Source organism: Burkholderia sp. Ac-20353 (assembly GCF_017104785.1).
Lineage (GTDB): Bacteria > Pseudomonadota > Gammaproteobacteria > Burkholderiales > Burkholderiaceae > Burkholderia.
On record NZ_JAAGPL010000023.1, the window covers coordinates 1 to 56641 of the forward strand.

Sequence of the window (56641 nt, forward strand, 5' to 3'; positions counted from 1 at the left end):
CACCGCGAGCGCCTTGGCGGCAGCGCGGCGCCGCCCCGAACGCGGCGGCAGCAATGCCGCGCGCGCGGCCTGCGTGTCGACGCTCGCGGCGAGCCGGTTCAGCCTGCCGTGCACGGCTTCGATGTGACGCCATGCGGCATCGTGGCTCGCATCGGCCGCGCGCCAGTGCGCGAGTTCGGCCGTGAACGCGTCGCCCGTGCCGCCGGCCTGCAGGTCGACCCACCATTCGACCGCGCGCTGCGCGACCTGCGGTGGAATGGCCGGTTGTCCCGAGGTGGCCATCGGTCAGGCCGCCATCGCGAAGAAGCACTGCATGCCGGCCTTGACGAGATGACGCTTGACCGTCGCGAGCGACACGCCGAGTTCGGCCGCGATCTCGGCCTGCGTCAGCCCGTCGAGCTGCGACAGCAGGAACGCGCGCTTGGCCGCGAGCGGCAGGCCGTCGAGCAGCCGGTCGATCTCGATCAGCGTCTCGAGCACGACAGCCCGCTCTTCCGGCGACGGCGCGTGTTCGTCCGGACGCAGCGCGAGCGCGTCGAGATACGCGCGTTCGAGCTGCTCGCGGCGCCAGTGGTTGTACAGCACGCGCTGGGCGACCGTCGTCAGAAATGCGCGCGGCTCGGCCGCGCCGATCGGTTCGTCGCGCGCGAGCAGCCGCATGAACGTGTCGTGCGCGAGATCGGCCGCGCGGTGCGCACAGCCGAGCTTCCGGCTCAGCCAGCCTCGCAGCCACGCGTGATGGCCGATGTACAGCGAGTCGATTTCGCGATAGAGAGGGAGCTTGTCAGCGGACATGGCCGGGTTCCGGACGCGGATGCGTGATCACATTTGTAAATGAGAATGATTATTATATACAAATGCATGAGCAGATCTGGAACCTGTCTGCCGTGCCGGCGAAATGCAAAGGAAAGTTTGACGCGAGCCATTTGTTTGCGCGCTATGGCACACTTCGCGTTTGCGTGACTTCCTTGCACCGGGCGCCCGGATATCGCCCCAACCTGCCATGCCGCGTCAGACTTACCGTTCGATCAGCTCCGCAACGCTGAAAATTGCCTCGACTGTCGCGATGTCGTCCGCACTCTCCGGCCTTGCGCGGGCCGACTGCCTCGACGACGCGGCCGCGTTCCAGCACGTGAGCGTCAGCCTGATGCGCGGCATCGCGCAAGTCGAATCGGGGATGAATCCGAACGCCGTCAACACGAATACCAACGGCACGGTCGACATCGGCCTGATGCAGATCAACAGCACGTGGCTGCCGACGCTCGCGCGCGAGGGCATCACGCGGGAAAGCCTGTTCGATGCGTGCACGAACGCGTATGTCGGCGCGTGGATCCTGTCGCAGAACATCCGCCAGCTCGGCCCCAACTGGAATGCGATCGGTGCGTACAACTCCGCGTCGCCCGACAAGCGCCTCGCGTATGCGCGCAAGGTCTATGATGCAATCCGGACCATGCCGGATTCGCCGGATACTCCCATGCCTATCCTTCCCCCATCCTTCACGCCGCCGCAACAGGTCCAGGCGTACAACCCGTTCGCGAGCCTGAACGTCGCGACGCCGCAGGGCACGCGCCCGCGCGCGGCCGCCCCCGCCGCGCCACCACCGCCGCCACCCGGCGGGCCCGCCGGCCCGGCCGGCACGTACAACTTCGGGTGGACGGTCACGGGTGCGGACCAGGCCAAGCCGACCCAGGTGTTCGACGACGGCGCGCGGATCTACGTGCAGTTCAGCGACATGAAGCACGTGCCGGCGATCTTCACCGAAACGTCCTCCGGTCGCGTGCTGATGTCGTGGGAGCCGCAGTTTCCGTATGCCGTGCTGACGCGTCCCGCGCAAACGTTAATCTTCCAGCTGGGGCCGTTCGAGGCGCGCGCGCAACGCGGCGGCGCGGGGGCGGCCGGCGCGACTGCGCAGGCCGGGGCGGCGACGGCTGCGTTCCCCGCTTCGAAGAAATCCGCCGAGGCGGTAGCAAATACGGCGACGAAGCGCACGACGTCGACCGACGCGCTTTGGTATCTGAACACGCCGTCGACGTCGGGATCCGCGTCCACAGCGAACACCGCCAATACGGCAAACGCAGCGCCCCCGTCGAACCCGGGCGCCACGTGGCCGACCGCCGTGACCTCCGCGACGCCGCCCTCGGTGCCAGCTCAGGTGCCAACCCAGGTGCCAACTCATGCACCGGCCGCGACGACGACGCCTGCGCGCGTCAGCACGGACGCACTCTGGTATATCTCGAAGTAGATCTCTCGCACGCGTTCCGCCACACTGGCCTTCGAAGATCGCGCGATACCGTCGCACGGCGGCATCCGCGCCCCACCCCGTCCGCCTCCGTCACGCGAGAACGCCACGCTCCGGTTCAGTTGCCCTCCTCCGTCAGAACCGATAGCTCACGCCCGCGAACCCGTAGTAGTTGCTTCGCGACTGCACGATCGGACTGCTGCCGTACCGCCCGAGCAGCCGCGTCACGCCCGCCGTCGCGAGGATCGACCAGTGCTCCGACACGGCCCGTGTCCACGCGACCGACATCGACACGCTGTCGATCCCGCCGCCGGTCGAATACGGCCGGAACCGGCTCGTCGCGGCCTGCGCGTCCGTCACGCCGTAAAAGGTCTGCATGTAGCGTCCGGAGCCCGCATGCACGCTGCCCGTCACGACGATCTCGCTTTTCGCGGTCCTGAACACCGGCACCGCCAGATCGACATGCCCGGACAGCCCGCGCGACGTGTGCGTGACCGGCACGTCGAGCGCGACGCTCAGCGCCGCATCGCCGTAGATCTTCATCCCGGCGCGCACGCCGACGAGCACCGAACCGGGAATCCGGCCCATCCCTTTCAGGTGATCCGAGCCGGGCAGATCGAAGCGGTTCTCGTCCGCGCGGCCCGGGTCGTAGTCCACCGCCGCCGACACGAACACGTCGTGCGGCAGATCCAGCCGATAGCCTGCGCCGTCCGTTCCGTTGATGAAGAAGCCGTTGCCGAACATCGCCGAGAACGACGGCGCAACGACACCGCGATACTGGTTGCTGCCTTGATAGCGTGGCGCGAAGCCACCGCCGAGCGACAGCGTGTATTGGTTTTCCGCATGGGCGGCAGCGGCAAGGGTCAGGCCGGCGAGCGGCATGCAATAGCGATAGCGGCGAAGAGTCGGGCACACAATGTTGGGTCAAGAGTCCGGGAGTCCGAAGTCTAGGAGCCCGCGCGCGCCGAAACTGTCCGGAAACTGACGAGAATCTGTGCACAATTGTGTTCGATTGTTGGCGATTGTCGTGACGGCGTATCGGCCGCCGGCATGCCGGATAGAATGCCCGTGCTCCGACGTCACGTCCGGCTAGCCACGTGCGGGGGGATGCATTCCGAGGAGACCAATGAACGAAGACCCGCTCAAGTACCGCGTCCTGCTGATCGAGGACGACGACCGACTCGCGCAGCTGGTCCGCGAATATCTCGACGGCTACGAATTCGCGGTGACGGTCGTGCGGCGCGGCGACCTCGCGGTCGCGGCCGTGCGCGAGCACCAGCCGGCGCTCGTGATACTTGACCTGATGCTGCCGAATCTCGACGGCATGGAAGTGTGCCGGCGGATCCGCGCGTTCTCGAACGTGCCGGTCCTGATCATGACCGCGCGCGCCGACGTGTACGACCAGGTTGCCGGCCTCGAGACGGGCGCCGACGATTACGTGACGAAGCCGATCGAGCCGCGCGTGCTGGTTGCGCGCGCCCGCGCGCTGCTGCGTCGCGCGCAGCCGGCGAACGCGGTCAGCAACGCCGCCGGGCCGGAAACGCTCGTGTTCGGCGAACTGGCGATCTCGCCGCCGAACCGCACAGTCACGTGGCGTGGCGATCCTGTCGACCTGAAGACCGCCGAATTCAACCTGCTGCTGATACTCGCGCGCGCCGCCGGCACCGTGCTGAGCCGCGACGACATCCTGAAGCAGTTGCGCGGCATCGAGTTCGACGGGCTCGACCGCTCGGTCGATTCCGGGATCTCGAAGCTGCGCCGCCGCTTCGAGGACGCGTCATCGGAGCCGCACAAGATCAAGACGATCTGGGGCCGCGGCTACCTGTTCAGCCCTTCCGCGTGGGACGAATAAATGCTGCGCCCGCTGCTCAGGCTGTATCTCATCGTGCTCGTGTGCGTCGCCGCGTCGATCGCGTTCATCCAGCTGTCGTTCGACCGGATCTTCTACGATCGGGTCGCGAATGCGCAGCGCGATTCGCTCACGACTTACGCGTTCGTGCTCAGCGATTACCTCGAACGCCATCCGGGTGCGCAGCGCACGCTTGCGCTGCGCGACCTCGCGCTGCACGGCAACGAGCAATTCAGCTTCATGTCGATGGGCGACGCGCGCGCGCAACTGAGCGGAGCGCCGCTACGCGACCTCGATGCCGGCAAGATCGCGATCAGCTACAACGCGAGGGATTACTACATGCCGCTCTCGGACGGGTCCGTGCTGCACGCGCGCCCGATCGAGCCACCCGATCTCGACATCCGGATCTACGCGTACCTCGTGCTCGCGATCGCGACGCTGTTCGCGGTCGTGTTCTGGGTGCACTACCACTGGCGCGACCTGCGCAAGCTGCAGGCCGCCGCGCGCGCATTCGGCTCGGGCAGGCTGGCGACACGCGTGCAGCTGTCGAGCAAGTCGAACATCTACGAGCTGTCGCAGCAGTTCAACGACATGGCGCAGCGGATCGAAGCGTCGATCCAGCAGCAGCGCGAGATGATGCACGGGATCTCCCACGAACTGAAGACGCCGCTCGCCCGGCTCGAATTCGGGCTCGCGCTGCTAGCCGCGCCCGACGAGACCGAGCGGATGCGCGCGCGCCGCGACGCGCTGCGCCGCGACGTGCGCGAGCTCGACGAACTCGTCACCGAGCTGCTGACGATCGGCCGGCTCGAACAGGGCGAAAGTCAGCTCGCGCCGATGCAGGTCGTGATCGGCGAGCTGGTCGACAGTGTCGCCGGCAATGTCGCGAACGACGTCGCCGACCAGGGGCTCACGCTCGACGTGTCGACGCTCGGCGCCCCCGACACGCACGTCTGCGATCCGAAGCTCGTCGCGCGCGCGTTGCTGAACCTGATTCGCAACGGCGCGCGTTATGCCGCCAGCAAGGTATCGCTGGTCGCGGCCGCCGGGAACGACGGCACGCTCGTGCTGACCGTCGACGACGACGGCCCCGGCATTCCGCTGGCCGATCGGCAGCGCGTGTTCGAGCCGTTCCAGCGGCTCGATTCGAGCCGCGACCGGCAGACGGGCGGGTTCGGGCTCGGGCTCGCGATCGTGCGACGCGTGGCGCTCGTGCATGGCGGCGACGTGCGGCTCGAGGATTCGCCGCTCGGCGGTGCGCGGTTCGTGATGTCGTTTCCGGTGCGGAGGTTGCCGGACGGCGCTGGTGACTGTGCCGGTGCCGGTGACTGTCGCGCGGTGCAGTAAAAGGCGCTGTCCTCGAGATTGCGCAAGTACAGTGCGAGTTCCGCACGCGACGTCGCGTGCCACCCGTGGCGAATGGCGCACCAAGCCGGGAAGGAATCGATAAACTCCTGTCCCACACCGACGCAACGCGGACTCTTCACCGCCGAGGAACCATGTACGTATTGATCTACATCGCAGTGGTCGCTGCGGCCAACCTGACCGTTGCCCGTTTTGGCCCGGCCGTTACCCCGATCGTCGCCTTCCTGCTGATCGGGCTCGATCTCGCCATCCGTGATCGATTGCATCTGAGTTGGCGCGGCCGTGCGCTGTGGACTCGCATGTTCGGCCTGATCCTGGCAGCAGGATTTGTCAGCTATGCGCTGAACCCGGCTTCCAAAGCCATTTCGCTGGCGTCGCTCGTGGCATTCAGCGCGGCGGCCGTTGCCAGCGCGATCGTGTTTCAAACCGCGCGTCACTACCCGATCTTGACTCGCGCGAACGGCGCGAATGTTGCTGGTGCGGCTGTCGACTCGATCGTTTTCCCGCTGATTGCATTCGGCACCGTGTTCCCGGTCATCGCGGCACTGCAGTTTGTCGCCAAAGTCGCCGGCGGGGCGCTGTGGTCATGGGTCGTGTTTCGCAACACGCGAACGGCTTGATTGATTCCGCGAGTCCGCGCTGGCGAGAACCAACGTCTACAAACCCGTTTCATCTTGAGACGCCTTGTGTCTGGCATAGGCTTTCGCGGCGCCCATTGCTTCATGATGGGTCGCAAACTTGTCCTCGATCTTGTGCGTCATTCCGGGGATGTGCGCTTTCATCGCCGCGTGGTCGCTTTTGCGCTCGAACCGTACGAACGCACGCCACACGCTCGGTGGTTCTTCATAGGCCTCGCAGAAACATAGATAGCCATTCTCGTCGACAACTGCGCGCTCCGACATATCAGCCTCCGCATTGAATGACGACCAACCCCGGATCGGCACGTGGGCGATTGCCTATGTGCTCAAGGCGGTGTCGATCCGGCGACGAGCTTTGACCCGGCGGGCGGTACTCCGGTGATACACCATTGGGTAACCGGGACGTGTGAACTGCTCCAGCATAGAACAGGCGTGGCGGGATCGCCACTCCTCCGGGTACGTTCATAGGCGGCCATGCGAATGGGAAACCACCGCGACAACACGGAAGTACGCGCACCTTGCGCGGAGCCGCTTGGCCAAGGACGCCGGAACAATCAAGTTTTGGTCAATATCTGATATTGATCCCGCGCATCTTCAAGAATGACGTGTTACCGCTCCTCGGAAAGCGGTCGATTTGCGAGATTCGGCTCCCCGACTTGCGCGGGATGATACGACTCGTCACATCGATCGCCTCCACGAAATGTGTTGCCGCTTCACCAGCTACCGACAGCGGACGCCGAAGACACCAGAATTTTCGACTGAAGAATCTGACTCGTCTGATGGCGATCGTCCATCGATCCGGGTACAACGTCGAGTTAGAGCCCATCGTAAAGGACGATTTCGCCATGGCAGGATGTGGAAATCCGGACTGCAAGACTTGTCGTGCACTGACAGTGCCGACGAGGAACGACGAAGACTCGACGGCGTCGCTGTTTGATGAGCAGCTATGGTTGCTGGGCAAAAACAATGAGCCCGGAGCCCACCTGCCTTACAGCGTGTTGCTGGGTGACGGCGGCTATCTCTCCACCGACAGGATCTATATCGACAGCCAAGACCGGTCGATCGCGACCACGCATGGCAGCGATGTGGGGTCGTCCAGAGTGAAAGTCCCATTGCCAGAGGGAAAAGAACGCGGCCTCACAGCCGAGGAAATAGCGGCGGCACGCACGGTATTCGCCGACGGAGTCGACTACGGAAAGGTCAAAGTACACCATGGCGGCTGGTGGCTTTTCATGGGACAACAGGACTCCACAACCGCTGTCACGCCAAACGGAGAAATGTACTTCCCCTCGGCCATCTACCGTGACAACTTCGCCACCGCCGACGACGGTGGACGCGCGCTGTTCATGCATGAAATGGTGCACGTCTGGCAATACCAGATGGGCTATGCCGTCAAGCGTAATGCGTTGACCGTCACGAGCCGAGGCAAAACGGCCTATGCGTACACCCTGACACCGACAAGCAGACTAAGCGAATTCAATATGGAGCAGCAAGGAGACATCATGTCGGACTACTACATGATATGCATACTTGAACGACCGCAGCCTGCGCACAACCGCGCGATGAGTCCCGAACTGCTACACAAGGTGATGACGCCCTTCGTGAATCCCCGCGACAAGAACCATCTTCCGAGATAGCCAACGGTGCATACGACCATTCATTCCCTTGTCGCGAGCTGCCTTTTTATGGGTTGCGCCATTGTTGGGCGGGCGGAAACGCCCATATGGCCCTCCGCGCTGGACATCAAGCAGACAGGTGACGTGCCGGCCGCCTGCTTGCCGAAAGATGCAGGTGCCAGCATTGCGCTGCAGGCCGCCGCCGTGGCAGAGATCGCTTCCAGCTGGCCGCCGAAAGAATGGGCTATCGAGCACATACCCGGCTCCCCGCCCTTTATCGTGCATCCAGGCGAGTGCATCACCTACCGCCAGGTCTTGACGGGCTACCGGGACATTGGCGGATCAAAGCCTCTGAAAGTGGGAAACACCTACGGATTTGCCTTCAGTCAGGCTGGACGGGGTGGTCAGCAAACAGGCAGCCGATTCGTAGGCACCTTCTGCGTTCAACAGCGCCCCCATGGTCATCGAGCCTTCTTGCCGTATGTCGACCACCCGAACGGCACGACGACGTATCCTGCATGTGGACGTTATATCGGCAACCCGCCGGCGCCGGATGGCATTGTTCCGCCCGATACGCCCAAGCCATGAGGAACGATGGCTGTCGTTGTGCCAAAACTGCCCGAGGTAATGACACCTGGACCATCGTTGGGACAGGAAGTGATGAAAGCGGGCCAGCGGGCCCGCTCTTCGTTTGTGACACTGACTTTGCTGTCGCTCGAGTGTCAATGAAACGCTCTTGCCGTTCAGGTCACAGTGCAAATCGCGCCGCCGACGCCCATCGCCGTCAATTCCCGTTTTGTAACAGCTCGATCAGATTTCGCTTGATGAACGACGCATCGTCAGGATTGACGCCGGGCCCTCCTGCCAGATGCCCCCAAAGTGACGGAATAACGCGCAAGCTTGCATTCGGCATGTGTGTCACCTCGATCTCGGAATCTTCCGGCGGAAAGTACAGATCCGTCCGCGAAGGCATCACGTACGACTCGGCGCGAATCGATGCCAATGCCTTCGTAAAATCGCCGCGATAACGCTCGTTGTCGCTAATGTCTCCGTTCTGCCACGTCCAGAGCATTGACAGCAGGTCATTGGCATCGACGCCAAGAAACGCCCCTTCCCAGAACCCCACGATGAAGTCCTCAAGCGACGAAAAGCCCAAGCTCCGGATATCGAGTTGCTCGCGGTAGAACGCCTGGGACATGGCCCATCCCGCATAGACGCGCCCCATCGCACGCAGCCCCCGTTCCGGAGGCGCCGTATACCACCCCTGAGAGAAGGCGGCATCGGCGGTGAGACTCGCACGCACGCCCTCAATGAAAACCTGGTTATGCCTGGAACACCGGGCAGCGCCGCAGTACGGCGCAACGCGCCGGACCCGTTCTGGATAGTAAGCAGCCCAATGGAACGCCTGCATCGCTCCCATTGATGAGCCCGTCACGAGTTGTATCTCCTGAACGCCAAGATGCTCGACCACAAGTTGATGCTGCGCGCGGACATTGTCCAGCATCGTCACCGCGGGAAAGCACGGCCCGTTGAACGGAGCGGGTGTATTGCTTGGCGAGGAAGACAGTCCATTGCCGAACATGTTCGGCACGATGATGAAGTATCGTGCAGGATCAAGCGGTTCGCCCGGGCCGATCAACCAGCTATTCATGTCGTGAGTGCCGGCGAACCATACCGGCGCAATGATTGCGTTATCGCGTGTCGCGTTCAAAGTCCCATAGGTCACATAGGCCAGCTTGGCATTGGGCAGTACTCCACCGCGCTGGAGTTTGAATTCACCTAAATCGAAGATCTGATAGGGAGTGGGGTGCATTTCGAAAAATGTCGAAGAAAAGGTTGCGAAAAATAGAGCACGAGAAATTCGTGGTGGTCGGTCGCCGGCCAGTGAATGCAACTCACACTGCACCGATCCGCTCGTGCACGCACGCGGCAAGTGCAAGCAAATCGAGATCGCTACCGCGGGGCCCGATCAGCGAAATCCCGATCGGGCAACCTGCATGACGGGCAAGGGGCAAGCTCACCTGAGGTAACCCACCCAGCGATGCGATGCATGTCAGTGCAAGTATCCGCGCACGCTCGAGGACAAGTTCCTCATCGCGAGCCGTGCGAAGCGGTGCAATCCCCGGTGTACTAGGGACGCACAGGAAGGTCGTGTTCGAGATCGATGTTGCGATTCGCCGGCGTGCTGCCGACAAATTGCTCTCGTCGTGTCGGGACCATTGGTTGGCAATTTTTTGGCAGGCTTGCAGGCGTGCCTCGATTTCCGGGTCGATGGATGGCTTCGCCTCCAGGTACCACTGCCCATGCGCGTCCCATACCTCACGCGCCTGCGCAACGCGGTACATGTCTGCCCACGCATCTAACCCCTCCTCCGCCAAGCGCGTCTCGGCCTGATCGACGAACACGCTGCGTACCATCTCGACAGCCGGCGTCAACGACGCGGCAATATCAGGAGGCAGCAGATCGAAGGCGTCGCGCGCGATCAGAAGCCGATGACGTCCATTACCGACATGTGTGCGCTGCAATGCAAGGGGCAACAGGACTTTTCCCAAGCGCATAAGCACTTCAGGGTCGCGCGCGAACCATCCGACCGTATCAAAGCTCCGCGCAAGCGGAACGATGCCAGACGTGTCTATTCCCCCCCACGTCGGTCGCATGCCGAATAAACCGCAATAGGATGCCGGCACACGCACCGAGCCGGACGTGTCGGTCCCTAGTGCCGCATCGACCAGGCCGGCAGCAACGACGGCCGCTGAGCCGCTTGACGAGCCACCCGGAAGGCGATCGGGAGCCTGTGTGTTCAATGGCGTGCCGTAATGAATGTTGCGTCCCATCAACGAGAACGCCAGCTCATCGCACAAGGTCTTTCCGGCGATCACCGAGCCTGAATCGAGCAATCTGGTCACCACGCCAGCATGCGTTTCGGCTGGCCTGGCATCGCGCGCGAAGTCCGGGTTTCCCGCACCACTGACATGACCGGCAATGTCGATCACATCCTTGACTGCTATCCGGAGCCCCTGCAATGGACCGCCCCCGGTCGGAGAGACCACGCGGGGGTTTTTGTCGAATCCAAAATGGTCGTACATGTCAGTCATTCGTTCTTTCCATTTTCCCGAGCAAATTCTCGGTATTGAGGATTGACTCCGCCATTGCCGAGATCGACATCTGTCGTGACATTGCCTCGGCGCGCATGGCTGCGTATGCGGCCTCCTCTGTCAGATCGAGTCGCGCTGACAACACGCGCGTAGCCCGCTCGACGATGCGCCTGGCCTTCAGCGTGTCATCGAGCTTCGCGATCCGCGCGAGCAACTTCTCCTCATACCGCGCAAGCGTGCGTGCAACAAACACACTCGCCAGAATGCCGAACGTGCGGATAGGCTTGGTTACGACTGCATGCGCGTTGGACGCCGCAATGGCATCGAGCACGACGGGGTTCTCATAGGCAATCACCGCGATCCGCACGGCTGTGCAAGGCTCGACGAGCCAGCGATGACGGTGCGCGCCAGCAGGGTCTTCAAGATAGAACACAACATCCGCCCGCGCAGGCAACACTGGCGGGGGTGGCCACATCGTGCTGACTCTGCAACCGATCCGTAGCAGTTGCTTGCAGAGCGCAGCACAATCATCGTCATCGGGATGGATTACAACCACGAACGCCCGCGCGAGTGACCGATAAGAAGGGGGATCCCAGGACATTGAATGACTCCGACTGCGGCAAGATGTCAGCGAACCTGTCGGTTGTAGCTGACCAGATAGGGATCTGGCTGCACGATGGACGGCGATTCCCAGATGATGTCGAAACTGGCGTCGCCTCGTGCCCGACCGATGCGTGGCCGCAGCGAAACGTGGTTGTTCTCAGGGTCAACGACAATCTCCCCATATGGCGCATCCAGTCTCGCGCCGCTTAGCGCGGCGAGCACGCTCGGCGATTCAGTCGTGCCGGCACGACGCACGGCTTGCGCGAACAGATGCACCTGGGCGTAAGCGCATGCCGCATACATGGACGGCCACGACGTAGAGCCATAGCGCCGCTGGTAGCGCTCGACGAATGCTCGATTGGCGACGGAGTCTATGCGTGGGAAATACGGAGCGGCCGTCAGAATCCCCTCGCGCGCGCCGGGCTCAGCCCGCGCGAGTTCGCCTTCCCCAGCCGTCAATGTCACGATCGGCGTCCTGCTTGCGCGCAAGCTCCGTGCGTCACATGCATTCAGCAGAACAGCGGTATCTTCTCCGACGACTGTCGAAAGAACGACGTCCGCTTTTGCCATGGCGATCTTCTCTGCTGCGGCCTGGACTTGAGAAGAACCCGGCGAGAACTCGAGATACAACTCACCCGCGACGGTGGCATCGCTCTCCTCGAGGAACTCCTTGGTGATGCGGTTGATTTCATGCGCGAACAGGTAGTTCGATCCGACCATGAACACCTTTCGCCCGCACGCATTGAACAGGTACTTCAACAGCGGGATAACGGTTTGGCTTGGCGTCGGTCCACCGTAGATGATGTTCGGCGAGTACTCGAATCCCTCATATACGGATGGATAGAACAACACGACGTCGTGCCTCTCGACCACAGGCAATACCGCTTTGCGGCTGGCCGACGAGCAGCAACCGAAGATCGCGCAAACGTGGTCATGTACAACCAGCTTCTGCGCCAGATCCCGATAACTCGCATGGTCGTCGACCGGTGCCTCGATATGCGGAATCAGCAGTTGTCCATCGATTCCGCCAGTCTGGTTGATCTCGTCGACCGCAATCAAGGTGCCGCGCAGCATGGCCTGCTCCGTGACCGCCATGTGGCCGCTTTGCGCGAACAGCACGCCAATCGGAATACTGTCCCCGCGCGAGGTCGGGTCTTCACGGTGAATATGAGGAGTGTCAATCATCTGTCAACTCCTGGCATGGCCAGGTCCGCGCTATTTCCGGTAACCGGGGGGCAATGTATGTGCCAATTGCTGAGCTCCTGAAAGCGCATGCCGATATCCAGAAGCCGAAAGTCGCTGCCCGCCGCCCCGAGCACCGACATCCCGACCGGCATCCCGTCCTCGCCGAAGCCGCATGGCAGGCTAACGCACGGCATGCCGGTGAAGTTCGCAAGCCACGGCAGTCGCGTCATCGCATCCTGCACGCTAATGGGAATTCCCCCGACATTCACCTCCACTTCGTCGATCGTTGGCGCCACAACCGGCAGCGTTGGCAGTACCCACGCGTCACAGGCACCGAGTGCGGTGCGGCACTGTTCGATGAACGCCGCGCGGTACTGCTGTGCATGCAGGTAGTCGATGGCGCTGATCGAGCGCCCCGCCTCCAGGCGGCTACGCACCGCAACCGAATAGCCTTCAGGCGACGTATCGAGCGTCCGCCGATGCCATGCAGTTGCCTCCGCATGCATGATGATCTTCCAGGCAGAAAATCCGTGCCCGAGGTCGGGCATGTGCGTCGGATGGATCGTGGCCCCGTCCCCGGCGAGCATCGAGATGGCGTCGTCGATTCGACGCTGAACACCCACGCTCGATTCGAACCCGGGCCCGCTCAGGACGCCGATGCGAATCCCTTTCAGCGAGCCGAGCCTCCGCGCGCCCTGGTATGTTCGATGCGTTTGGGCCGTTGTCGGGTCCTTCGAGTCGACACCGGACATGATGCGTAACAACAAATGGAGATCACTGGCCCAGCGGGCGATGGGACCCACGCAGTCGAACGACCAGGCAAGCGGCAGAACACCATGCCGGCTTGCGAGACCGTGCGTCGGCTTGAGTCCGCTGACCCCGCAGGCTGCCGCCGGGATGCGCACGGAGCCGCCGGTATCCGTGCCGATTGCCACCGGTACGATGCCGGCAGACACGGCGGCAGCCGAGCCGCCACTCGAGCCCCCGGAGATTCGCTCCCTGTCCCACGGATTGAGGCTCGGTCCGTAGCGTGACTCGGTGTTGGTGGCGCCATAGGCCCATTCGTGCATATTGGTTTTGCCAACGATAATTGCCCCCGCTGCGCGCAAGCGAGAGACCACCGTTGCATCTTGCGCTGCGCGCTCCGTTCCACGCACGTTCGAGCCAGCAGTACTCGGGAAGTCCGTCGTCAAACAATTGTCCTTGACGGCAACGGGTACACCAGCCAACTCGCCCAGGTTCTGTCCCTCGCGCAGCGCAACATCAACAAGCCGTGCGGACTCCAACGCAGCATCACGATCATGGGCAACAAATGCATTCACGCCACCATTCAGGCGCACCAATGCATTCATGCTGGCCTGCATGACCTCCTCCGCACGAATTTCTCCCGTACGGATTGCGTGCGCAATCGTGCCGGCACTCGAAACACCCAATGGGGAAGTTTTCATAGGTTGAACTCCAATACGCGTTCTTCTTCCAATGGCCAAAAGACCAATGCTGGCTCGCGGCCACCGACATCAGGCAGACTCGCGATGCCCGTCTCGAGCTCATCTGTAACCACTGCGATCTGGAAACGCAATGCCTCGTCCTGTGCTTGCACTCCGGTTTCGCATATCAAATCAGGCTGTGGAATATCACGCATCGTCTATATCCAGGATCATGGTCAGTCACACTGCCAGCAACTCGTGCAGCAGGGTCTTGTCGTTAAGCAATGTGTGTCGTTCGCACTCCCGTACAACGGTGCCGCGGTCCATCACATACGCGCGGGATGCGATCGACAGACAGAAGTCGAGATCTTGTTCGGCAATGAGCATGGCGAGCCCGGTTTCGCGATTCAGCCTGGCGAGGATTCCGGCAATGTCGTCCACGATCGACGGCTGCACGCCTTCTGTCGGTTCATCGAGCAGCAACACTGATGGGCGCGTAGCGAGCGCACGGCCGATTGCGAGAATCTGCTGCTGTCCACCACTCAATGTTCCGGCCAACGCGTGGGCGTGATCGCGTAGCATCGGAAACGTATCGAAGAACGCTGCGACTGCCGCGGCGCGCGGGTAGCCACAAGCGTAGGCCGCGACCGCGATGTTTTCTGTCACCGAAAGCCGTGCGAACACCCGACGACCCTGCGGGACGTAACCGAGCCCGGCCCGTGCGCGATGCGATGGCGAACGCGGGAGGCATTTGTCATGAAGCCGCACTTCCCCTGCGATTTGTTCGTTAAGCAAGCCCATCGCGTACTGCATCAGCGTCGTCTTACCAACGCCATTGCGTCCAAGCAAACCGACAATTTCCCTTGCACGGACTGATAGCGACACCTGATTGAGGATGCGCGTACTGTGATAGCCACCGCTCGCATCAGATATTGAAAACATGCTTGCGTCTCCCCAAGTAGATGTCGAGAATGCGCTCGTCGGCGCGCAGGGTCTGGATGTCCCCTTCCGCGTAGACTTCACCTCGATGCAGGACGCTAACGTGTGCGTCGAGTTCGCGTACGAATTCCATGTCGTGCTCGACAACGATGACTGCAGCGTCAGATGCGAGAAAGCGAATCAGCGAACAGAGTTCCCGGCGTTCGGCGCCGGTCATCCCTGCTGCGGGCTCGTCGAGCAGGATGACGTTCGGCGTCGCCGACAGGACCATTCCAATATCGAGCCACTGCTGCTCACCGTGCGAAAGTTCCCCGCCGAGCCGCTCACCAATATGGCTCATGCCCAAGACCTTCAGCATGTCGTCTGCGCGGCGGGACGCGATTGCCACGTCGCGTGCCACCGCGTACGCGGCTATCCATAGGTTGTCGCGAACACTCATCGTGTCGAATACCTGGGCGACCTGCATCTTGATGCCGAGCCCCGCCTGGACACGCTGAAACGGCTTTGCGCGCGAGACGTTCCGGCCATTCAGATCAATGTTGCCGCTATCGATCGTGTAGACACCGGTACAACAGCGAAGCAGTGAGCTCTTGCCGGCACCGTTCGGTCCGATCAGGCACCGAACGCGACCTGGCGCAAACTCGAGACTGACATCTCGCACCGGTACCACTCCGCCAAAGGCCTTGACGATACGATCCGTGCGCAGCGAAGGGACAGTGCCGGTAGACGATGCACGCATTTCGCGCAAAAGCGAAAGATCGAGTCTCGGTTTCGAGGCCACGTTGTCAAAAGGCGAAATGCCAGCGTCCTGCATGGTGGGTTGCAAGGAACCGCATCCCTGTTCGTTTTCCCGGTGATTGGCCGACGCCGAAGCAAGTGCAGTTGCGCGGGCTCCGATCGACGAGCGGAAGCGGTCAATCAGGGTGCCGAGTAGTCCCCTGCGCACGAATAGCACCAGCAGGATCAGGCAGATGCCCATCACCAGGGTCGTTTGCCCGCCGATCACGCCACCGCCGAGCCAGAACGAAAGGCCACCGACAAGTGCTGCGCCGAGGAACGGGCCCACCAGCGTGCCTAGTCCGCCGACAAGAACGTAGATCGGAATCATCAGTGCCTCCTGTGCACTGAAGATCGAAGGACTCAGGTAGTTAGCCCATGCGCCATACAAGGCGCCGGCAAGACCTGCGATTCCCCCGGACAGCACGAAGAGCCCTGTCTGGTAGCGCCTTACGTCATAACCGAGCAACTCGGTCTTGTCGGCATTCAGGCGAATGCAGTCGATGACCCGGCCGAACGGGGATCGCATCAGCCAGGAAACGCTGGCGACAATTGCACATGCGATTGCAAGCACACAGATGAAGGCTGCGCGCGGCCCAATGGTCTGCGCATCCTCCCCGAATCCCACGACGATGCCGGGAATGCTGGAGAGGCCGTTGTCGCCACCAATCGTTGCAAGCCCGACCTGCGCATTCAGCGATACCGAGCCCGTCCACAGCAATAGCGTGCATGCATACGTCAGGATCGTGCCTTGTAGCGGACCCATGCGACCGTAGAAGATCGCCACACCGAGCACGCCGGCGACAAGCGAGCCGGCCAGCACGCCGAACGGCAGCGTCCACAGCAGGGTATTTCCGGTCAGCGGCGAGAAGTTGATTGCTACGACACTGCCGACATAACCACCGATTCCATACAGTGCGCTCTGGCACAAGCTGAGGAACCCGCCACGTCCCCAGACGAGATCGAGGCTGAGCCCGGCAATCCCGAAGATTAACCATGACGTGGCGACATAGCACAGGTAGGGATCGACGTTCGATGAGCCGATCGCAAGCAGCAGCACCAGACCTGCGAACAGCAGCAGGTGCCGCATGGCTTGCGAACGCTTTGGCACGCCAGGTGGCGTTGGCGCCACAATGCCATTCAAATGAGTCAGAGGTTTCATGGTGGCTTGGGTTCTTATAGTCTGATGCGCCATCCGGCCGATACACCACGCGGAAAGGCGATAAGCAACGCGATGGTTGCCGTGAAGAACAGGATGTCCCCTGCGACGCTCGACCAGAAGGCTGCGCTCGCGCTAGCTACGGCGCCAAGCACGCCTCCAGTCAGAACCGTACCCGCAAGGGTGACCGGCCCCGCGGCGACGACTGCGAGAAACGCCTTGATGACAAAGGCGAAACCCATACCCGGTGTCGCCGGCACGATCGGGAGCAACACCGCACCAGCGAACCCAGCGGATCCCGCGCCAAGCGCGAACGTCAAGTTGTTCACTCGACCGGCTTGCAGCCCCATCGCGCATGCGATCTCCGGATCCAGGATTGCCGCTCGCGCAGCGACGCCGTACCCGGTACGCGTGAACAGAAGATAGAGTGCCCCGAATACGAGGGCTGCTATGCCAATCATCGACAACGAATAGGCCGAGATCGTGTACTCACCGATTTGAAAAAAGCGCGTTGGAATCGCTATTCCCGGAGTCACGGTGCCGAAGCAGATGACAGCGCCCTGGTATAGCACCAGGCTCAGCCCCCAGGTCGCGAGCATCGTATCGAACAGGCGTCCGTACAGTCGCCGGATGATCAGCCATTCCACCAGTGCACCGAACGCCGCCGTGACGACGCTCGCGAGCACGACCGCAACAGGAAACGGAATGCCGGCGCGCGCGGCGCCGAGCGCGGTGTAGGCGCCCAGCATGATGAACTCGCCGTGAGCGAGGTTGATCACCCCCATGAGGCCAAACACGATCGCCAGGCCCACGGTCGCTATCAGCAGAATTGACGTGCTTGATAGCGACAACAGCATGGTCTGCAACAGATAATCGAGATGCATTGCTCCTCCAGGGTCAGTTGCGCGTCGGCGTATATTGCGTCGCCGAAGTTGGCCGGTGGATGAGGTCGCACGTCTCGTTCTCGTACGCGGGCGGTACTGCAGCGTGGGATTCCACCAGATCGAAACCGCGCTTCACGTTGGCGCGCACGATATAGATGTTCTGGCGTACGTGGTGCGAGCCGGGCTCGAGGCTGAGGAGACCGTTCGGACCACGAAACGACAGTCCCGATTCAAGCGCGGCGACAGTCTTGTTCGAGTCGACGCTACCGGCACGGGACACGGCGGCCGCCCACAGATGAACGGCATTCCAGGTATTGACTGCGACACCCAGGATCGGCTCCGACGCGCCGTACGCACGAACCCACCGGGATTTGAATTCGGCGTTCTCTGGCGAATCAAAAGCGTCGAAGTACTCAAGCGCCGAAACTACGCCGGAACTTGCATCCGGCGAAACGACAACCTGCTGATTGCCGGAACCGTAGTTTGTCGACACGAGCGGGATCGAGCGCTTGAGACCAGCCGCCGCAAACTGCTCGACAAAACCAGTCTGGTTTGCGCCAACCGGGAGCGCGACGACAAAATGCGGCCTCGCTGCTTGAATCTTCTGCAGGGTTGGCGCGAAGTCGCTAAGCGTGAGTGGAAGAAAGTCGACGCCCACCATGGTTGCTCCGTTCTGGCTTGCAAAACGGTTCACCCATTGCGCGGAAATCGTGCCGAAGTTGTAGTCCGGCGCCATCACGTAGATGCGCTTGCCATAGTGCGAGACCGCCCATTTGACCAGCACGCCGAGTTGCTGCGAAGCGGTTGGCCCCGTGACGAACGTGTAGCGATCGCAAGCGCCCCCTTCGTACAGCGACGTATAGAAGTAAGGAACGCGCTTCGCTCGCACCACGGGTCGGATGGCCTCTCTTGCAGCGCTTGTCAGCCCGGCGAACAGCGCGACGACCTGATCCCGCATGATCAGAGTGTTGGCGTACTGGGTGTACTTGCTCTGCTCCGATTGGGCATCGGCCTCGATGACCTTGATCTGGCGGCCTAGCACGCCACCGCGTCGATTGACATCATCGATTGCGAGCTTGAGCGCGCGACTCTGCTGGATGCCGTAGATATTCAGGCTACCGGTCAGGTCGAAGATCGCGCCGATGCGGACAGGTTCTTCCGCCCGGGCTGGCAGCGCTGCACCCATGGCTAGAAGTGCCAGCACCGCGCACATGCATGAGGAAACTGCACGACGCAGTCTCCACAACAAAAGGACATGAAACATCTCGAACTCCCGCATGACGGACTGTCGCGATGCGCGGCGGTTGTACCGCGCAGTGCGATGGACGAACGGGAGGCGAAGACGAGGGAGCAAACAAAAACGCCCTCTCTCCCGGTGTCCGGGTAGATGAAGGGCGTCATTGCCTCAGGAAGGAAATTCGAACACAAAGTTGTGTCGACAATCTCTACGATCACCCGAAGGCGACATGTAGGAGATGTGTGCTGAGTCTAGTGGGTCCGCGTCAATCGTGTCAATGAAAGGGAGCGGACACTCGGGTCAATACTAGACTCTCGCGAGAAACGGATTCGGGAGGCGCTGCTCGCTGTTCGCGACCTATTATGACGGCTCGCTGCGACCTATAGGTAGCGGCCCTCTACGGTAGAATCCGTGGCAAAAGAAATTTTCAGGAGTCGTCGTGTCAGGCAACAAAAATACCGGCATTCAAGCACTTAGGGCACTCGCATGCGCCCTGGTCGTGCTGCAGCACGTCACGTATTTCGCTTGTGATGCCAACGGACTCAATTACAAGTCTTATCTTCCTATTGATCTTGGTCAGATAGGGGTTGGAATTTTCTTTGTGATTTCAGGATACGTCATGGGCCTATGCATGCATCAGGGCAAGGCATTCCTGTGGAACCGGATTACCAGAATATACCCACCGTACTGGATAGCCATCGCGATTAGCGCCCTCATCTTCATGCGCCCCGGATCCGGATGGGTTTTTGACCTAAAATCAGCATTATTGCTTCCAACATCGGAACTAAACACCACATATCGCATTCCATATTGGACGCTATGCTACGAAATGGCGTTCTATTCCATTATCTACATCTTGATCCTATGCAACGCAAGCAAAAGGGGCGCACAATTATTTTGTGTCGCGTGGCTTTTGGCGATCGCCGCATTCAACATCTATCACCATAATCCGGATGAATCCGCAATGCAGGATTGGCTATTTGTTGCACAGCCCGGGAAATGGATTTTGCTATCTTCGTACTCTGCATTTTTTGTCTTCGGCCTTTTTATTTCCAGCAGCGATCCATCTCAATTCAAAAGTCTAGATCCATACCTGCTAGTCATGGGGTCAATTTCCGTATGGGTTATAATCTTCGGCATAAAATTTACTTTCCCTGTCGCATACTATGTTTCGACAGCCGCTTCTTACAGCCTCGTTCTGATTGCATCCCTAAGAGCTTCGTTTGGAACGATATTGTCCAGGCTGGGAGACTACTCATACGGGTGTTACCTCATCCATATCGCGGTGATTGTCGCTGTGGAGAGCCAATTGAAACCCTATGCGGAGCAACTCGGATTCGCTGCGACCTGGTGCCTGCTGCTTGCCTGTGCGGCATCCGTCGGATGTGCGTATGGTTGGCTAGAGCACAAGATACACCTGAGATTCACTGGGCGACTTCTGAGAAAAAACCGAACATCGGAACGCGCCACATCAATGTCTTAAGAAAGCTCGCTCACTCAAGCTGGAGCGGGCACACTCATTTGGCTTACGGTATCTAATGAATTGAAGTAAGCGATGTAGCGTGAGTCAGCCGAATCGATGGCCCCTTGATTCGGCCAATTCACATCATCCTGTCGGCACGAGAATACTAAGGTATCGAAGCGACATTATTTTTGGCCTTCGCTGGCGATGGACCTTCTCTGCGAATGGCGCTGTCCAGTATCCGCCACGGATGTTCTGTCCAGAGTGTGACCATCAGTTCAATGGCGCAGATTTCAAATACGCGGAGCCAAATGAAAATGTATGGCGGATCAATTGCGAGAATTGTGGCTATGAGGGAAAGGTGCCCATGACCGCCGACTTGCCACGTAGGATCAAGGCGGAGGTAGAGCGCAGACTCCGCACAGGCGTCTGGAAACAAGCCACATAACCTGCACAGCTTGCAGGTGGTAGGCCGGATCGTCTTCACGGTCGAGTGCCCCACAACCCGTATCCATACGGTACATGGATCAGCGCCAGAGCCTTACTGGTTGGGTCTCGGAGGGAGTCAAGTTCTCCTGTCCCGAACCCACACCTTCCAGAGCACGCATGCGGCTCCGTACACGGGGCGCACGGGCGCGAGCGGGCGGCGTAAGGCCGCGCAGAAGTCTAGGCCATTTTTGTGGCGGGGATAAACTCGCTCATCCACTAACAAGGAGCAGCGCGTATGGAAAGGGCAAGCTGTACCGGCACTTCGAGTCAGAGCATTCACCTGCCCCAGGTGCGGCGCGTACGCAGAGATGAGATGGAATCAGGCGCAATTAGGACCGAGCACCCTCCTTCCGGTCTACAGCGCGGTATGCAGGGCGTGTGGGGAGCCTAGTTGGTGGCTGGAGGACGTGCGCGCCGCTGGCCTCAAGATCGGCTACATGATGTGGCCTGCCAACGTCACCGCTCCGAGAGCGCACCCCGACCTTTACCCCGACCTCCAAGCGGACTTCGAGGAAGCCCGATCAATCTCGAAGGCTTCTCCTCGTGGTGCTGCGGCATTGCTGCGCCTTGTGATCGAGAAACTAGTAAAGGAACTCGGTGCGGAAGGCGACAACATCAACACGATGATCGGCGACCTCGTGAAGAAGGGTCTGCCCGTTCAGGTACAGCAGGCGCTCGATAGTGTGCGTGTGATCGGGAACAATGCAGTCCACGCCGGGAAGATGGATCAGGCGGACGTGGAGGCCACGGTCAACCAACTGTTCGGTCTGATCAACATTATCGTGGAGCAGCAGATCACACAGCCGAAGAAGATCGCCGAACTGTTCGGGGCGCTGCCCAAGGGTGCGCGAAACGGGATCGAGAAAAGGGACACGAAGCCGGCGTAGCTCTCTGCAGTGCCCGCAAACAAGCACAGAGTTTGGGCCGGCTACAGATAGATCGGGAGCGCCATCAATGCGGCGGTCGCAGCACCGTCGTCCCCGAAGCTCTCCAGATACTCGTGCTGTCCCGGCTTCACTCGAACCTTATCGGTGTGGCGGTACGAGCCGGGATCGACGCCCTCTACGATGACGTACACGGTGTCACCGCCTACGATCAGATTGGCAACATCGTGATAGGCCATCACCTTGCCCCCATCCAATCCGATGTTTCCGTCCTTGTCCTTGCTGAACTGATGCAACTTCGCCTCGGCCACTTCACCCACCGCCGCGTCGAGCTTAATCATCGAAATACCGTAGTAGCTCATTGCGGCCCTCGATCGGATTGATAAGACGGTTAACTGCTGATCAAGTATAGACGTGGCTAGGACAGCGGGCATCAGATTCGGCCCGCACGGGCGCAAGCGACGGCGCATTGCAGCACCCGGCAGTTTGCGCGGGACGCGCCCGGGCGAAGTAAAATCTCGCCACACTCTCGCCACAGTGAGAGTGCATTCGATCCTAATCAAGCGGTGCAAGCGAGATTGTAAGTGCTTGAACAAGCGAAGAATTCTGGCCCGCCCTACACGATTCGAACGTGTGACCTACGGCTTAGAAGGCCGTTGCTCTATCCAACTGAGCTAAGGGCGGTCGCGGAAAAGAAGACACGGCCCCGACGCGGGCCATATTGCAAGCAGACGAAGCAAGCACAAACAAAACGGGCCCGGTGTGAACCGAGCCCAAAATTATACCCGATCACGGCGCCGAATCATCCGGAATCGGCGCACCGGCCATCACACCGGCTGCGGATGCATCATGAACCAGCCCAGGAAGAACACCCCCGCGACCGCGCAATACAGCCCGAACGACGCAAGCCGGCCGCGCCCTTCGAAATAGCGCATCAGGAAACGCACGCTCAGATAGGCCGCGATCGCGGTCAGCACGCCGCCGAGCAGCGCGTCGGCGAGCTGGTCCGGTGCATGAAACAGCTTCGGCAGCTCGAGCACCCCCGCCGCGAAGATGATCGGCGTGCCGAGCAGGAACGAGAATTCCGCCGCCTTTTCCGCGGTCAGCCCCGCCGCATTGCCGGCGATCATCGTCAGGCCGCTGCGCGAGAAACCGGGAATCAGCGCGCCGATCTGCGCAAGCCCCACGAAAAACGCCTGCTTGAACGTCAGCTTCTCGGGCGCCTGGTGCGCACGGCTGCGCTGGATGCGATCGCCAACCCACAGCAGCAAGCCGTTGACGATCAGCGCGAACGCGACGATGCGCAGATCATGAAACACGTGCTCGATGCGCTTCTCGAGCAGCAGACCGACGAGCCCCGTCGGAATCGTGCCGATGATGAGCGCCCACATCAGGTGCCCGTCGTCGTTCTTGCGGCCGCCGAGCGACGCGAAGAAACCGCCGATCAGCGCGATCCAGCGCGCACGGAAGTACCACAACAGCGCAAACGCGGTGCCGAGGTGAAGTGCGACGAGAAACGGCAGCAACTGCGGTGCGTGCTTGTCGATATGCATGCCGAACAGCCCGGGCACGAGCAACGTATGGCCGAGACTGCTGACGGGGAAGAGTTCGGTCACGCCCTGCAGGACGCTCAGGAAAAACAGAAACCAGAGACTCACGCGTCGGTCCTCTAAACAGAGATAAAAACAGGAAGGGATCCGGACGACGCGGTGCGCCGCCGGCAAGCGCGCCCCGATTATGCCCAGCCCACATTACCGAGCCAAGGCATTTGACAGCATATTGCCGCAATGCACACAAACGCTTGCAATATGTAAGGTGAAAGAAAGCAAAAAGCCCGCCATTTGCATGGCGGGCCTTGCAGATTCGGTAGCTTTTGCCGTCAGCGGCCGAGCTGGTAGAAAAACAGCACCGTGCTGCCGGTGAACATCCCAAACAGTGCGAGTCCCATTGCCATTGCCAGATCCATGTCCGCTCCTCGAAGTGTCATGACCCGGCAACACGACCGGTTTAATGCATTATCCCGACGCTCGACCCTTGCCAAAACTCGCAATTTCCCGAGAAGGGTTTTCCCCGACCGATCCGCGCCCGATAATAGGGCTCGTCACGCAACCGGCGCCACCAGCGCCCCGCGCCGGCGACACTCCGCTCACCCGCCCATTCCCGATTCGCCATGCCGATCTTCCAGCAACACGAGATTCACGAACTCCACGCCGGCCCGTCGCTCGTCCGGATCGCCCCGCAATGCGGCGGGCGCCTGCTGTCGTGGGACATCGACGGCGAACCCGTCATCTTCTGGCCGGACACGGCAGACTGGACCCAGCTCGCGCGCGTGCGCGGCGGCAATCCGCTGCTGTTCCCGTTTCTCGGCCGTCATCGCGTCGACGGCGAAATCGGCCGCTGGCGCGACGCGGCGGGCGTGGTCCGCGACCTGCCGATGCACGGCTTTGCGCGCGACCTGCCGTTCGCGGCCCAGCCATCGGCCGACGGCGCCGCACTCGCGATGACGCTCGATGCGAGCGACGCACCGCACGCCGGCTACCCGTTCGATTTCCGCTTCGAAGCGAGCTATCGGCTCGCCGACGCACACACGCTCGACGTCGCGCTGACCACGACCAATCGCGGCGACACGCCGCTGCCCTACTACGCCGGCCACCACTTCTATTTCGCGCTGCCGCACACGGAACGCGCGCAGACGACGCTCGAACTGCCGCCGACGCATCGGCGCGAACAGCTGGCCGACGGCACGATCAGTACGCCGGAGCCCGGCGCGCCGCGCTACACGCTCGACGAAGCGTGTATCCACGATCGCTTCCACTGCCTCGACGGCGCGTCGTCCGCACCGGTGCGGATCGTGATGCCGGGCCGGCGCCGCACGATCGAGATCGCGCTTGACGTGCCGGGTTCGATCCCTTGGTATGCGGTCACGACGTGGACGGAAAAGCCGGAATCCGACTTCTATTGCGTCGAGCCGTGGCTCGGCCTGCCGGACGCGATCCACAACGGCCTCGGGCTGCGGATGCTGGCGCCGGGCGCCACCGAAACGGCGGCATTGCGCATCCGCGTCAGCCCGCTCGCAGACTGACTGCAAGGCTGAATACAAGGCTGACGCATCCCCACCGGACAGGCCCGCGACGGCGCCAATCTGCGACTCGCGGGTCGAACCCGTTAAAATCGGACGTTTTGTGTCACCTGCCGCGCGACGCGCGGCGGGGTTTTGCGAGGTTCAATGTTCGGAACAACAACGAAGCGATTCATCGTGGCATCGGTCGCCGCCCTGCTCGCCGCGTGCGGCGCCGCACCCGTCGGCCCCGGGTTTTACCGAGTCGAGCGCGGCGACACGCTCTCCAAAATCGCACGCTCGAACCGCCAGTCGGTGCAGAACATCGTGCGCTGGAACCAGATCACGAACCCCGATGCGATCGAAGTCGGCCAGGTGCTGCGCGTCGAACCGCCGCCGGGCACGACGACGACGTCGTCGAGCATCGGCACCGGTAGCGCCGGTCGCAGCCGCCCGGCGCCTGCCACACCTGCCGCTCCAGCCGAGTCGGCTGTGAAGCCGGCGACCAGCATTGCACTGATCTGGCCGGCGCCCGGCAGCGTGGTCCGCACCTTCGACGGCGCGAAATCCAAGGGCATCGACATCGCGAACAGCGCCGGCACGCCGGTGATCGCCGCGGCGCCGGGCGTCGTCGTCTACGCGGGCAACGGGCTGCGCGGCTACGGCAACCTGATCATCCTCAAGCACAACGCCGACTACCTGACCGCGTATGCGCATAATCGCGCGCTCGTCGTGAAGGAAGGCCAGCAGGTCACGCAGGGGCAGACGATCGCCGAGATGGGCAACACCGACAGCGACCGCGTCGCGCTGCATTTCGAGCTGCGCTACGGCGGACGTTCGATCGATCCGTCGCGCTACCTGCCAGCCCGCTGAGCGCGAGCGCGCGGCGACACACGGCATGCGGTGCCGCGATGCACCGCATGCCGCGTCGCGAATGTGGTCAATGGGAAGTCAATCAGCGCTTGCGCAGACGGCCGGTCAACCGTCCGCTCAAACGACCGGATAACGGATCGACGTGACGCGCAAATGCGACCAGCGCACCGATCCCGATCAGGCTGAACCCCGCAGCTATCAGAAGCAAATCCATGGTCATTTCAGATATTTGACATGATCTTATGCGTCATTTTCAAATCGTGCACTGAAGCGGCCTTCGCACACGAGTCGGAATATTCCCTAAGATTGCTTACAGTGTGATTCCAGTCGCATGAAGAATCTGTGTAAGCGCGATCCGGCCATCGCGCCGCCGCCCTCCGGAGACACCCGATGCTGCCTGCCGCCGATCGTTACGATGAGTTGCTCTCCCGCTTCAGATGGGCCGTTCCGGCGCGCTACAACATCGCCGTCGACACGTGCGACAAGTGGGCCGACGGCAGCGGACGGCTCGCGCTGATCCACGAAACGGCGCAAGGCGACGTCACGCGACTGACCTTCGACGACCTGAGGAATGCCTCTAACCGGCTCGCGAACAGCTTCACGCGCGCCGGCCTGCGTCGCGGCGACCGGATCGGCATCTTCCTCGCGCAGGGTCCGGAAACCGCCGTCGCGCATCTCGCCGCATACAAGCTCGGCGCGATCGCGGTGCCCCTCTTCACGCTGTTCGGCACCGACGCGCTCGAATACCGGCTCGCGAACAGCGAAGCGGCGGCGCTCGTCACCGACGCGGCCGGCTACGCGAAGATCGCGCCGCTGCGCGCACAGCTACCCGCGTTGCAGACGGTTTACTGCATCGGCGACGACGCGCCCGATGCTCCACGCGTGCTGCGCTACGCCGCGGCGCTCGCCGCCGAATCCCCCGACTTCACCGCTGCCGACACGGCGGCCGACGATCCGGCGCTGATCATCTACACGTCGGGCACGACAGGCAAGCCGAAGGGCGCGCTGCATGCGCACCGCGTGCTGCCTGGCCACCTGCCGGGCGTCGAGATGTCGCAGCAATGCTTCCCGCGCGACGCACGCCTGTTCTGGACACCGGCAGACTGGGCATGGATCGGCGGCCTGCTCGACGTGCTGCTGCCGTCGTGGCATCACGGCGTGCCGGTGCTCGCGCGACGTTTCGAGAAATTCGACGGCGAAGCGGCATTCGACCTGATGGCGCGCCACGGCGTCACGCACACGTTCCTGCCGCCCACCGCGCTGAAGCTGATGCGCGCCGTGCCGCGGCCGCGCGAACGCTTCACGCTGGCGCTGAAATCGGTCGCGAGCGGCGGCGAATCGCTCGGCAGCGAACTGACGGCCTGGGGGCGCGACGCGCTCGGCGTGACGATCAACGAGTTCTACGGGCAGACCGAGTGCAACATGGTGCTGTCGTCGTGCGCGGCGCTGTTCGCCCCTCGGCCGGGTGCGATCGGCAAGGCCGTGCCCGGCCACGAGGTCGCGATCGTCGATGCGCAGGGCACGCCGCTGCCGCCGGGCGTCGAAGGCCGCATCGCGGTGCGCGCCCCCGACCCGGTGATGTTCATCGAATACTGGCGCAATCCCGACGCAACTCGCGACAAGTTCGCCGGCGACTACCTGCTGACGGGCGACACGGGCGTGCTCGACGCCGACGGCTTCGTGCGCTTCGTCGGCCGCGACGACGACGTGATCACGAGCGCGGGCTACCGGATCGGCCCCGGCCCGATCGAGGACTGCCTGCTCACGCATCCCGCGGTGCGGATGGCTGCCGTCGTCGGCGTGCCCGACGCAACGCGCACCGAGATCGTCAAGGCGTTCGTCGTGCTGAATCCCGGCTACGCGGGCGACGATGCGCTCGTGCAGGCGCTGCAGGCCCACGTGAAGACGCGCCTCGCCGCGCATGAATATCCGCGCGCGATCGCGTTCGTCGACAGCCTGCCGATGACGGCGACCGGCAAGATCGTGCGGCGCGCGCTGCGCGACGCATAAGCAGCGCATAAGCGGCACATTAGTTGGCGCACGGCCGGCAAGGCCGGATGGTTTATAGTGGCGCTCAGTTGCCGTCACTACTCGAACATGATGTCCTCCGACCACGAATCCGCCGCGGGCGCGTCGCACAGCCCGCTTTACGCCAAACTCCTCGGTGAAACCGCAAAGATCGACTGGTGCGATCTCGAGCGCTTCTTTGCGCAAGGCAAGCTGCTTTCGGTCGCGCGCGATCTCGACCTCGTGAGCGTCGCCGAGGCGATCGCCAGCGACGACAAGGAGCAGGTCACCCGCTGGCTCGCCGCCGGCCACGTCGCCCGCATGCCGGCCGACACCGCGCAGGACTACGCGGCACGCAATCCGGAACTGTGGGCGGTCGTCGTATCGCCGTGGGTCTGCGTGCAGGAACGCGGCTGACGCGGCCGCCATGTCCGATTCCGCGTTATTCGACGCCGCCGCCGCTGCCCGGCCGGCCGCTGCCTCGCACCGGCGTGTCCTCGCGCTTGCGTTCCCGATCGTCCTCGCGAACCTGACCCAGCCGATCCTCGGCGCGGTCGACACGGCTGTCGCCGGCCATCTCGACGGCGCGCAGTATCTCGGCGGGGTCGCGCTCGGCGGGCTGTTCTTCAATTTCGTGTTCTGGGGCTTCGGCTTCCTGCGGATGGGCACGACCGGCCTCGTCGCGCAGGCGCACGGCGCGCGCGACGACGACGGCATCCGGCTGAGCGTCCTGCGTGCGCTCGTCGTCGCGTTCGCCCTCGGCGCCGCGGTGCTGGCGCTGCAGACGCCGCTGCTGTCGTTCACGCTGGCCGCGCTCGGCGGCAGCGACGCGGTGCGTGCCACCGCGCTCGCCTACGGCCACGCACGGATCTGGGCCGCACCGTTCGCGCTCGCGAATTACGTCGTGCTTGGCTATCTGCTCGGCGCGCAGCGCGTGCGGCTCGCGCTCATCGTGCAGGTGTTCATCAACGCGATCAACATCGGCGCGGTGCTGCTGTTCGTGTACGGCTTCGGTTGGGGCATCGCCGGCATCGGTGCGGCGACTGCCTGCGCGGACGCGTGCGGCTTCGCGCTCGGCGCGTGGCTGCTGTGGGAACTCCGGCCGCGCGGCCTGCCGCCGCTCGCGGCACGCATGCTCGTCGACCGCGCGGCGCTCAGGCGTCTGATCGCGCTCAATCGCGACATCTTCCTGCGCACGCTGTGCCTGCTGTCCGTGTTCGGCTGGTTCGCGCACCTCGGCGCGAAACAGGGCGACGCGACGCTCGCCGCGAACGCGCTGCTGCTGAACTTCCAGACTTTCATGGCGTACGGGCTCGACGGCTTCGCGCACGCGGCGGAAGCACTCGTCGGCGCAGCCGCCGGTGCACGCGAGCGCAGCGCGTTCCGGCAGGCGGTGCGCATCACGCTGTTCTGGGCCGTGCTCGGCGCGCTGGCGTTCGCGGTCGTGTACTGGGCGGCCGGCGGCTGGATCGTCGGACGGCTGACCGACCAGGCCGCGGTCCGCGAGGTCGCGGTGCGCTACCTGCCGTGGGCGGCGATCTCGCCCGTCGTGTCCGTGTGGGGATTCCTGCTCGACGGCGTGTTCATCGGCGCGACTCAGACGCGCTCGCTGATGCACGCGATGGCGGCATCGCTCGCAGTGTTCGTCGCGGCGACCTATGCGCTTGTCGGCACGCTCGGCAACCACGGCCTCTGGCTCGCGCTGCTGCTGTTCATGGCTGCGCGCGGCGTCACGCTCGCGCGCTACCTGCCGGGACTGTCGGCACAGATCGGCGACGCCGCACCAGCCGCGCAGGCGCCCGCCACCTGATTGGCCACCTGATCGCCCGCCTGACTGCGCGCCCGACTACAGCGCCCGATTTACTGCGTGGCGGCCGGCGGCGCGGTCAGCATCGACGGCGGCGTCATGTCGGTCGGCACGCCGTGATAATCGGCCGGATCCTGCGGCGGGTGGCCGCGTCGCGCCTGGCGGGGATCGTCGGCGCAGCCGGCAAGGATCGATGCGGCCAGCACGGCCAGCATGAAGCGGGTCATCAAATCGGGCTCCGGAAAGGACAGCGCGCCCATCGCGCGCTTGGGTCGCGCCGAGTCTAACGGAATTCCGGTTTCGAAGTCGCGCGTCTCATGTCCTACTATGTACTCCATGGCGCTGTGCCGTAAAAAGGAGGCTGCCATGACGTCTGAGGAAATTGCCGGCCTGATTGGCCTGTTCATCGGCTTGATGGTACTGATTGCGCTGTCGCTCTTCGAGGCGCGCGAATACAAGCGCTCACACGACGGCGAAGGCATGATCCATCACTGGATGGCGGAGCACCACCTGCTCGACTGGCGGCGCAAGCACTAAGCCGCGCAAGTACCAAGCCGGCTGCGCCGCTCTCCCCGCTCCGACCCGTGCCGAACCCGGGTCGCCTTCCGGCGTGCCGCTCGCGGCGCGACGATCGCGCTGTATCGCGCGAATTAATGGGGTCTGGTTTCACACCTGCTGCAGAATGAAAAGCGCCGCTGCGCGGTTCGTCACCGTGCAGCGGCGTTCGCATGTGCGCCCGTCGCCGGGCACACATCGCGTGCAGGCGTACGCTCAGCCGAGGAAATGCCGTGCGTAGCGCGCGTTGATGTCCGACAGGCGGAACAGCGTCAGGAAATCGGCGCAGTTGAAGTCCGGATCCCACGCAGGCGCGCCGCAAATCTTCGCGCCGAGACGCAGATAGCCCTTGATCAGTGGCGGCGGCGCAACGGCCGTGCCGGTCTGCAGTTCGTCGACCGGCAACGCCGTATGCGGGAACGCGCGATACTCGGGCGCGGTCAGCGAGTTCGCCGGCAGCGACTGGTACAGGTTGGCCGCATAGTGGCCGCCATCGGCCATCGACACGCTCGCGCAGCCGAGCATCGTCTCGTAGCCGTTCTGCATCATGTACGCGCCGAGGCCGCCCCAGAGCGCCATGATGACGGCGCCGCTGCGGTAGTCGCTGTGCACGCACGAGCGGCCGACTTCGACCATCTTGCCGCGCAGATGCGTGAGGCGCGACAGGTCGAACTCGCCTTCCGCGTACAGGCGCCCGACACGGGCGGCCTGGTGCGGCGGCAGGACGCGATACGTGCCGACGACCTTCAGGGTGTCGAGATCGCGGACCAGCAGGTGATCGCAATAGGCATCGAACGGATCCACGTCGAGACCGGCGGGACCGCTGACCTGCGCACCCATCTCTTCGGCGAACACGCTGTAGCGCAGGCGCTGGGCCTCGCGCAGTTCGTCTTCGGTGCGCGCCCACGCAGCGCGCAGACGGAATTCCGACGTGACGGTTTCAGCGGCGCGCGGCAGGTGACGCCGGCCCGAATCGAGGGGGAGCGAGGCAAAGGGGAGCGTAGGCGTCGGCAGTTCTCGCATTAGGCTTTCCTGGTCGTAAGGAATAAGACGACATGCCCGCCAATGTAGTAACCGGCCGTGACCGTTATGTGGCACGACCGTGTCCGTTCAATGACGTGTCGCCGAATTGACTTTAGCAGAAAGCCTGCCGATACGTATGATCAATCCCGATCAGACCAGATCCGGCGACAGCGCAGCGCGCAAAACCGCCTGCCGGCTGCCGTCCCGCGTGCGGCTCGCGAGCCACACGATCGCGCCTTTTTTCACGCTCCAGCTGTCGTCGCTGTCGGCGATCAGCCGCGCGGCGACGCTGCCGAGTGTCGGCTGATGACCGACGATCACGACCGTCGGCGCGATCCCGTCCGGCCAGCCGGCCGCGGCCAGCACGTCGTCGACGTTCCCGCCGGGCGCGAGCGCGTCGACGGTACGGTACTGGTCGGTCAGCGCCTCGACCGTCTGAACGGTGCGCGCCGCCGGGCTCGCGAGAATCACGCTGTTGGTTTCGAGCCGGTTGCGCAGCCACTTCGCCATCGCCTGCGCGTCCTTGCGCCCGCGCACGGTCAACTGACGCGCGAGGTCGCTCGCCGCATTGTCTTCCGCCTCGGCATGGCGCCACAGGATCAGGTTCATCATGATTGTCTCCGTTGTTTGTGACCGGCCTGCATCCGCCGCGTCAGGCAATTATCATCGCGCTGTTGACCGAGCGCGGGATTAAAGGGTAGAATCTCGGATTCGTCGGAGCGTAGCGCAGCCTGGTAGCGCATCTGATTTGGGATCAGAGGGTCGTAGGTTCGAATCCTATCGCTCCGACCACGATATGCAAGGGTTCCATGGCACTGCCGTGGAACCTTCCCAATAGAAAGTCTAGCCGGTGCCATGGTAAAAACATGGCGCCGGGACAGCCGAAAGCCCGCCATCGCGCGGGCTTTTGCGCATTCAGAGCCGGGCGCCGCGACGTGAAATGCCGGCAACCCAGTACGGTTGCCGGCCAGTTGAGCCAATCCGGTGCCAGTCATACCGGCCGGTCTCGCGTCAATGCGTACACGGGCCGACATGCTTCATATCGGTCATGTCGATACCGCCTGCATCGTCCAGAACATATCCCCACAGACCGGCTCCGTGATCGCCATTCAGCACGCAGTCGCTGAACTCCGGGAGACTCCTCAACCGCCCGTGAACCGGCATGCCATTCGCAACACGGCCTTTGTCGAGCGCATCCATGCTGTACAGACGGTCGTTGAACAGCATGAATGCGGACACCCCGCTGACGGAGCTGAACGTGCCATGAAGAAGAAAAACGACAGCGTTGCGCGCATTCAGGCCTTTGATGGCGATTTTTTTACTTCCCTCGATTGATCCACGAGGGATGACGAGCATGCCGTCCTGAATCCCGTATCCCCCGCTGTCATTCTGGCCGGTGGGCGCAACGCACCGCAGGTCTGGCTGCCCCGGAATCGGGCAAACCGGCGTCACGACGGAAAATTGATCGGGGCTGAGTCCATCTATCTTCCTGAAGCTCTGGTCGAAGACATTCTTACGATCCGCATAAAAGGCCTTTGACAGAATCTTGAGCTCTCCGTCGACCTTGTTCAGCCACTTCACGCCGTCGGTGTAGTCGACACTGAATGCGTTTTCGCCGTTGATCGCCAGATCGCTGACATTCAGGATTCGGTCTTCGAAAACCCGAACCGGATAGGCGGTCGACATTCCCTTTGCTTCCCTCCCGTCAAAAAAGACATGATTCGCGTCGAGCGCCCATTTGTCGTCTTTTGAGCCTTCGGGAACAAAGCACTTGAATGATTGGATGTCCGCACCGACGACCCTGAAAGGCGTGTCGTCGGCACTGCCTTCTTCATGGCTATGGTCACTCGTCAGATAAAAAACCGATTGCCCGTCCGTTGCATAGGTAGGACTGCATCCTGCTACGAGATCGAACTTCGGCGTGGACGTGACCTGGTAGTAGTAGCGGTAGCGATGCACTTCGTTGTGCCGTGCTGCCCGCGGAAGAAAGCATTGTGCGTCGAAACCGGCTACATCGCCGCGGCCGCAGTATGGACCTTGATACACATCCTCGCTGCGTATGAAATACCCCTTCTCGTTCACAATCGCAAACGTTCCCGCTTGCCGCGCGCCGGAGCCTTCATCGTTGTAGTCGTCCCAAGTCTGCCGCTGGGCGCCCATCACTTTCGCGTTGTGCGTCGCGCACGCGCTTTTCCTGACTTCCTTCCACGACGTCCGCTTCCCCGAGAATTCCTGGCCCGGAGCGGGAACGTACCAGGTCTCCTCACATGTTGAAGTCGTATGCGCGTGAGCCTGGGAGCTGAAACCCGAAATGGCACACAGGGCCAGGAAAAGAACTTTCAAGCGTTTCAATTCATGAGCAAGCGAGAGATATGGCTTCATCCGTTCTGACCAGATTCCGGGATGTTTGATATAGGGAATTGCGTCGGCGGATGAGTCTGCCTGACAAATAAACTCACAAGATCGAGCCAGCTATAGGCATTGATAGGCTAAAGTACGGAATAGTCGTCTTACTCCGATCTCGCCAGTGAGCGATCAACAACAATCTACAGGAGAATTGTATGGCTACCTATCAGAAGCTGAAAGAGCAAGCCGCGGATCTATTGCGTCAAGCGGAAGAAGCGCGACTCGCTGAACTCGAGGTCGTGCTCCAGGAGGTCCGCGCACGCGTTGCCGAATACGGGCTGACCCCCGAACAAGTATTCGGGCGCAGACGTGGAACAAGTAAAAGCACTGGCGCAAAGCCAGCGCTCGCGCCGAAGTATCAAGACCCGAAGACCGGTGCGACCTGGTCCGGACGAGGTCGCGAACCCGGCTGGATCAAAGGAAAGCGTCGGGAGCGGTTCCTGATCCAGGAATAACGCTCATCGCGCTGTTGATTGCGCAACGACTGGCGAACGAGCCGCCCGACATCCGGACGCACTCGTTCGCCGCGATTCAATGCAATCCAGCCAGCCCAAATTCTTGTGCCGGATAGCCCGACGCATTGCGGACTGATGCGCCGGCAAATTCGCGTCCAAATCGCCATTCCGCTCGAGCCAATCAGTGGCGCGCAAGCGGTTTATGTCCCGTCGCCTTCAACGCGGCATTGATATCGGCCCGCGTGTTGATGAATACGCCACATTGGCCAGGGTAACGGCTAGGACTACTGCACATAGGGCGAGTCCTATAGGGCGAGTCCTGAGTACTTCATCATCGGCAATACTTGTGGAAGAAACGAGTCGAACGAGTTGTGTGTCGGCGCCAGCAGTGATGGCTGGCAGATTCGGACAATCTCGCGTCGTACACTGGCAGCGATCGGCACGCTCGCCACGGAATGTCCGGGAAACGCGATAATATCCGCTACCGACCCTCACCACCGCATGAAAAACTTCTCGCAAGCCGCCCTCATCAGCGCGCTGCTGGCCATCGCGGCACCGGGCATCGCGTCCGCCAAACCGCTCGACGCCGCGCTCGACTGCCATTCGAACGGCCATGCGTTCGTCGCGCCGCTGCTCGCCGCCGGCGACCTGCAGCCGGAGCCGATGCACGTCGAATCGAACTCGGTCAACGCGTTCCGCACCGAGCACGACCTGACGGCGTATGGCTTCGGCGTCTATGTCGTGCTCGGCTATCAGGCGAACGATCCGATCTTTCGCCAGGGCAGCGGCACGCCGATCGGCGACTGGGCTTACGGAGTCGTGGTCAAGGGCACGAAGGGCGCGGTCGAGGCTGCCGTGCGCAAGGCCGGCAGCGACGCAACCGTCAAGCAGGCGTTCCCGTTCCTGACCGCGATCGTCTGCTCGTCGGACTGAGCGGTTTCACGCAGGCAGGTCAGACGCAGGCCGCACCCGACCTGCCAAGCCGACCTACGCTACCCCATTACGCGCCCGTATACACCACGCGACACGGAATGCCGACCTTCTCCCATTCCGCCGCCTCCTGGCTGAGGCTGTAGTCGGTCAGCGGATTCTGCTCGACCCACGCGCCGGGCAGACGCACTTCGTACCCACCCTTCTTCATCTGCGACACGGAAATGTCCGGCAGCCCCGCATCGGTACGGCGGCGGCACAGCAGCGCGGCCAGACGCAGACAGAACAGCAGCGGCCACTCGACTTCGCGCGCCTGCGACAGCTTGCCGAGCTTGCCTGCATGGCCGAGCACGAGCGCCGCGAGGCGCGCCTGGTCGGTACGCGAGAAACCCGGCATGTCCGCATTGCTCGCGATGTACGCGGAATGCTTGTGATACGAGCTGTGTGAAATCGACAGACCAATCTCGTGCAGCGCCGCCGCCCAGCCGAGGAACATCCGGCTTTCCACGCGGAGTTCGTCATCGGGCTCTTCGAGTTGGTCGTAGAAGCGCACCGCCAACGCGGCAATCCGCTCGGCCTGCGGGCGATCGACGCCATAGCGGCGCGTGAAGCCCTCGACGGTCACCGCGCGCATGTCCTCGTGCTGCGCGCGGCCGAGCAGGTCGTACAGCACGCCGAGGCGCAGCGCACCGTCGGTCGTGTCGACGTAGTCGATGCCGAGTTCCTCGAACACCGCGAGCATGATCGCGAGGCCGCCTGCGAGCACCGGCACGCGGTCGGGCTTCAGCGCGACGAGCTTCAGCCGGTTGACGTTCTCGGACTTGATCAGCGCGCGCTTCAGGCGCTCGAGCCCGCCACGCGAAATCCCGTGCGACACGCCGGGATCGTTGAAGCCGTTCGCCTCGACGAGCTCCGCGAGCGCACGCGCGGTGCCCGACGAGCCGATCGCCTGATCCCACCCCGCCTTCTTGTATTCGCCCGAGATGATCTGGATCTCGCGCTTCGCGGCGAGTTCGGCCTGCCGCATCGTGTACTCGTCGACGTTGCCGGCCGGGAAAAATGCGCGGCTGTGGCTCACGCAACCGATGTACAGGCTCTCCATCACGAGCGGCGTGTAGTGCGAGCCGATGATGAACTCGGTCGAACCGCCGCCGATATCGACGACGAGCCGCTTGCCCGCGCTCGCCGGCACCGAATGCGCGGCACCCGCATAGATCAGGCGGGCCTCTTCGCGGCCCGCGATCACTTCGATCGGAAACCCGAGCGCCGCTTCCGCCTCGACGAGGAACTCGCTGGCGTTCTTCGCGACGCGCAGCGTGTTGGTCGCCACCGCGCGCACGTGATCGGGATGAAAATCGCGCAGCCGTTCGCCAAACCGCTTGAGCGCCTCCCAGCCACGCTCCTGCGACGCGCGATCGAGCATCTTGTCGAGCGACAGGCCCGCGGCCAGCCGCACCGGCTCGCGCAGCGCGTCGACAGGATAGATCTGGCTACCGGCCGGCGTCTCCTCGATGCGTCCGACAATCAGCCGGAAGCTGTTCGAGCCGAGATCCACGGCAGCCAGCAAGTGGGGGGTTGTAACCATCAGAAGGGGGCTCCGTGCGCGTTCGACCGCGGCGATCAGGCACCGCGGGGCAGTCAGTCAAAGGCGACATTTTAAGCGTGGAACGCCTGCCAGTGTCACGTTCGGCGGGCATGCACCCTGCAGCATTGTATATAGGCGAAACATTTATGAGACGAAACGTTTCCATCGTAGAATTTGCTGAACCATAACGATTTTTGTCATTTGCACGTCATCACACCGTGAGAGTTTCCGAGCGTCCTTTCGAGTCATTGACCGACCCATCCCCCACTCTGCCGATGTCCGTCCGATACCCGCTTCTCAATCGTGAACTCGGCATCCTTGGATTCAATGAGCGCGTCCTCGCGCAGGCGGCCGACCCGCATGTGCCCCTGCTGGAACGCCTGCGCTTCGTCTGCATCACGAGCAGCAACCTCGACGAATTCTTCGAAGTCCGGATGGCCGGCCTGCAGGAGCAGCTCCGCGACAATCCCGGCGCGCTCACGCCCGACGGCATGTCGTTACAGCATGCTTACGGCCTCGTCGTCGAGCGCGCGCAGCGTCTCGTGCACCGCCAGTACACGATGCTGCACGAAACGGTGCTGCCGGCGCTCGAACAGGAAGGCATCTACTTCCACAGCAGCGACACGTGGAACGACGAGCAGACCGAATGGGCGCGGCGCTATTTCTTCGACGAACTACTGCCGGTGCTCACGCCGATCGGCCTCGATCCCGCCCACCCGTTCCCGCGCGTGTTGAACAAGAGCCTGAACTTCGTCGTCGAGCTCGAAGGCCGCGACGCGTTCGGCCGCCAGGCCGTGATGGGCATCGTGCAGGCGCCGCGCGCGCTGCCGCGCGTCGTGCGCATGCCGCAGGCGCTGTCCGGCTTCGAGCACGGCTTCGTGCTGCTGAGTTCGTTCATGCAGCGCTTCGTCGGCGAGCTGTTTCCGCAGCTCGTCGTGAAAAGCTGCAACCAGTTCCGCATTACGCGCAACAGCGAGCTGTTCGTCGACGAGGACGAAATCACGAACCTGCGCGTCGCGCTGCAGGGCGAACTGCCCGCGCGCCATCTCGGCAATGCGGTGCGCCTCGAAGTGTCGGCCGATACGCCCGCGCATATCGTGCGGCGCCTGCTCGACGAAGGCGGGCTCAGCGAGAAAGACTGCTATCGCGTGATCGGTTCGGTGAACCTCGTGCGTCTGATGCAGATCCCCGACCTCATCGACCGTCCGGACCTGAAGTTCGCGCCGTTCACTGCATCGATTCCGCCCGCCATTACGAATGCGGGCACGATGTTCGACGCGATCGATAACGGCGACATCCTGCTGCATCACCCGTACGAAAGCTTCCAGCCCGTGCTCGAGCTGTTGCAGCAGGCAGCGAAGGATCCGAGCGTGGTCGCGATCAAGCAGACGATCTATCGTACCGGCACCGACTCGCCGCTGATGGATGCGCTGATGGAAGCCGCGCGCAACGGCAAGGAAGTGACGGTCGTCGTCGAACTGCTCGCGCGCTTCGACGAGGAGACCAACATCAACTGGGCGTCGCAGCTCGAAGCGGTCGGCGCGCATGTCGTGTACGGCGTCGTCGGACACAAGTGCCACGCGAAGATGATGCTGATCGTGCGGCGCGTCGTGAAAGCCGGCAAGGCGTCGCTGCGCCGCTACGTGCACCTCGGCACCGGCAACTACCATCCGCGCACCGCCCGCCTCTATACGGACTTCGGGCTGATGACGGCCGACCAGAAGATCTGCGAGGACGTTCATCACGTATTCCAGCAACTGACCGGGATCGGCGGCGAGCTGTCGCTGCACGAGCTGTGGCAGTCGCCGTTCACGCTGCATCCGCGCATCATCGACGCGATCCGCGCCGAAACCGAAAACGCGCGCGCCGGCAAGCGCGCACGCGTCGTCGCGAAGATGAACGCGCTGCTCGAGCCGTCGGTGATTGCGGCGCTGTACGAAGCGTCGCAGGCAGGCGTGAAGGTCGACCTGATCGTGCGCGGCGTGTGCGCGCTGCAACCGGGCGTACCGGGGCTGTCGGACAACATCACGGTGCGCTCGATCGTCGGCCGCTTCCTCGAGCATCACCGGATCTACTACTTCCACGCGAACGGTGCCGAGGACGTGTATCTGTCGAGCGCGGACCTGATGGACCGCAACCTGTTCCGCCGCGTCGAGGTCGCGTTCCCGATTCGACAGCGCAAGCTCAAGCACCGCGTGATCGCCGAGGGTCTGTCGGTGTTCCTCGGTGACAACCAGTGCTCGTGGACGATGCACAGCGACGGCCACTACCGGCGCCGCCGCGCGGGCAAGGCAGTGCGCAACGCGCAGCTCGGCCTGCTCGCGAAATTCTGCTCGTGACGCGCATCGCGCGACCATGAAAAAAGCGCACCTCGGTGCGCTTTTTCTTTTCCGATGCCCGCGCACGTCACGCGCGGCACCCGAAGCGGCTACGGCATCATGCCTCGTAGGCCGCCCGCTTCACCGTCACGGTCCGCATCGCCGGAAAGCGTGCGGTGAACGTGCTGCCGCGCCCCTCCTCGCTCTGGATGTACAGATGCGCGTCGTGCCGCTGCAATACATGCTTGACGATCGCGAGCCCGAGCCCCGTGCCGCCCGTATCGCGCGAACGGCTGCGGTCGACGCGGTAGAAGCGCTCGGTCAGCCGCGGCAGATCGGTAGCCGGGATGCCGAACCCGCTGTCCGTCACCGAGAACACGGCCTGCGAGCTTTCGCGCCGCCACGACACAAGGATCTTGCCGCCCTCCGGCGTATAGCGGATCGCATTCGTCACGAGGTTTGCGAACGCGCTGAAGATTTCCGTCTGCGCGCCGGCCACCGCGAGCGTTTCATCGATCGTGAACTCGATGTCGTGATGCCCGTTGGACAGCGTCTGCGCGTCTTCCTTCAGATGGTCGAACACGGACCGCATGTCGATCGGCCGATCGGCGGCCGGCTTGCTCTCGCCTTCGAGCTTCGCGAGCACCAGCAGGTCGGTGACGATGTGGCGCATCCGCGATGCCTGCTGCTCCATCAGGTCGAGATAGCGCGCGCGGTCCTCTTCGTTGAGCGGCAGCTCGCGCATCGTTTCGAGGAAGCCCGACAGCACGGTGAGCGGCGTCTTCAGCTCGTGCGACACGTTCGCGACGAAGTCGCGCCGCATCGCGTCGGTGCGCTCGAGCTCGGTGATGTCCTGCGTCAGCAGCAGCTTGCGGTTTTCGCCGTACGGGAACACCTGCACCGCGAGCACATGCTGCCGCGCCTCGCCCATCCCTTGCATCACGAGCATCTCGTCGTAGTGCTGCGAATTCAGGTAGCGGACGAAATCAGGATGCCGAACCAGGTTGGTGACGTGCTGGCGCAGGTCGCGCTTCGCGTCGAAGCCGAAATGCACTTCGGCGATCGCGTTGCACCATTCGATCTGGTCGTGGTCGTCGAGCATCGCGACGCCGTTCGGCGACGCCTGGATCGCCTGGATGAAGCGCGAATGCTGCTGCTCGACCTGCCGCACCTGTGCGTGCCACTGCTTCGCGAGCTTGTGCAGCCGGTAATAGATCTCGCCCCAGACGCCCGGCGCGCTCGGCACTTCGCCATACACGGGCGCATCGAGCAGGCGCCACAGGCGCTGCGTGTGGAACGTACTGAAAAAGCCCTGCGCAACCAGCATCACGACCGCGAACACGAGGCCCGCGGTCGGGCCGGCAAGAAAGCCGACCAGTACGCTGATCAGCACGAGCAACACGAGCGACACGATGAAGCGCGCCCAGATGATGTTCATGATTCAGCGTCCGAAAAATTGATAAGCGTGCCGCGGCGCGCAACGCACCGCTCGTGCATCATGCGTGTTTCGCGAGCCGGTAGCCGCTGCCGCGGACCGTTTCGATCATCGCGTCGCAACCGGCCGGCTTGAGGGCCGCGCGCAATCGCTTGATATGCACGTCCACGGTGCGCTCTTCGACGAACACATGGTCGCCCCACACCTGGTCGAGCAGTTGCGTGCGGCTGTGCACGCGCTCCGGATGCGTCATGAAGAAGTGCAGCAGGCGAAACTCGGTCGGGCCGAGATCGAGCTTGATCTCGCTGCCTTCCGCGTGCGCTGCGACCCGATGCGTCGCCGGGTCGAGACGCAGCCCGTTGATCGACACGACGTCCTCGGTCAGCTGCGGCGCGCGGCGGCGCAGCACCGCCTTGATGCGCGCCATCAGCTCCTTCGGCGAGAACGGCTTCGTCACGTAGTCATCCGCACCGATCTCGAGGCCGAGCACCTTGTCCTGCTCGTCGCCGCGCGCGGTCAGCATGATGATCGGGATATGCTTGGTGCGCTCGTTGTTGCGCAGGTCGCGCGCGAACGCGATGCCGGACTTGCCCGGCAGCATCCAGTCGAGCAGCACGAGGTCCGGCAGTACGTCGCTGATCAGGTTCTGCGCCTGTTCGGCGTTGTATGCGCGGATCGGGCAGTGTCCGGCATGCTGGAGATTCACCGAAATCAGTTCGGAAATCGCGGGCTCATCTTCGATGACGAGAATGTTGCTGGGCATCGGCACCTCTGTTCGTGGAGCGTAAGTCGCTTTAACTGTTGGCTTCGCGATCGAGCGTGTCGCGCGGCTGGTGCCGCACGTCGGTGCCCTTCACGATGTAAATGATGAATTCGGCGATGTTCTTCGCGTGGTCGCCGATCCGTTCGATCGCCTTCGCGATGAACAGGTATTCGAGGCCGACCGAGATCGTGCGCGCATCTTCCTGCATGTACGACACGAGCTTGCGCACGAACGCGCGGAATTCCTGGTCGATTTCCTTGTCGTCCTTGACGATCTGCGCGGCGGCGACCGTGTCGAGACGCGCGAACGCGTCGAGCGCGCGGCGCAGGATCGTCACAGCCATCTCGCCCGACACCTTGATCTCGGCGATGTTGACCGCGCGCGCGGCCGGTTCGTCGACCAGGCGGCGCACGCGCTTCGCGATCTTCTCCGCCTCGTCGCCGGCGCGCTCGAGGTTCGTAATCGTTTTCGAAATCGACATCAAAAGACGCAGGTCGCGCGCGGCAGGCTGGCGCAGCGCGATGATGTTGCCGCACTCCTGGTCGATCTCGACTTCCATCGTGTTCAGGATCTCTTCGTTCGCGATCACCTTCTCGGCCGCATCGCGGTCGAATTCGTTGAGCGCGTGCATCGCGCCGATGATCTGCGCCTCGACGAGCCCGCCCATCTCGAGCACCTTCGACGACACCGCATTGAGATCGGCGTCGAACTGGCTCGACAAATGTTTATCCGACATGATTGTTGTTCTCCTTCATCAACCGAAGCGGCCGGTGATGTAGTCTTCCGTTTCCTTGCGTACCGGCTTGATGAAGATCTTCTCGGTCTCGCCGAATTCGATCAGTTCGCCCAGGTACATATAGGCCGTGTAATCCGAGCAGCGCGCTGCCTGCTGCATGTTGTGCGTGACGATCACGACCGTGTAGTCGCTCTTCAGCTCCGCGATCAGCTCTTCGATGCGGCCCGTCGAGATCGGGTCGAGCGCCGAGCACGGCTCGTCGAGCAGCAGCACTTCCGGACGGATCGCGATGCCGCGCGCGATGCACAGACGCTGCTGCTGGCCGCCCGACAGGCCGTAGCCGCTCTGACCGAGCTTGTCCTTCACTTCGTTCCACAGCGCGGCCTTCGTCAGCGCCCACTCGACGCGGTCGTCCATCTCCGAACGCGTGAGCTTCTCGAACATCTTCACGCCGAACGCGATGTTGTCGTAGATCGACATCGGGAACGGCGTCGGCTTCTGGAACACCATGCCGATCCGCGCACGCAGCAGCGAGATGTCGCGCTTCGTCGTCAGCAGGTTCTCGCCGTCCATCAGGATCTCGCCTTCGGCGCGCTGCTCCGGATAGAGCGCAAACATCTTGTTGAACGTGCGCAGCAGCGTCGACTTGCCGCAACCCGACGGGCCGATGAACGCGGTCACCTTGCCTTCGGGAATGCGCATGTTGATGTTCTTCAGCGCATGGAACTTGTTGTAGAAGAAGTTGAGGTTGTTGACCTCGATCTTCGCGTCCAGCGGCTCGAGCGGACGGCCGTCCGCGGCGCCCTGCGTACCAGCCGGTGCGGCGACGCGTTCGATGGGATTCAGGTGGCTCTCTGCCATATTCATCGGATTGCTCCGCCGTTACTGTTTCGAGAAGATCGAGCGCGCGAGGATGTTGAGTCCGAGCACCCCGAGCGTAATCAGGAACACGCCCGCCCACGCGAGCGACTGCCATTCGGCAAACGGGCTCATCGCGAACTTGAAGATCGTGACGGGCAGGTTCGCCATCGGCTGGCTCATATCCCACGAGAAGAACTGGTTCGACAGCGCGGTGAACAGCAGCGGCGCCGTCTCGCCGGCGATCCGCGCGACTGCGAGCAGCACGCCCGTGATGATCCCGCCCATCGACGCGCGCAGCGTGATCTTCAGCACCATCCGCCACTTCGGCGTACCGAGCGCGAAGGCCGCTTCACGCAGCGCGTTCGGCACGAGCTTCAGCATGTTCTCGGTCGTGCGGATCACGATCGGGATCTGCAGCAGCGCGAGTGCGATCACGCCGGCCCAGCCGGAGAAGCGGCCCGACTTCGCGACGACGAGCGCGTACACGAACAGGCCCACGACGATCGACGGCGCCGACAGCAGGATGTCGTTGATGAAACGGACCGTGCTCGCGAGCAGGTTCTTCTGCCCGTATTCGGCGAGGTACACACCCGCGAGGATGCCGATCGGCGTGCCGACCAGCGTGCCGAAGCCGACCAGCATCAGGCTGCCGACGATCGCGTTCGCGAGACCGCCGCCCGGCGTGTTCGGCGGCGGGGTCGACTCGGTGAACATCGCGACCGACAGGCCGCCGATGCCGAGATGCAGCGTCGTATAAAGAATCCACACGAGCCACATCAGGCCGAACGCCATCGCACCGAGCGACGCGGTGAGTGCGATCGCGTTGACGAGCTTGCGCTTGCGCTGCAGGCGGCTGCGCATCGCGTCGAGCACGGCGCCGTCGGGGCCGGGGAAATTCATCACGGGCTCGCTCATTTCTTGCCCTCTCCTTTCTCGAGGCGCAGCAGCAGCAGTTTGGAGATGGCCAGCACGATGAACGTGATCACGAACAGGATCAGGCCCAGTTCCATCAGCGCGGACGTATGCAGGCCGGGCGACGCTTCGGCGAACTCGTTCGCGAGCGCCGACGTGATGCTGTTGCCCGGCGAGAACAGCGATACGTTGTCGAGCAGGTTCGTGTTGCCGATCACGAAGGTCACGGCCATCGTTTCGCCGAGTGCGCGGCCGAGGCCGAGCATCACGCCGCCGATCACGCCGGTCTTCGTATAGGGCAGCACGATCTTCCACATCACTTCCCAGGTCGTGCAGCCGATCCCGTAGGCCGATTCCTTCAGCAGCACGGGGGTGACCTCGAACACGTCGCGCATCACCGACGCGATGTACGGAATGATCATGATCGCGAGGATCACGCCGGCCGCGAGAATGCCGATGCCGATCGGCGGGCCGGCGAACAGCGTACCGAGCACCGGCACGCCATCGAACAGGCGGCCGATCGGTTTCTGGAAATACTCCGCGAAGATCGGTGCGAACACGAGCAGGCCCCACATCCCGTACACGATCGACGGGATCGCGGCGAGCAGCTCGATCGCGATGCCGAGCGGGCGACGCAGCCAGACCGGCGACAGCTCGGTGAGGAACAGCGCGATGCCGAAGCTGACCGGCACTGCGATCACGAGCGCGATGACCGACGTCACGATGGTGCCGTAGATCGGCACGAGCGCGCCATAGACATCCGAATTGGGATCCCATTCGGACTGCCAGAGAAAGCCGAGGCCGAACTTCTGGATGGTCGGCATCGACGAGATGATCAGCGAGACGATGATGCCGCCGAGCAGCAATAGCGTCACGATCGCGGCGAGCCAGGCGAGGCCGCCGAACAGGATGTCCCCGGCGCGGCTCGGCGCGTGTTGCTGCGCACCGTCGGTGGAGCGGGAAGACACGTATGGAATATCAGACATGATTGCCTGTTTTTGAATACCGGGCGCCATGACGCCCGGCCTTACCGCACGCACTGCCCGGCCAGCGCGGCCGGGCAGCGAACCGCTGTGACGCTTACTCCGTGGCGACCGGCTTGCCAGCTGCGTCCGTCACCTTGCTCTTCCACTGCTTGCGGATTTCCGCTTCGACTGCCGGCGGCAGCGAGATGTAGTCGAGGCTGTCAGCTGCCTTCTCGCCGTTCTTGAACGCCCAGCCGAAGAACTTCAGCGTTTCCGCGCCCTGCTCCGGCTTGTCCTGCTTCGCGTGCAGCAGAACGAACGTCGCGCCGACGACCGGCCATGCTTCCTTGCCCGGCTGGTTCGTCAGGATCTGGTAGAACGACTTCGACCAGTTCGCGCCGGCAGCAGCGGCCTTGAACGTTTCCGTCTTCGGCTCGACCACCGTGCCCGTCGAATTCTTCAGCGCGGTGTAGACCATGCTGTTCTTTTTCGCGTACGCCCACTCGACGTAGCCGATCGCGCCCGGCAGGCGCTGCACGAAGGCCGCGACGCCGTCGTTGCCCTTGCCGCCCGTGCCGGTCGGCCAGTTGACCGTCGTGCCTTCGCCGACCTTCGACTTCCACTCGTCGTTGACCTTCGACAGGTAGTTCGTCCAGATGAAGCTCGTGCCCGAGCCGTCAGCACGGCGAACGACTGCGATGTCGGTATCCGGCAGCTTGACCTTCGGGTTCAGCGCGGCGATCGCCGGGTCGTTCCACTTCTTGATCTTGCCGAGGTAGATGTCGCCGAGCACCGGGCCCGACAGCGTCAGCTCACCAGCCTTCACGCCCGGCACGTTGACGACCGGCACCACGCCGCCGACCACCGTCGGGAACTGGAACAGGCCTTCCTTCGCGAGGTCTTCGTCCTTCAGCGGTGCGTCCGAACCGGCAAAATCGACCGTCTTTGCGTTGATCTGCTTCAGGCCGCCCGACGAGCCGATGCCCTGGTAGTTGACCTTCGCACCGCCGGCTTGCTGGTAATCGGCAGCCCATTTCGTATAGATCGGCATGGCGAACGTGCTGCCTGCGCCCGTGATGTCGGCTGCATGTGCGGCGACGGCGAAAAGCGCGCCAGCCAGGCCGGCAATCGCGGTTTGCATCAATTTCATGAGACCTCCAGAGTGTGAGCGGATGACTACGGCACCGCGAAGGTTAGGGGGTGCTCATGACAGTACTGTGACAATCAATGAAACTGGCGTGACAGTAACATGACTGCCTGAAAGGTTACAACGGACGGGGATCGGGACTGCCGGGAACGCGCCGGCACAGGCAGAGTAGGCAAGAAATGCCGGAAAGGGAAAGGTGAAATGCGAACACGGACGACGCAGCAACAGGATGCGCGCCGCCCTGCCCGCGACCCGGATCAGGCCGTCGCCGTGCGGACCACGTCGGCGATCGCCTCCGCATGACGGTTCGCGTCCGCGACCTGCTGGGCCTCGACCATCACGCGCAGCACGGGCTCCGTGCCCGACGCGCGAATCAGCACGCGGCCGCTGCCGGCCAGCGCCTTCTCCGCATCGTCGATCGCCGTGCGGATCGACGCATTGCCCTTCCAGTCCGAACCCGGCTTCATCCGCACGTTGATCAGCTTCTGCGGGAACAGCGTCACGCCATCGAGCAACTGGGCGAGCGTGTGACCGCTGCGCTTCAGCGCGGCCAGCACCAGCAGCGCCGACACGATGCCGTCGCCGGTCGTATGCCGGTCGAGCGACAGGATGTGGCCGGACCCTTCCGCCCCCAGTTGCCAGCCGCGTTCGCGCAGCTGCTCGAGCACGTAGCGGTCGCCGACCGCCGCGCGCACGAACTGCACGCCCTCGCGCTGCAGCGCGACTTCGACGGCGAGATTCGTCATCAGCGTTCCAACGGCCCCTTCGACTTGACCGTTAGTTGCAATACGATCCTTGACCAGCACGTAGAGCAGCTCGTCGCCGTTGTACAGCCGGCCGGACGCATCGACCACCTGCAGGCGGTCCGCATCGCCGTCGAGCGCGATGCCGAGATCGGCATGGTTCGCACGCACTGCGCGTACCAGCGCGTCGGGTGCGGTCGCACCGACACCGTCATTGATATTGAAGCCGTTCGGCGCCACGCCGATCGGAATCACGTCCGCGCCCAGCTCGTGGAACACGTGCGGCGCGATCTGGTATGCGGCGCCGTGCGCGCAGTCGATCACGAGCTTCATCCCGCGCAGGTCGAACGCGGCCGGGAACGTGCTCTTGCAGAATTCGATGTAGCGGCCGGCCGCATCGTCGAGACGGCGCGCCTTGCCGAGCCCGTCGGACGGTGCGCATTCGAGCGGCTTCGCGAGCCATGCCTCGATCGCGGCTTCGGTCTCGTCGGGCAGCTTGTTGCCGTCCGCGGAGAAGAACTTGATGCCGTTGTCGTGATACGGGTTGTGCGACGCGCTGATCACGACGCCCGCCGACAGGCGCAGCGCACGCGTCAGGTACGCGACGCCCGGCGTCGGCATCGGGCCGGCCAGCATCACGTCGACGCCTGCCGCGGAAAAGCCCGCCTCCAGCGCAGCCTCGAGCATGTAGCCCGACACGCGCGTGTCCTTGCCGATCAGTACCGTCGGGCGCGTTCCCGATGCGGCGTCCGCCGAGCCTGCTGCCAGCACCTTGCCGGCCGCGTAGCCGAGCCGCAACACGAAATCGGGCGTGATCGGCGCTTCACCAACCGTGCCGCGAATGCCGTCCGTGCCGAAATATCGACGTCCCATAAAACAGTTTCCTCCTCGTTCTGACTTATCTATGCCGCGCGGCTTCCCGCACGGCCTCCCAGATTTTCAGCGCGTCGACGGTCGGCGCGACGTCGTGCACGCGCACGATCGCGGCGCCCCGCTCCACCGCGCACAGCGCGGCCGCGACGCTCGCTGCGACGCGCTCCATCGGCGGCTTGCCGCCGATCACCGCGCCGAGCATCGATTTGCGCGACATGCCCGCGAGAATCGGATACGGCCGATCATCGGGCCGCGCGGGCGTCGTCTGCGGCAACGCGGCGAGCAGCGCATAGTTATGTTCGATGACGGCCTTGCCGAACCCGAAGCCCGGATCGACGCAGATCCGCTCCGCCGCGATGCCCGCGTCCATCAGTGCCTGCGCGCGCGCGGCAAGGAAGTCGCGGACGTCGATCACCACATCGCGATAGTCGGGCTCGTGCACCTGCATCGTCTGCGGCTCGCCGAGCATGTGCATCGCGCACAGGCCGCAGTTGCCGTCGCGCACGGCGTCGATCGCACCCGGCTGGCGAAAGCCCCAGATGTCGTTGATCAGGTCCGCGCCGGCGGCCAGCGCCGCGCGCATCACGGCCGGCTTGTAGGTATCAATCGACAGCGGCACGTTCAGCGGCCGCAACGCTTCGATCAGCGGAATCACGCGCGCGAGCTCTTCGTCGAGCGGCACCGGCGGCGCGCCGGGGCGTGTCGATTCGCCGCCGATATCGAGCATGTCGGCCCCTTCGGCAATCATCCGCTCGGCCTGGCGCAGCGCATCGTCGCGGGCAATGAAGCGGCCGCCGTCGGAAAACGAATCGGGCGTCGCGTTGAGGATGCCCATGACGAGCGGACGTTCGAACGTCAGCGTGAAGCGGCCGCACTGCAGCGGCGCGGGAATGAATGTCGGGGAGGCGGAATCGGACACGAGCAACGAGCGTGAATGAATGCAAAACGGGCCGGTGTAACCACACCAGCCCGTGAACGGCGCCAAGCTGAAATTATGCCGGCGAAGCAGGCGCCGTGGCGCTGCCCGGCTTGACCTCGGCGCCGGTACCGCCCGACGACGGATCGCTGCCGATGGACGGCGAGCTCTTCGGCGAGCGCGGCGGACGGCCTTCCATGATGTCGTTGATCTGATCGGCGTCGATCGTCTCCCACTCCATCAACGCGGCGGTCATCGCCTCGACCTTGTCGCGGTTCTCGTCGAGCAGGCGGCGAGCGAGGCCGTACTGCTCGTCGAGCACACGACGGATTTCCGCATCGACCTTCTGCTGCGTCGCCTCGGAGATCGTCCGCGTAAAGCCGCGGCCGAACGGGCCCGAGTCGTTCTCGTCGTCGACATAGACCATCGGCCCGAGCGCGTCGGTCATGCCGAAGCGGGCAACCATCGCGCGTGCGGTCTGCGTCGCCTTGTTGAAGTCGTCCGACGCACCGGTGCTGATCAGGTCCAGGAACAGTTCCTCGGCCACGCGGCCACCGAACAGGATTGCCAGCCGGTCGAGCAGGTAGTCCTTCGAATACGTCTCGTTGTCATGCTCCGGCAGTTGCCACGTGACGCCCAGCGCACGGCCGCGCGGGATGATCGTGACCTTGTGCACCGGATCGGCCTTCGGCAGCAGCTTCGCGATCACCGCGTGACCAGACTCGTGGTACGCGGTCGCGCGCTTCGCTTCTTCGCGGATCACGGCCGACTTGCGCTCCGGCCCCATGAAGATCTTGTCCTTAGCATCCTCGAAGTCCTGCATCTCGACGATCCGCTTGCCGCGACGCGCCGCGAACAGCGCGGCTTCGTTCACGAGGTTTGCGAGATCCGCACCCGAGAAGCCCGGCGTGCCGCGCGCAATGACTGCCGCGTCGACGTCGTTCGCGATCGGCACCTTGCGCAGGTGCACGCGCATGATCTGCTCGCGGCCGCGGATGTCCGGCAGGCCGACGTAGACCTGGCGGTCGAAACGGCCCGGGCGCAGCAGCGCCTTGTCGAGCACGTCCGAACGGTTGGTCGCGGCGATCACGATCACGCCCGAATTCGCTTCGAAGCCGTCCATCTCGACGAGCATCTGGTTCAGCGTCTGCTCGCGCTCGTCGTTGCCGCCGCCCATGCCGGCGCCGCGATGGCGGCCGACTGCGTCGATTTCGTCGATGAACACGATGCACGGCGCATGCTTCTTCGCCTGCTCGAACATGTCACGCACGCGGGCCGCACCGACGCCGACGAACATTTCGACGAAGTCGGAACCCGAGATGCTGAAGAACGGTACCTTCGCCTCGCCTGCGATCGCACGGGCGAGCAGCGTCTTGCCGGTACCCGGAGGGCCGACCAGCAGCACGCCACGCGGGATGCGGCCGCCGAGTTTCTGGAATTTCTGCGGATCGCGCAGGAAGTCGACGAGCTCGGACACTTCTTCCTTCGCTTCGTCGCAGCCCGCGACGTCGGAGAAGTTCACCGCGTTGTTGTTCTCGTCGATCAGCCGCGCACGCGATTTGCCGAACGAGAACGCGCCGCCTTTGCCGCCTCCCTGCATCTGCCGCATCATGTAGAACCAGAAGCCGATGATCAGGATCGTCGGCCCGAGGTAATACAGCGCGGACATCAGCGCGTTCGGCTCGTCGTCGGCCTTGCCGCTGACCTGCACGCCATACTTCATCAGATCGCCGACCATCCAGATGTCGCCGGGCGACACGATCTGGTATTTCTGGCCATCAGCCGGAGTGACGGTGAGGTTGCGCCCCTGCACGACGACATTCTTGACCTTGCCGTTCTTGGCGTCGTCCATGAACTGCGAATAGGACACGCCTTCCTGGACGCGGGGCTTGTCGAACTGCTTGAACACCGTAAACAGCACCAGTGCGATCACCAGCCACACTGCTGCCTTCGAAAACATATTGTTGTTCAAAGCACCACTCCTTCACTCGTAGACGAGCGCCTACATTTTCCTTGCGGCGCCCCTCAGGCATTCTAATCCAGTCCGACCACCCCCGCCATAAGCATTGACAACCGTTGCGATAGCGAACGGCTTGTCTGGCAAGGGCCGGAGCCCGTTTGCGGCTCCCGACTTCCGCGTCAGCGCGGATGCTTCAGGTGCCGCCCCAAGATGAACGTTTCGGACGATTTGTCGCGGGACGCCTTGGGCTTGCGCGGCGCGACGGTCTTAAACTGCTGTTTGAATTTCTCGACGATCTGGCTGTAGCCGCTGCCGTGAAAACACTTCACGAGCAGCGCACCATCCGGCTTCAGATGGTTCTGCGCGAATTCGAGCGCCAGATCGCAGAGATGCTCGATGCGCGCCGCGTCCGCCGAGGCCACGCCGGAGAGGTTGGGGGCCATGTCGGAAATAACAAGGTCCACCGCGCGGCCTTCGAGCACTTCCTCGAGTTGGTGGAGCACTTCATCCTCGCGGAAGTCGCCCTGGAGGAAGTGGACGTCGGCGATCGGCTCCATCGGCAGGATGTCGAGCGCCACGATCGTGCCGTCGATGCCGCCTTCGCGCTCGGCGCCGCGCTTCTTGCCCTGCGCGAGCTTGTTGCGGACATACTGGCTCCAGCTGCCCGGCGTCGCGCCGAGGTCGACGATCACCTGGCCGGGACGGATCAGCTTGTCCTGTTCGTCGATTTCCTTCAGCTTGTACGCGGCGCGCGCGCGATAGCCCTCCCGTTGCGCCATTTTGACGTACGGGTCGTTGATGTGGTCGTGCAGCCAGTGCTGGTTGAAGCGGTTCTTTGCCATTCGAGAGAGAGATTACTGCCATTTGCTTCGTGAAGCCGCGCTTTTGGCGGATAATACGCGTCTTCTTCGCGCGGCTGCGGCCCCAACGGGCCCAAGCCGCGATTTTACGTGGTTTTCGGCGCGCGGCTGACGCGGTAGTTGTCCGTGTTGCGCGCCCTTATTTTGAATTCGACATTCCATGCCAGCCCTTTCGCTTACTCCCGCCGAGCGCTCCGCGCTGCGCTCCGAAGCCCATGCGCTCAAGCCCGTCGTGCTGATCGGCGCCGAAGGGCTCACCGACGCGGTCCTGAAGGAAATCAAGGTGCACCTCGATGCGCACCAGCTGATCAAGATCCGCGTGTTCGGCGATGAGCGCGACGCGCGTATCGCGATCTACGACGAGATCTGCGACCGTCTGAACGCCGCGCCGATCCAGCATATCGGCAAGCTGCTCGTGATCTGGAAACCCGAGAAGGTTGCCGCGCCGGCTCGTGGCCGCCGCAGCGACGCGCTGCCGAGCGCAGCTGAAGCTGCCGACGACAAGAAGGGGCGCGCGCCGCGCGTCGTCAAGGTCGTCAAGGTGTCGCCGAACGCGAGCCCCGTACGCCGGCCGCGGCCGCAGAAAGTGACGGTGCGCGGCAACGAGCGCGTGACCGCCGGCGGCAACGTCAAGCGCGCGAAAAAGCGCCAGGCGAGCACGAAGCGACCGTTCCAGGACAAGTAAGCACGTCCGGCAAGCCTGTCCGGCGCCTGGCCCGCACACCGTGGCCGGCGGCCGACGCCTGCCGGCCACCGCGGCACTCACGCGTCGCGTGCCGGCAATCGCCAGATCAGCATCAGCCCGAGCACGCTCTCGACCAGGTAGAACAGGCTCGAGACGCCGTGCAGCATCCCGAAGCGGCTCGCATACGGCGAGTTCGCAATATCGGTGCCCGCATCCATCGCGGCCACGCGCAGCGCGTTCATGAACGGCTGCAGCGCGAAATACCCGATCAGCACGCAGCCGACCATCGCCGCGAGAATCCAGCGCACGCGGCGATATTCGTCGCAGCCGCGCCGCACCTGCTGGTTCGATAGCACGAGCAACAGCACGCCGCACACGACACCGACAATCGCCTCGATGCGGAACAGCTGCGCCGCGACCGAGCCGGCCGTCATCCGCTCGAGCGTCTTGAACAGCACGGGCGCGACCGCATACCCGATCGTCAGCAGGCTGCCGACCCAAAGGGTCGACAGCAACCGGAACACGCGGTGCGGCATCGTGTCGCCCCGCTTCAGACGTAGCTGACCGAGATGATTTCGTACTCGCGCACGCCGCTCGGTGCCTGCACGGCCGCAACGTCGCCTTCGGACTTGCCGATCAGCGCGCGTGCGATCGGCGAGCTGACCGAGATCAGGCCGTGATCGATGTCGGCTTCGTCATCGCCGACGATCTGGTACTTGACGGTGTCGCCCGACTCGAGATCCTCGAGTTCGACCGTCGACGCGAAAACCACGCGGCCTTCGGCGTCGAGCACGGTCGGATCGATGACCTGCGCGGCGGACAGCTTCGATTCGAGTTCCGCGATGCGGCCCTCGATGAAGCCCTGCTTTTCCTTCGCGGCATCGTATTCGGCGTTTTCGGACAGGTCGCCCTGCGCGCGTGCCTCCGAGATCGCGTTGATCACGGCCGGCCGCTCGACGGACTTGAGGCGCTGCAATTCATCGCGCAGGAGTTCTGCGCCACGCTTTGTCAACGGAATGGTGCTCATAAACGGTCAATCGCTAAAAACGGCTATAAAAAAAATCACCGCGATTAAGCGCATTCCCGAAACACCGGGAACGCCGCTTAATCGCGGCACGTATTGCTTCGACAGGTAACTGACTGCTTAGTTTAGGCGAGCGTGAAGACCTTGTAAATCATAGACTTCCAGGTCCTTCAGGTAGCGCAGGCCTTCGACGGCCGCGCGCGCACCCGACATCGTCGTGTAGTACGTGACCTTGTGCGCCTGCGCGCTCATCCGGATCGAACGCGAGTCGGCGATCGCCTGGCGCGTCTCGTCGACGGTCGTGAACACGAGCGCGATCTCGCCGTTCTTGATCATGTCGACGATGTGCGGACGGCCGTCCTTCACCTTGTTGACGACCTTCACCGGCACGCCGGCCGCTTCGATTGCGGCTGCGGTGCCCTTCGTCGCGACGATCGGATAGCCGAGGTCGTGCAGCATGCGCGCGACTTCGACCGCCTTCGGCTTGTCCGCGTCCATCACGGTCAGCAGCACCGTGCCCGACTCCGGCAGGCGCGAGCCGGCCGCGAGCTGCGACTTGAACAGCGCTTCGCCGAACGTCTGGCCGACGCCCATCACTTCACCGGTCGAACGCATTTCCGGCCCGAGCACCGGGTCGACGCTCGGGAACTTCACGAACGGGAACACCGCTTCCTTCACGCTGAAGTACGGCGGCTCGACTTCCTTCGTCACGCGCTGCTGCGCGAGCTTCTGGCCGACCATCGCGCGCGCCGCGATCTTCGCGAGCGGCAGGCTCGTCGCCTTCGACACGTACGGCACCGTGCGCGATGCGCGCGGGTTCACTTCCAGCACGTAGATGATGTCTTCCTTCGTGCCATCGGCCTGCGGTACTTGCTGGATCGCGAACTGCACGTTCATCAGGCCGACCACGTTCAGCGCCTTCGCCATCGCGCCCGTCTGGCGCTTCAGCTCGGCGACGGTTTCCTTCGACAGCGAGTACGGCGGCAGCGAGCATGCCGAGTCGCCCGAGTGGACCCCCGCCTGCTCGATGTGCTCCATCACGCCGCCGATGAACACCGCTTCGCCGTCGCAGATGCAGTCGACGTCGCACTCGATCGCGTCGTTCAGGAAGCGGTCGAGCAGCACCGGCGAATCGTTCGACACCTTCACGGCCTCGCGCATGTAGCGCTCGAGGTCGCGCGGCTCGTGGACGATTTCCATCGCGCGGCCGCCCAGCACGTACGACGGACGCACGACCAGCGGATAGCCGATTTCGGCGGCCAGCGCGAGCGCTTCGTCTTCGGCGCGCGCGGTGCGGTTCGGCGGCTGACGCAGGCCAAGGTCCTGCAGCAGCTTCTGGAAGCGTTCGCGGTCTTCGGCCGCATCGATCATGTCCGGCGACGTGCCGACGATCGGCACGCCATGTGCCTCGAGGTCGAGTGCGAGCTTCAGCGGCGTCTGACCGCCGTACTGGACGATCACGCCGACCGGCTTTTCCTTGTCGACGATCTCGAGCACGTCCTCGAGCGTCAGCGGCTCGAAGTACAGGCGGTCGGACGTGTCATAGTCGGTCGACACCGTTTCCGGGTTGCAGTTGACCATGATGGTTTCGTAACCGTCCTCGCGCATCGCGAGCGCCGCGTGCACGCAGCAGTAGTCGAACTCGATGCCCTGGCCGATCCGGTTCGGGCCGCCGCCCAGCACCATGATCTTCTTGTTCGTGGTCGGCTGCGCCTCGCACTCGTCCTCGTAAGTCGAGTACATGTACGCCGTCTTCGTCGCGAACTCGGCCGCGCAGGTGTCGACGCGCTTGTAGACCGGACGCACGTTCAGCTCGAGACGGCGCGCGCGCACGTCGGCCGGCGTCGCGCCGAGCAGCTTCGCGAGGCGGCGGTCGGAGAAGCCGCTCTGCTTCAGGTAGCGCAGTTCGTCGAACGACAGCGACGCGATCGTGCGGGCTGCGAGCGCCTTTTCCTTCAGGATGATCTGCTCGATCTGCGCGAGGAACCACGGGTCGATCGCGGTTTCCGCGTAGATTTCCTCGGCCGTCATGCCGATGCGGAACGCGTCGCCGACATACCAGATGCGGTCCGGGCCCGGCTCGTGGATCTCGATCGCGATCTCGTCGCGGTCGGTCGACTTCTCGTCGAGACCGTCGACGCCGACTTCGAGGCCGCGCAGCGCCTTCTGGAACGACTCCTGGAACGTGCGGCCGATCGCCATCACTTCGCCGACCGACTTCATCTGCGTGGTCAGGCGCGAATCGGCTTCGCGGAACTTCTCGAACGCGAAGCGCGGAATCTTCGTGACGACGTAGTCGATCGTCGGCTCGAACGACGCCGGCGTCTGGCCGCCGGTGATCTCGTTCTTCAGCTCGTCGAGCGTATAGCCGACGGCCAGCTTCGCCGCGACCTTCGCGATCGGGAAGCCGGTCGCCTTCGATGCGAGCGCCGACGAACGCGACACGCGCGGGTTCATCTCGATGACGACCATGCGGCCGTCCTTCGGGTTGATCGAGAACTGCACGTTCGAGCCGCCCGTGTCGACACCGATCTCGCGCAGCACCGCGAGCGATGCGTTACGCAGGATCTGGTATTCCTTGTCGGTGAGCGTCTGCGCCGGCGCGACGGTGATCGAGTCGCCGGTGTGCACGCCCATCGGGTCGAGGTTCTCGATCGAGCAGACGATGATGCAGTTGTCGGCGCGGTCGCGCACGACTTCCATCTCGTATTCCTTCCAGCCGAGCAGCGACTCTTCGATCAGCAGCTCGCGCGTGGGCGACAGGTCGAGGCCGCGACGGCAGATTTCTTCGAACTCCTCGCGGTTGTACGCGATACCGCCGCCCGAGCCGCCGAGCGTGAACGACGGGCGGATCACGACCGGGTAGCCGCTGCCGCCGGTGGCCGCCATGATCTCGGCGTGCACCTTCGTCGCTTCTTCCATCGAATGCGCGACGCCCGACTTCGCGGAGCCGAGACCGATCTTGGTCATCGCGTCCTTGAACTTCTGGCGGTCTTCCGCCTTGTCGATCGCTTCCGGCGACGCGCCGATCAGCTCGACGCCGAACTTCTCGAGCACGCCGTGGTGATGGAGGTCGAGCGCGCAGTTCAGCGCGGTCTGGCCGCCCATCGTCGGCAGGATCGCGTCCGGGCGCTCCTTCTCGATGATGCGCGCGACGACTTCCCACGTGATCGGCTCGATGTAGGTGACGTCGGCCGTATTCGGGTCGGTCATGATCGTCGCCGGGTTGCTGTTGACGAGGACGACCTTGTAGCCCTCCTCACGCAGCGCCTTGCATGCCTGCGCGCCCGAATAGTCGAACTCGCACGCCTGGCCGATGATGATCGGGCCGGCGCCGATGATGAGGATGCTCTTGATGTCTGTGCGTTTTGGCATGGCTGGTGAATTCAATAAGTAATCGTTGTCGTGTGGCGGCCGGCTGCGCTCAGCCCATTGTCGCGAGCGCAAGCTTCACGGAGAAGCCGATGAACAGGCCGCCCACGCTGCTCGCCGCGCCTGCCGCGAGCTTGCGGCGGCGGCGGAAATGCTCGGCGAGACGCGCACCCGCGAAGATCAGCGTGCTCAGGTACAGGAAGCTCGCGCACTGCGCGATCGCCCCGAGCACGAAGAACGGCAGCGCGGGATGCGGGAACGCCGGGTCGACGAACTGGATGAAGAACGAGATGAAGAACAGGATCGCCTTCGGATTCAGGAGGCTCACGATCAGCGCCTTGCGAAACGGCCGCTCGCCGTCGACCGCGCGCGGCGCCTCAGCCACCGCATCGGCCGGCGCGCGCAGCTTGCGCCACGCGCCGCGCAGCATGCCGGTGCCGATGTAGAGCAGATACGCGGCGCCGCCGTACTTGACGACGGAGAACAGCAGCGGATTCGCCTTCAGCAGCGACGCGACGCCGGCC

General features: G+C 63.4%; 56 protein-coding genes and 2 tRNA genes (1 of these 58 cut by a window edge). 19 read left to right on the top strand and 39 right to left on the bottom strand.

What is annotated here, in order from left to right:
• Together G3N94_RS10680 and G3N94_RS10685 are read right to left on the bottom strand one after the other, a co-directional pair.
• Nucleotides 1-282, bottom strand: a 282-nt coding sequence (locus tag G3N94_RS10680; RefSeq protein WP_205792351.1) for a DUF4880 domain-containing protein, incomplete at its 3' end; no start/stop codon positions are given.
• 3 nt (nt 283-285) lie between these two features.
• Nucleotides 286-795, bottom strand: a complete 510-nt coding sequence (locus G3N94_RS10685; RefSeq protein WP_205792352.1) for a sigma-70 family RNA polymerase sigma factor — start codon at nt 793-795, stop codon at nt 286-288.
• 208 nt (nt 796-1003) lie between these two features.
• On the opposite strand from G3N94_RS10685, the gene G3N94_RS10690 reads away from it, so the two are divergent.
• Nucleotides 1004-2242, top strand: coding sequence for a transglycosylase SLT domain-containing protein (locus G3N94_RS10690; protein WP_205792353.1), 1239 nt, complete (start codon nt 1004-1006; stop codon nt 2240-2242).
• A gap of 132 nt (nt 2243-2374) precedes the next feature.
• Here G3N94_RS10690 and G3N94_RS10695 read toward each other — a convergent pair whose 3' ends face one another.
• Nucleotides 2375-3121, bottom strand: a complete 747-nt coding sequence (locus G3N94_RS10695) for a MipA/OmpV family protein (protein ID WP_205792354.1) — start codon at nt 3119-3121, stop codon at nt 2375-2377.
• Nucleotides 3122-3365: 244 nt separating this feature from the next.
• Here G3N94_RS10695 and G3N94_RS10700 point away from each other — a divergent pair, with 244 nt between their 5' ends.
• From G3N94_RS10700 to G3N94_RS10710, 3 genes are all read left to right on the top strand, one after another.
• Nucleotides 3366-4091, top strand: a complete 726-nt coding sequence (locus G3N94_RS10700) for a response regulator (RefSeq protein WP_205792355.1) — start codon at nt 3366-3368, stop codon at nt 4089-4091.
• The gene (locus G3N94_RS10705) at nt 4092-5435 is read left to right on the top strand and encodes an ATP-binding protein (RefSeq protein WP_205792356.1); all 1344 of its coding nucleotides are present in this window, start codon (nt 4092-4094) and stop codon (nt 5433-5435) included.
• A gap of 152 nt (nt 5436-5587) precedes the next feature.
• Entirely contained in the window at nt 5588-6073 is a 486-nt protein-coding gene (locus G3N94_RS10710) for a VUT family protein (protein WP_205792357.1), read from the top strand.
• A 36-nt stretch (nt 6074-6109) separates the two neighbouring features.
• Here the strand turns inward: G3N94_RS10710 and G3N94_RS10715 are convergent, their stop codons facing one another.
• Nucleotides 6110-6355 (bottom strand): hypothetical protein, encoded by a 246-nt coding sequence (locus tag G3N94_RS10715; RefSeq protein ID WP_205792358.1) that lies wholly within the window; start codon nt 6353-6355, stop codon nt 6110-6112.
• Between the two features lie 401 nt (nt 6356-6756).
• Here G3N94_RS10715 and G3N94_RS10720 point away from each other — a divergent pair, with 401 nt between their 5' ends.
• Together G3N94_RS10720 and G3N94_RS10725 are read left to right on the top strand one after the other, a co-directional pair.
• Nucleotides 6757-7728 carry a hypothetical protein gene (locus G3N94_RS10720; protein ID WP_205792359.1) on the top strand — a complete coding sequence of 324 codons (972 nt, stop codon included), beginning with the start codon at nt 6757-6759 and terminating at the stop codon, nt 7726-7728.
• A gap of 6 nt (nt 7729-7734) precedes the next feature.
• Entirely contained in the window at nt 7735-8295 is a 561-nt protein-coding gene (locus G3N94_RS10725) for a hypothetical protein (RefSeq protein WP_205792360.1), read from the top strand.
• Nucleotides 8296-8491: 196 nt separating this feature from the next.
• On the opposite strand, the gene G3N94_RS10730 is transcribed toward G3N94_RS10725, so the two are convergent.
• From G3N94_RS10730 to G3N94_RS10775, 10 genes are read right to left on the bottom strand one after another with little or no spacing between them, the layout of a single operon-like run.
• Nucleotides 8492-9601 (bottom strand): alpha/beta fold hydrolase, encoded by a 1110-nt coding sequence (locus G3N94_RS10730; protein WP_241021747.1) that lies wholly within the window; start codon nt 9599-9601, stop codon nt 8492-8494.
• A gap of 1 nt (nt 9602) precedes the next feature.
• Nucleotides 9603-10802 carry an amidase gene (locus G3N94_RS10735; protein ID WP_205792361.1) on the bottom strand — a complete coding sequence of 400 codons (1200 nt, stop codon included), beginning with the start codon at nt 10800-10802 and terminating at the stop codon, nt 9603-9605.
• The gene (locus tag G3N94_RS10740; protein ID WP_205792362.1) at nt 10795-11403 is read right to left on the bottom strand and encodes an ANTAR domain-containing protein; all 609 of its coding nucleotides are present in this window, start codon (nt 11401-11403) and stop codon (nt 10795-10797) included. The genes G3N94_RS10735 and G3N94_RS10740 overlap by 8 nt, the downstream gene beginning before the upstream one ends.
• A 26-nt stretch (nt 11404-11429) precedes the next feature.
• Nucleotides 11430-12590, bottom strand: a complete 1161-nt coding sequence (locus G3N94_RS10745) for a transporter substrate-binding domain-containing protein (protein ID WP_205792363.1) — start codon at nt 12588-12590, stop codon at nt 11430-11432.
• The gene (locus G3N94_RS10750) at nt 12587-14038 is read right to left on the bottom strand and encodes an amidase (RefSeq protein ID WP_205792364.1); all 1452 of its coding nucleotides are present in this window, start codon (nt 14036-14038) and stop codon (nt 12587-12589) included. The genes G3N94_RS10745 and G3N94_RS10750 overlap by 4 nt, the downstream gene beginning before the upstream one ends.
• Entirely contained in the window at nt 14035-14232 is a 198-nt protein-coding gene (locus G3N94_RS10755; RefSeq protein ID WP_205792365.1) for a hypothetical protein, read from the bottom strand. Before G3N94_RS10755 ends, G3N94_RS10750 begins: the two co-directional genes overlap by 4 nt.
• 25 nt (nt 14233-14257) lie before the next feature.
• A complete protein-coding gene (locus G3N94_RS10760) occupies nt 14258-14959 on the bottom strand; it encodes an ABC transporter ATP-binding protein (RefSeq protein WP_205792366.1) in 702 nt (233 codons plus the stop codon).
• Nucleotides 14943-16895, bottom strand: a complete 1953-nt coding sequence (locus G3N94_RS10765; RefSeq protein ID WP_205792367.1) for an ATP-binding cassette domain-containing protein — start codon at nt 16893-16895, stop codon at nt 14943-14945. Before G3N94_RS10765 ends, G3N94_RS10760 begins: the two co-directional genes overlap by 17 nt.
• Nucleotides 16896-16909: 14 nt before the next feature.
• Nucleotides 16910-17776, bottom strand: coding sequence for a branched-chain amino acid ABC transporter permease (locus tag G3N94_RS10770; RefSeq protein ID WP_205792368.1), 867 nt, complete (start codon nt 17774-17776; stop codon nt 16910-16912).
• A 13-nt stretch (nt 17777-17789) separates the two neighbouring features.
• Nucleotides 17790-19040 carry an ABC transporter substrate-binding protein gene (locus G3N94_RS10775; RefSeq protein WP_205792369.1) on the bottom strand — a complete coding sequence of 417 codons (1251 nt, stop codon included), beginning with the start codon at nt 19038-19040 and terminating at the stop codon, nt 17790-17792.
• A gap of 412 nt (nt 19041-19452) precedes the next feature.
• On the opposite strand from G3N94_RS10775, the gene G3N94_RS10780 reads away from it, so the two are divergent.
• Together G3N94_RS10780 and G3N94_RS10785 are read left to right on the top strand one after the other, a co-directional pair.
• Complete coding sequence (locus tag G3N94_RS10780; RefSeq protein WP_205792370.1) at nt 19453-20496, top strand: acyltransferase; 1044 nt, start codon at nt 19453-19455, stop codon at nt 20494-20496.
• Between the two features lie 875 nt (nt 20497-21371).
• A complete protein-coding gene (locus tag G3N94_RS10785) occupies nt 21372-21851 on the top strand; it encodes a DUF4145 domain-containing protein (RefSeq protein ID WP_205792371.1) in 480 nt (159 codons plus the stop codon).
• Between the two features lie 41 nt (nt 21852-21892).
• Here the strand turns inward: G3N94_RS10785 and G3N94_RS10790 are convergent, their stop codons facing one another.
• The 4 genes from G3N94_RS10790 to G3N94_RS10805 all read right to left on the bottom strand — a co-directional run bounded on the left by G3N94_RS10790 (nt 21893) and on the right by G3N94_RS10805 (nt 23835).
• Complete coding sequence (locus tag G3N94_RS10790; RefSeq protein WP_241021748.1) at nt 21893-22210, bottom strand: hypothetical protein; 318 nt, start codon at nt 22208-22210, stop codon at nt 21893-21895.
• Between the two features lie 245 nt (nt 22211-22455).
• Nucleotides 22456-22532: transfer RNA gene (locus G3N94_RS10795), tRNA-Arg, on the bottom strand.
• 143 nt (nt 22533-22675) lie between these two features.
• A complete protein-coding gene (locus tag G3N94_RS10800) occupies nt 22676-23506 on the bottom strand; it encodes an undecaprenyl-diphosphate phosphatase (protein ID WP_205792372.1) in 831 nt (276 codons plus the stop codon).
• Nucleotides 23507-23727: 221 nt separating this feature from the next.
• On the bottom strand, nt 23728-23835 hold the full coding sequence (locus G3N94_RS10805; protein WP_205792373.1) for a UDP pyrophosphate phosphatase: 108 nt from the start codon (nt 23833-23835) through the stop codon (nt 23728-23730).
• A 183-nt stretch (nt 23836-24018) separates the two neighbouring features.
• On the opposite strand from G3N94_RS10805, the gene G3N94_RS10810 reads away from it, so the two are divergent.
• Nucleotides 24019-24930, top strand: a complete 912-nt coding sequence (locus G3N94_RS10810) for an aldose epimerase (RefSeq protein ID WP_205792374.1) — start codon at nt 24019-24021, stop codon at nt 24928-24930.
• A 144-nt stretch (nt 24931-25074) separates the two neighbouring features.
• Entirely contained in the window at nt 25075-25779 is a 705-nt protein-coding gene (locus G3N94_RS10815) for a peptidoglycan DD-metalloendopeptidase family protein (protein ID WP_205792375.1), read from the top strand.
• Nucleotides 25780-25861: 82 nt separating this feature from the next.
• On the opposite strand, the gene G3N94_RS42940 is transcribed toward G3N94_RS10815, so the two are convergent.
• Nucleotides 25862-25993 (bottom strand): hypothetical protein, encoded by a 132-nt coding sequence (locus G3N94_RS42940; protein WP_277398536.1) that lies wholly within the window; start codon nt 25991-25993, stop codon nt 25862-25864.
• A 176-nt stretch (nt 25994-26169) separates the two neighbouring features.
• Here G3N94_RS42940 and G3N94_RS10820 point away from each other — a divergent pair, with 176 nt between their 5' ends.
• The 3 genes from G3N94_RS10820 (at nt 26170) to G3N94_RS10830 (ending at nt 29596) form a co-directional block, all read left to right on the top strand.
• Entirely contained in the window at nt 26170-27789 is a 1620-nt protein-coding gene (locus tag G3N94_RS10820) for an acyl-CoA synthetase (RefSeq protein WP_205792376.1), read from the top strand.
• Between the two features lie 90 nt (nt 27790-27879).
• Nucleotides 27880-28203 (top strand): DUF2288 domain-containing protein, encoded by a 324-nt coding sequence (locus tag G3N94_RS10825; RefSeq protein ID WP_205792417.1) that lies wholly within the window; start codon nt 27880-27882, stop codon nt 28201-28203.
• A 10-nt stretch (nt 28204-28213) separates the two neighbouring features.
• Complete coding sequence (locus G3N94_RS10830) at nt 28214-29596, top strand: MATE family efflux transporter (protein WP_205792377.1); 1383 nt, start codon at nt 28214-28216, stop codon at nt 29594-29596.
• Nucleotides 29597-29646: 50 nt separating this feature from the next.
• Here the strand turns inward: G3N94_RS10830 and G3N94_RS10835 are convergent, their stop codons facing one another.
• Nucleotides 29647-29961 carry a hypothetical protein gene (locus G3N94_RS10835; protein WP_205792418.1) on the bottom strand — a complete coding sequence of 105 codons (315 nt, stop codon included), beginning with the start codon at nt 29959-29961 and terminating at the stop codon, nt 29647-29649.
• Here G3N94_RS10835 and G3N94_RS10840 point away from each other — a divergent pair.
• A complete protein-coding gene (locus G3N94_RS10840; protein WP_205792378.1) occupies nt 29960-30130 on the top strand; it encodes a hypothetical protein in 171 nt (56 codons plus the stop codon). The genes G3N94_RS10835 and G3N94_RS10840 overlap by 2 nt on opposite strands.
• Before the next feature lie 234 nt (nt 30131-30364).
• Here G3N94_RS10840 and G3N94_RS10845 read toward each other — a convergent pair whose 3' ends face one another.
• Both G3N94_RS10845 and sixA read right to left on the bottom strand, forming a co-directional pair.
• Nucleotides 30365-31171, bottom strand: coding sequence for a GNAT family N-acyltransferase (locus G3N94_RS10845; RefSeq protein ID WP_205792379.1), 807 nt, complete (start codon nt 31169-31171; stop codon nt 30365-30367).
• Between the two features lie 150 nt (nt 31172-31321).
• Entirely contained in the window at nt 31322-31783 is a 462-nt protein-coding gene (gene sixA, locus G3N94_RS10855) for a phosphohistidine phosphatase SixA (RefSeq protein ID WP_205792380.1), read from the bottom strand.
• A gap of 103 nt (nt 31784-31886) precedes the next feature.
• On the opposite strand from sixA, the gene G3N94_RS10860 reads away from it, so the two are divergent.
• Nucleotides 31887-31963, top strand: a tRNA-Pro gene (locus G3N94_RS10860).
• Between the two features lie 219 nt (nt 31964-32182).
• On the opposite strand, the gene G3N94_RS10865 is transcribed toward G3N94_RS10860, so the two are convergent.
• Complete coding sequence (locus G3N94_RS10865; RefSeq protein WP_205792381.1) at nt 32183-33553, bottom strand: DKNYY domain-containing protein; 1371 nt, start codon at nt 33551-33553, stop codon at nt 32183-32185.
• A 179-nt stretch (nt 33554-33732) separates the two neighbouring features.
• Here G3N94_RS10865 and G3N94_RS10870 point away from each other — a divergent pair, with 179 nt between their 5' ends.
• Together G3N94_RS10870 and G3N94_RS10875 are read left to right on the top strand one after the other, a co-directional pair.
• On the top strand, nt 33733-34032 hold the full coding sequence (locus G3N94_RS10870; RefSeq protein ID WP_205792382.1) for an H-NS histone family protein: 300 nt from the start codon (nt 33733-33735) through the stop codon (nt 34030-34032).
• 501 nt (nt 34033-34533) lie between these two features.
• Entirely contained in the window at nt 34534-34965 is a 432-nt protein-coding gene (locus tag G3N94_RS10875) for a hypothetical protein (RefSeq protein ID WP_205792383.1), read from the top strand.
• A 67-nt stretch (nt 34966-35032) separates the two neighbouring features.
• On the opposite strand, the gene ppx is transcribed toward G3N94_RS10875, so the two are convergent.
• Entirely contained in the window at nt 35033-36547 is a 1515-nt protein-coding gene (gene ppx / locus G3N94_RS10880) for an exopolyphosphatase (RefSeq protein ID WP_205792384.1), read from the bottom strand.
• A gap of 275 nt (nt 36548-36822) precedes the next feature.
• Between ppx and ppk1 the strand changes: the two genes are divergently transcribed.
• Nucleotides 36823-38886 (top strand): polyphosphate kinase 1, encoded by a 2064-nt coding sequence (ppk1, locus tag G3N94_RS10885; protein ID WP_205792385.1) that lies wholly within the window; start codon nt 36823-36825, stop codon nt 38884-38886.
• A gap of 97 nt (nt 38887-38983) precedes the next feature.
• Here the strand turns inward: ppk1 and phoR are convergent, their stop codons facing one another.
• From phoR to G3N94_RS10940, 11 genes are all read right to left on the bottom strand, one after another.
• Nucleotides 38984-40303: a phosphate regulon sensor histidine kinase PhoR gene (gene phoR, locus G3N94_RS10890; protein ID WP_205792386.1), complete on the bottom strand. Its 1320-nt coding sequence runs from the start codon at nt 40301-40303 to the stop codon at nt 38984-38986.
• Nucleotides 40304-40361: 58 nt separating this feature from the next.
• Nucleotides 40362-41063, bottom strand: a complete 702-nt coding sequence (gene phoB, locus G3N94_RS10895) for a phosphate regulon transcriptional regulator PhoB (RefSeq protein ID WP_017332664.1) — start codon at nt 41061-41063, stop codon at nt 40362-40364.
• 31 nt (nt 41064-41094) lie between these two features.
• Nucleotides 41095-41799, bottom strand: a complete 705-nt coding sequence (phoU, locus tag G3N94_RS10900) for a phosphate signaling complex protein PhoU (protein WP_205792387.1) — start codon at nt 41797-41799, stop codon at nt 41095-41097.
• A gap of 18 nt (nt 41800-41817) precedes the next feature.
• The gene (gene pstB / locus G3N94_RS10905) at nt 41818-42666 is read right to left on the bottom strand and encodes a phosphate ABC transporter ATP-binding protein PstB (protein WP_205792388.1); all 849 of its coding nucleotides are present in this window, start codon (nt 42664-42666) and stop codon (nt 41818-41820) included.
• Nucleotides 42667-42681: 15 nt separating this feature from the next.
• Nucleotides 42682-43575, bottom strand: coding sequence for a phosphate ABC transporter permease PstA (gene pstA / locus G3N94_RS10910; protein ID WP_205792389.1), 894 nt, complete (start codon nt 43573-43575; stop codon nt 42682-42684).
• A complete protein-coding gene (gene pstC / locus G3N94_RS10915; RefSeq protein WP_205792390.1) occupies nt 43572-44558 on the bottom strand; it encodes a phosphate ABC transporter permease PstC in 987 nt (328 codons plus the stop codon). Before pstC ends, pstA begins: the two co-directional genes overlap by 4 nt.
• A 94-nt stretch (nt 44559-44652) precedes the next feature.
• Nucleotides 44653-45687, bottom strand: coding sequence for a phosphate ABC transporter substrate-binding protein PstS (pstS, locus tag G3N94_RS10920; protein WP_205792391.1), 1035 nt, complete (start codon nt 45685-45687; stop codon nt 44653-44655).
• A 254-nt stretch (nt 45688-45941) separates the two neighbouring features.
• Entirely contained in the window at nt 45942-47300 is a 1359-nt protein-coding gene (gene glmM, locus G3N94_RS10925) for a phosphoglucosamine mutase (RefSeq protein ID WP_205792392.1), read from the bottom strand.
• A 25-nt stretch (nt 47301-47325) separates the two neighbouring features.
• On the bottom strand, nt 47326-48225 hold the full coding sequence (gene folP, locus G3N94_RS10930; RefSeq protein WP_205792393.1) for a dihydropteroate synthase: 900 nt from the start codon (nt 48223-48225) through the stop codon (nt 47326-47328).
• 67 nt (nt 48226-48292) lie between these two features.
• Entirely contained in the window at nt 48293-50188 is a 1896-nt protein-coding gene (gene ftsH / locus G3N94_RS10935) for an ATP-dependent zinc metalloprotease FtsH (RefSeq protein ID WP_205792394.1), read from the bottom strand.
• Nucleotides 50189-50355: 167 nt separating this feature from the next.
• Entirely contained in the window at nt 50356-51018 is a 663-nt protein-coding gene (locus G3N94_RS10940; protein WP_205792395.1) for an RlmE family RNA methyltransferase, read from the bottom strand.
• Between the two features lie 178 nt (nt 51019-51196).
• Here G3N94_RS10940 and G3N94_RS10945 point away from each other — a divergent pair, with 178 nt between their 5' ends.
• Nucleotides 51197-51721 (top strand): YhbY family RNA-binding protein, encoded by a 525-nt coding sequence (locus G3N94_RS10945; protein ID WP_205792396.1) that lies wholly within the window; start codon nt 51197-51199, stop codon nt 51719-51721.
• A gap of 77 nt (nt 51722-51798) precedes the next feature.
• Here G3N94_RS10945 and G3N94_RS10950 read toward each other — a convergent pair whose 3' ends face one another.
• The 4 genes from G3N94_RS10950 to leuE all read right to left on the bottom strand — a co-directional run.
• Nucleotides 51799-52257 carry a DUF4149 domain-containing protein gene (locus G3N94_RS10950; RefSeq protein ID WP_205792397.1) on the bottom strand — a complete coding sequence of 153 codons (459 nt, stop codon included), beginning with the start codon at nt 52255-52257 and terminating at the stop codon, nt 51799-51801.
• A 14-nt stretch (nt 52258-52271) separates the two neighbouring features.
• Nucleotides 52272-52748: a transcription elongation factor GreA gene (gene greA, locus G3N94_RS10955; protein WP_205792398.1), complete on the bottom strand. Its 477-nt coding sequence runs from the start codon at nt 52746-52748 to the stop codon at nt 52272-52274.
• A 117-nt stretch (nt 52749-52865) separates the two neighbouring features.
• On the bottom strand, nt 52866-56120 hold the full coding sequence (carB, locus tag G3N94_RS10960) for a carbamoyl-phosphate synthase large subunit (RefSeq protein WP_205792399.1): 3255 nt from the start codon (nt 56118-56120) through the stop codon (nt 52866-52868).
• A gap of 49 nt (nt 56121-56169) precedes the next feature.
• Nucleotides 56170-56641, bottom strand: partial view of a leucine efflux protein LeuE gene (leuE, locus tag G3N94_RS10965; protein WP_205792400.1) — the 3' portion only. Its footprint extends 188 nt past the window's final position; the window shows 472 of its 660 coding nt (coding positions 189-660); its start codon lies off the right edge, out of view; its stop codon occupies nt 56170-56172.

Excerpts from the sequence above, each read along its gene's own strand:
- G3N94_RS10685 (WP_205792352.1), bottom strand. The coding sequence starts at position 795 with ATGTCCGCTGACAAGCTCCCTCTCTATCGCGAAATCGACTCGCTGTAC.
- G3N94_RS10690 (WP_205792353.1), top strand. The coding sequence starts at position 1,004 with ATGCCGCGTCAGACTTACCGTTCGATCAGCTCCGCAACGCTGAAAATT.
- G3N94_RS10695 (WP_205792354.1), bottom strand. The coding sequence starts at position 3,121 with ATGCCGCTCGCCGGCCTGACCCTTGCCGCTGCCGCCCATGCGGAAAAC.
- G3N94_RS10700 (WP_205792355.1), top strand. The coding sequence starts at position 3,366 with ATGAACGAAGACCCGCTCAAGTACCGCGTCCTGCTGATCGAGGACGAC.
- G3N94_RS10705 (WP_205792356.1), top strand. The coding sequence starts at position 4,092 with ATGCTGCGCCCGCTGCTCAGGCTGTATCTCATCGTGCTCGTGTGCGTC.
- G3N94_RS10710 (WP_205792357.1), top strand. The coding sequence starts at position 5,588 with ATGTACGTATTGATCTACATCGCAGTGGTCGCTGCGGCCAACCTGACC.
- G3N94_RS10715 (WP_205792358.1), bottom strand. The coding sequence starts at position 6,355 with ATGTCGGAGCGCGCAGTTGTCGACGAGAATGGCTATCTATGTTTCTGC.
- G3N94_RS10720 (WP_205792359.1), top strand. The coding sequence starts at position 6,757 with ATGATACGACTCGTCACATCGATCGCCTCCACGAAATGTGTTGCCGCT.
- G3N94_RS10735 (WP_205792361.1), bottom strand. The coding sequence starts at position 10,802 with ATGACTGACATGTACGACCATTTTGGATTCGACAAAAACCCCCGCGTG.
- G3N94_RS10740 (WP_205792362.1), bottom strand. The coding sequence starts at position 11,403 with ATGTCCTGGGATCCCCCTTCTTATCGGTCACTCGCGCGGGCGTTCGTG.
- G3N94_RS10745 (WP_205792363.1), bottom strand. The coding sequence starts at position 12,590 with ATGATTGACACTCCTCATATTCACCGTGAAGACCCGACCTCGCGCGGG.
- G3N94_RS10750 (WP_205792364.1), bottom strand. The coding sequence starts at position 14,038 with ATGAAAACTTCCCCATTGGGTGTTTCGAGTGCCGGCACGATTGCGCAC.
- G3N94_RS10755 (WP_205792365.1), bottom strand. The coding sequence starts at position 14,232 with ATGCGTGATATTCCACAGCCTGATTTGATATGCGAAACCGGAGTGCAA.
- G3N94_RS10760 (WP_205792366.1), bottom strand. The coding sequence starts at position 14,959 with ATGTTTTCAATATCTGATGCGAGCGGTGGCTATCACAGTACGCGCATC.
- G3N94_RS10765 (WP_205792367.1), bottom strand. The coding sequence starts at position 16,895 with ATGAAACCTCTGACTCATTTGAATGGCATTGTGGCGCCAACGCCACCT.
- G3N94_RS10770 (WP_205792368.1), bottom strand. The coding sequence starts at position 17,776 with ATGCATCTCGATTATCTGTTGCAGACCATGCTGTTGTCGCTATCAAGC.
- G3N94_RS10775 (WP_205792369.1), bottom strand. The coding sequence starts at position 19,040 with ATGTTTCATGTCCTTTTGTTGTGGAGACTGCGTCGTGCAGTTTCCTCA.
- G3N94_RS10790 (WP_241021748.1), bottom strand. The coding sequence starts at position 22,210 with ATGAGCTACTACGGTATTTCGATGATTAAGCTCGACGCGGCGGTGGGT.
- G3N94_RS10805 (WP_205792373.1), bottom strand. The coding sequence starts at position 23,835 with ATGACACTTCGAGGAGCGGACATGGATCTGGCAATGGCAATGGGACTC.
- G3N94_RS10810 (WP_205792374.1), top strand. The coding sequence starts at position 24,019 with ATGCCGATCTTCCAGCAACACGAGATTCACGAACTCCACGCCGGCCCG.
- G3N94_RS10815 (WP_205792375.1), top strand. The coding sequence starts at position 25,075 with ATGTTCGGAACAACAACGAAGCGATTCATCGTGGCATCGGTCGCCGCC.
- G3N94_RS42940 (WP_277398536.1), bottom strand. The coding sequence starts at position 25,993 with ATGGATTTGCTTCTGATAGCTGCGGGGTTCAGCCTGATCGGGATCGGT.
- G3N94_RS10820 (WP_205792376.1), top strand. The coding sequence starts at position 26,170 with ATGCTGCCTGCCGCCGATCGTTACGATGAGTTGCTCTCCCGCTTCAGA.
- G3N94_RS10825 (WP_205792417.1), top strand. The coding sequence starts at position 27,880 with ATGTCCTCCGACCACGAATCCGCCGCGGGCGCGTCGCACAGCCCGCTT.
- G3N94_RS10830 (WP_205792377.1), top strand. The coding sequence starts at position 28,214 with ATGTCCGATTCCGCGTTATTCGACGCCGCCGCCGCTGCCCGGCCGGCC.
- G3N94_RS10840 (WP_205792378.1), top strand. The coding sequence starts at position 29,960 with ATGACGTCTGAGGAAATTGCCGGCCTGATTGGCCTGTTCATCGGCTTG.
- G3N94_RS10835 (WP_205792418.1), bottom strand. The coding sequence starts at position 29,961 with ATGGCAGCCTCCTTTTTACGGCACAGCGCCATGGAGTACATAGTAGGA.
- G3N94_RS10845 (WP_205792379.1), bottom strand. The coding sequence starts at position 31,171 with ATGCGAGAACTGCCGACGCCTACGCTCCCCTTTGCCTCGCTCCCCCTC.
- sixA (WP_205792380.1), bottom strand. The coding sequence starts at position 31,783 with ATGATGAACCTGATCCTGTGGCGCCATGCCGAGGCGGAAGACAATGCG.
- G3N94_RS10865 (WP_205792381.1), bottom strand. The coding sequence starts at position 33,553 with ATGAAGCCATATCTCTCGCTTGCTCATGAATTGAAACGCTTGAAAGTT.
- G3N94_RS10870 (WP_205792382.1), top strand. The coding sequence starts at position 33,733 with ATGGCTACCTATCAGAAGCTGAAAGAGCAAGCCGCGGATCTATTGCGT.
- G3N94_RS10875 (WP_205792383.1), top strand. The coding sequence starts at position 34,534 with ATGAAAAACTTCTCGCAAGCCGCCCTCATCAGCGCGCTGCTGGCCATC.
- ppx (WP_205792384.1), bottom strand. The coding sequence starts at position 36,547 with ATGGTTACAACCCCCCACTTGCTGGCTGCCGTGGATCTCGGCTCGAAC.
- ppk1 (WP_205792385.1), top strand. The coding sequence starts at position 36,823 with ATGTCCGTCCGATACCCGCTTCTCAATCGTGAACTCGGCATCCTTGGA.
- phoR (WP_205792386.1), bottom strand. The coding sequence starts at position 40,303 with ATGAACATCATCTGGGCGCGCTTCATCGTGTCGCTCGTGTTGCTCGTG.
- phoB (WP_017332664.1), bottom strand. The coding sequence starts at position 41,063 with ATGCCCAGCAACATTCTCGTCATCGAAGATGAGCCCGCGATTTCCGAA.
- phoU (WP_205792387.1), bottom strand. The coding sequence starts at position 41,799 with ATGTCGGATAAACATTTGTCGAGCCAGTTCGACGCCGATCTCAATGCG.
- pstB (WP_205792388.1), bottom strand. The coding sequence starts at position 42,666 with ATGAATATGGCAGAGAGCCACCTGAATCCCATCGAACGCGTCGCCGCA.
- pstA (WP_205792389.1), bottom strand. The coding sequence starts at position 43,575 with ATGAGCGAGCCCGTGATGAATTTCCCCGGCCCCGACGGCGCCGTGCTC.
- pstC (WP_205792390.1), bottom strand. The coding sequence starts at position 44,558 with ATGTCTGATATTCCATACGTGTCTTCCCGCTCCACCGACGGTGCGCAG.
- pstS (WP_205792391.1), bottom strand. The coding sequence starts at position 45,687 with ATGAAATTGATGCAAACCGCGATTGCCGGCCTGGCTGGCGCGCTTTTC.
- glmM (WP_205792392.1), bottom strand. The coding sequence starts at position 47,300 with ATGGGACGTCGATATTTCGGCACGGACGGCATTCGCGGCACGGTTGGT.
- G3N94_RS10940 (WP_205792395.1), bottom strand. The coding sequence starts at position 51,018 with ATGGCAAAGAACCGCTTCAACCAGCACTGGCTGCACGACCACATCAAC.
- G3N94_RS10945 (WP_205792396.1), top strand. The coding sequence starts at position 51,197 with ATGCCAGCCCTTTCGCTTACTCCCGCCGAGCGCTCCGCGCTGCGCTCC.
- G3N94_RS10950 (WP_205792397.1), bottom strand. The coding sequence starts at position 52,257 with ATGCCGCACCGCGTGTTCCGGTTGCTGTCGACCCTTTGGGTCGGCAGC.
- greA (WP_205792398.1), bottom strand. The coding sequence starts at position 52,748 with ATGAGCACCATTCCGTTGACAAAGCGTGGCGCAGAACTCCTGCGCGAT.
- carB (WP_205792399.1), bottom strand. The coding sequence starts at position 56,120 with ATGCCAAAACGCACAGACATCAAGAGCATCCTCATCATCGGCGCCGGC.